Raw genomic sequence first — 57,671 nt, 5'->3', positions numbered from 1 at the left:
CTGGGATCTCTCCTAATGTGATTGAAGATATTTTACGGCGTTTGATGCGTGAGTCATATAAGAATGAAAATGATAAGGGTTTTAAAAAAGTTTATACGGGGCAAGGCTCTATTGTTATTATCGGCGGAAATGGTCAGATGGGGCGATTATTTAGTCGGCTATTTTTACTCTCTGGTTATAATGTTAAAACGCTTGGCTCAAAAACAATGCATCAAGCGGCAGAGGTTATTGCCGATGCCGCAGCAGTTATTGTTACCGTGCCAATTAATAAGACGCTAGACATTATAAAACAGCTTCCACCTTTACCGAAAGAATGTATTCTTACTGATTTTACTTCAGTTAAACAACTCCCCTTACAGGCAATGTTAAACCAACATGATGGGCCTGTTGTTGGATTACATCCAATGTTTGGTCCAGATGTACCTAACTTAGCAAAACAAATTATTGTCTATTGTGATGGACGTGAAAGTGAAAAATATCAGTGGCTAATTGAGCAAATGCGAATATGGGGTGCGAATCTATATCCTATCGCGGCTAGTGAGCATGATAAATGTATGTCATTTATTCAGGCTCTTCGTCATTTTACATCATTTACTTATGGCGTTAATTTACAAAAAGAACAAGCAAATCTTGAACAACTTGTTGCCTTATCTTCACCTATTTATCGTTTAGAGCTCATGATGGTTGGGCGTTTATTTGCACAAGATGCTCAGCTTTATGCTGATATTATTATGTCATCAAGTGAAAATATTGAACTCATTAAACGCTACTATGAATGTTTTGGTCAAATGGTGAAGTTATTAGAACAAGGCGATAAAGACGGTTTTATTGAAAATTTTAATCAAGTTACTAAGTGGTTTGGTGAATATGCTCAGCGCTTTATTAAAGAGAGCCAAAGTTTACTCAAATTAGCTAATGATAACCGTCCATAATATCTCTAGATATTTATAGTATTTTCCAACTGTCACTTACTTTGCAGTGGATGTAATTAATCATAATTTAAAAGCATCCATTGCCTTATCTATCTGTCTTCATATTTATATTATTTAAATCATAAAGATAACTTTTCTTTTTTGTTAACTAAATCACAATTATTACAAAAATTAATTAATTTTTGATAGTGTTATCACATAATTTATTTTCTTTTATTTAGATGCTCAATAACTATGCTAATTTTATCGCAGGATACGCAAAATAAATGGAGAAACGATGTTATCAACGTGGCTAACTCATGAAACTATTCGTATTGTTGATTCGGTCGATAATTGGAAGCAAGCGGTTCGACTTAGTGCAATTCCTTTACTTGAAAGCGAAATTATCTCACCTAGTTATATTCAAGCGATTTATCAAATGCATGAAAAAATCGGTCCTTATTATGTCTTAGCTCCTGGGATTGCAATGCCACACGCAAGGCCTGAGGAGGGGGTGAATAAACTGGGTTTATCTATGTTATTAGTTAGAAATGGCGTAAGCTTTTGTTCCCAAGATAATGATCCTGTTTATCTCATTACAATGCTTGCCGCGCCAGACAATAATAGTCATTTAGAAATGCTAACCGAGCTTGCAGAACTATTTTCTAAACCTACAAGTATGCAAGCTATTTTTAAGGCCGATAATGTTGAGCAGATTTTATCAATTGTTAATCAGTATTAGTCTTAGCATCAAATATATTCCAGCGTATATCAAATTATTAGCTTTTAACAAATCTAAGGATAAGTAATATGAAAATTATGGCGGTATGTGGCTCGGGTTTAGGTAGTAGTTTTATGGTTGAACTTAATATAAAAAAAGTACTCAAAAAAATAAATAAAGAGGCGGATGTTAGTCACGCTGACTTAGCATCCGCAACGCCTGACGCTGCTGATCTATTTATTATGACAAAAGATCTCGCTGCAAGTTCTGGTATTCCTGCTGATAAATTAATTGTATTAAATAATATTATTGATATTAACGATCTCGAAGCTAAGCTCGTTACATATTTTGATAATCATTAACTTTATACGTTTTGGGGTATCGTTATGGTTCAAGATATAATTAAATTTATTGTCGATATTTTAAAAGTGCCAGCGGTACTCGTTGGTCTTATTGCTATGATTGGCCTCATTGCTCAACGAAAACCGCTAACCGATACAATAAAAGGCACAATAAAAACTATTCTTGGTTTTTTAGTTTTAGGCGGTGGGGCTGGCGTTGTTGTTAGTTCTATTACTCCTTTAGGTAATATGTTTGAGCAGGCTTTTGAGTTACAAGGAATTATTCCTAATAATGAAGCTATCGTTTCTATGGCATTGAATGAATATGGCACCGCAACTGCATTAATTATGGCATTTGGTATGGTTGCAAATATTGTTTTTGCAAGATTTACCCGTCTAAAATATATTTTTTTAACAGGTCATCATACCTTTTATATGGCTTGTATGATCGGCATTATCTTAACTGTCGCAGGGTTTGATGGTTGGCAGCTTATTTTCACAGGTTCTTTGACGCTTGGATTTGTTATGGCCCTTTTTCCTGCTATAGCACAATCACAAATGCGCAAAATCACAGGTTCAGATGATGTGGCATTTGGTCATTTTGGCACATTAGGTTATGTTCTTTCCGGATGGATCGGCGGGCTTGTAGGTAAAAATTCACCGTCAACTGAGCAAATGAATTTACCCAAAAATTTAAGCTTCTTACGTGATAGTTCGATCTCTATCTCACTGACAATGATGGTTATTTATTTGATTCTGGCTATTTGTGCTGGCTCTAATTATGTTGAGAGTAATTTAAGCGGCGGCAATAATTATTTAGTGTATGCAATTATTCAGGCAATCACGTTTGCTGCTGGTGTATTTATTATTCTTCAAGGAGTGCGTTTAATTTTGTCAGAGATTGTTCCCGCTTTTACTGGTTTTTCTGAAAAATTAGTGCCAAATGCAAAGCCTGCTCTTGATTGCCCAGTTGTATTTCCTTATGCACCCAATGCGGTATTAGTCGGTTTTCTCTTTAGTTTTATTGGCGGTTTAATAGGGCTATTTATACTGGGGAAATTAGATTTTGTACTTATTTTACCTGGCGTTGTACCTCATTTTTTTTGTGGTGCGACAGCCGGCGTTTTTGGTAATGCAATGGGAGGTCGTAGAGGCGCTATGTTTGGGGCGTTTGCAAATGGTTTGTTAATTACTTTTTTACCTGTTTTATTATTACCGGTCCTTGGTTCGCTTGGTTTTACCAATACTACTTTTTCTGATACTGATTTTTGTGGGATCGGCATTATCCTTGGCAATATGGCTCGCTTTTTTAATAAAGAGGTTATTATGGCAATTATGGTCGGAATTTTCTTGCTATTAGTTATTTATAATTATGCTGTTAAGCCTAGTATTCAAGCTCCTAAAAAGGAGCAATAAATGAAAGATGTGATAGCTAAAATAAATGATCTGGCTAAGCAAATTCGCATTTCTACATTAAAAGAACTGAATCATCTAGGATTTGGCCATTATGGTGGTTCAATGTCAGTTGTTGAAATATTAGCGGTGTTGTACGGCGGGGTTATGAAATATAACCCACAAAAGCCTAATTGGCCTGAACGTGATTATTTTGTAATGTCAAAAGGCCATGCAGGACCGGCTCTTTATAGTACGTTAGCTTTGAAAGGTTTTTTTCCTAAAGATGATTTAATGACTTTAAACCAAAATGGAACCACGTTACCTAGCCATCCAGATAGATTAAGAACTAAAGGGGTTGATGTAACGACTGGCTCGCTAGGGCAGGGTATTTCAATCGCTGCCGGAATAGCTTTAGCTCATAAATTATCGCATCGAGAAAATCGGGTATTTTGTATCATCGGTGATGGTGAGTTAAATGAAGGACAATGCTGGGAAGCATTTCAATTTATTGCTCACCATAATTTGCATAATTTGACTATTTTTGTTGATTATAATAAAAAACAATTAGACGGCACATTAGAGGAAATCATTAATCCATTTAATCTAAGCAATAAGTTTCAGGCATTTGGTTTTGATTCGCTAACGATTAAAGGTGATGATACACAAACAATTTATCAAGCGATTAAAACGCCTCGTAAGTACGATGAACGCCCTTTAATTGTGATACTTGATAGTATAAAAGGTCAAGGGATTAGTTATCTAGAAAATATGGTTAGTAATCATCATCTGCGTTTAACTGATGAGGCTAAAATTGAGTTAGAAAAAGCGATCGCACTATTGGAGGACAACTAATGTTTATTGTTGAAAATGATCCAATTGAAATGCGCAAAGTGTATTCTAAATTTATGCAAGAGTTTATCGGTAAAAATACTGAAATTATTGCCTTAGAAGCAGATCTAATGAGTTCAATGTCAATGGATAGTGTACATAATATGTATCCTAATAACGTTATCAATTGCGGCATTATGGAGTCTCATATTGTTGGTCTTGCCGCGGGTTTATCAATTGCTGGTAAGATCCCCTTTTTTCATACTTTTACTGCTTTTGCTAGTCGTCGCTGCTTTGATCAACTCTTTATGTCAGTTGATTATCAAAATAATAATGTAAAAATTATTGCTTCAGATGCGGGAATAACGGCGGTGCATAATGGTGGTACACATATGTCATTTGAAGATATGGGAATAGTGAGGGGACTTGCTCACGCGGTAGTATTAGAAGTAACCGACGCGACCATGTTTAGAGCTATTCTTGAGCAGCTCGTTCATTTAAAGGGGCTATATTGGGTTAGAACTATGCGCAAGAATGCCGTTACTATTTACCAACATGGCGAAAAATTCTCGATTGGTAAAGCAAAGATTCTACGAGAAGGTAAAGATGTAACATTAATTGCTAATGGGATCATGGTTGCTCAGGCCATGATAGCTGCTGATAAGCTAGCTACTCAAGGTATTAACGCAACTGTAATTGATATGTTTACTTTAAAGCCAATTGATCGTGAAGCTATTATTAAGTATGCAAAATTCACGGGTAAAGTGGTGACATGTGAAAACCATAATATTCATAATGGGCTAGGTTCAGCTGTTGCTGAAGTGCTTGTTGAAGAATGCCCAATTCCAATGCGTTTTATTGGTATAAAAGATCGTTATGGACAAGTTGGCACACTTGAGTTTTTAAAAAAAGAATATGAGCTCACGGCCGATGATATTGTTAAAGCAGTAAAATCATTTCCTTAAATTTTTTAATCATATAATTCTATTGTCTTTTTAGGACAATAGAATCCATTGCACTTCAAATATCTACTCATCTACTACTTTGTAAGTAATCCTTTTAGGTAGGTTACTTTTTATGGTTGCCTCTTTATACTACCCATAATTTTTATAAGGTTATTTACATTTCAAATTCTACATTTTAGTTTCCTTGGAGTCAGTTATGAGTAAAACATCTAAAGTCATTGAACAATGGCAGCCTGATGATAGCCAATTTTGGTTAAATACAGGTAAAAAAATAGCAACACGGAATTTATGGATTTCAATACCGTGTTTATTATTAGGATTTTGTGTCTGGATGCTCTTTAGTATTGTCGCAATTCATTTAAATTCTATTGGATTTAACTTTTCGACTAACCAGCTTTTTTTACTCACTGCAATTCCTTCTGTTTCTGGTGCATTATTTCGCGTACCTTATTCATTTGTTATTCCTATTTTTGGTGGAAGAAGATGGACCGCATTTAGTACTATTATTTTGATAGTACCTTGTTTATGGCTTGGCTATGTTATTCAAGATACAACAACACCATATTCAGTATTTATTGTGATCGCGTTATTATGTGGATTAGGTGGTGCAAATTTTGCGTCAAGTATGGCTAATATCAGCTTTTTCTTTCCTAAATCACATCAAGGTGGTGCATTAGGCTTGAATGGCGGACTTGGTAACTTAGGTGTTAGCGTTATTCAGTTAGTTGCTTCACTTATTATTTTTGTGCCTCTTTGTATTGGTGGGCCTGCAATATTGCCTAATGGCGCAGAATTATGGTTACAAAATGCGGCTCTGATTTGGGTACCATTCTTAATTATTTGTTCTGTTGCCGCATTCTTTGGCATGAATGATCTTGCTACAGCAAGAGCATCGTTTAAGCAACAATCTGTTGTCTTAAAAGACAAAACGATGTGGACACTAAGCCTACTTTATTTAGCTACATTTGGTTCTTTTATCGGTTTTTCTGCTGGTTTTGCAATGCTTAGTAAAACTCAATTTCCTGAGGTTGATATTGCAATGTTTGCCTTTTTTGGTCCTTTAGTCGGCGCAATTGGTCGACCATTAGGTGGGGCGATGTCAGATAAATTCAATGGTATTAGAATGACTTTCATTAATTACCTTTTGATGATTATTTTTGTGATCCTAGTCTTTACTACATTACCTGGCATTTTTAGCGAGCATGGTTCTTTTATCGGCTTTTATATTACTTTTTTACTATTATTTTTTACTGCTGGATTTGGTAGTGGTTCTACTTATCAGATGATTGCAATTGTTTTTCGCCAACATATTTTTAATCGTGCAACTAATAATGGTATAGATAAAAATCAAGCGACTAAAACGGCTGCAACAGAAACGGCTGCTGCATTAGGATTTATCTCTGCTATTGGCGCTATTGGTGGATTTGTTATTCCACAATTATTTAGCTTATCACTCGTGCTATTCCATTCGGTAAGCTATGCATTAATTATTTTCTTAGTCTTTTATATTGTCTGCGCGATTATTACAAAAGTTAATTATAAAGCACAGTAAATGTCTATTTTGTTGGGAGCAAAAATATGAGCAAGTTTATTGATCATTTAAGGTATTTTAAACAACGCAAAGGCACTTTTGCTGATGGTCATGGCGAGACGCTATCGACAAATCGAGATTGGGAAGATTCATATCGCCAGCGCTGGCAATACGATAAAGTTGTGCGTTCAACGCACGGAGTTAACTGTACTGGGTCATGTAGCTGGAAAATTTATGTTAAAAACGGACTTGTGACATGGGAGACTCAGCAAACTGACTATCCTCGAACTCGGCCTGACTTACCTAATCATGAACCACGCGGCTGTCCACGTGGTGCTAGCTATTCTTGGTATTTGTATAGTGCTAACCGAGTTAAATATCCTTTAATTCGTAAACAATTATTAAAATTATGGCGAGAAGCTAAAGAAAAGTACCCTGATCCCGTTGATGCATGGGGATCTATCATCAATGATAAAGATAAAGCACAATCTTATAAACAAAAACGTGGGCGTGGTGGCTTTGTTCGGGCTGATTGGCATGAAATTAACGAATTAATTGCGGCATCGAATATTTATACTATTAAAAAATTTGGTCCCGATCGTATTGCAGGATTTTCTCCAATTCCAGCAATGTCAATGATCTCTTATGCTGCAGGTGCAAGGTATCTTTCTTTAATTGGCGGAGCATGCTTATCATTTTATGATTGGTATTGTGATTTACCTCCTGCATCACCGATGACATGGGGGGAGCAAACAGATGTTCCAGAATCTGCTGATTGGTATAACTCATCTTATATCATCGCTTGGGGATCAAATATTCCTCAAACTCGAACACCCGATGCTCACTTTTTTAGCGAAGTCCGCTATAAAGGGACTAAAACAGTTGCTATTACACCTGATTATGCTGAGGTTTCAAAATTTAGTGATGAATGGCTTAGTCCACAGCAAGGGACAGATAGTGCTCTTGCATTAGCAATGGGACATGTCATTTTAAAAGAGTTTTATTACTTAAAAGAAACCGAATATTTTTCTAATTATGTTAGGCGCTATAGTGACTTACCAATGCTAGTCGTATTGGATAAACGCGATGGTGAAAATTATGCCGCTGGCCGTTTATTACGTGCCGATGATTTAGTCGATAAATTAGGTCAAAATAATAATCCAGAATGGAAAACAATTGCGATTGATGAATTGACAGGTAACTTAGTTGCCCCTCAAGGCTCAGCCGGATTTAGATGGGGAGAAAAAGGTAAATGGAATTTAGAAGCAAAAGAGGGCTTAGATCAAAAAGAAGTCAAATTACAACTTAGTTTACTTGGTAAACAAGATGACGTAATTGATGTTGGTTTTCCGTATTTTGCCAGCCAAGAACAAGAGCACTTTAAACATGTTGCGCTTAATGATGTGCTGTATCATAAATTGCCTGTTAAAAAAATTGTATTAGCAAATGGTGAAACAGCTTTTGTTACGACTGTTTATGATTTGATGATGGCTAATTATGGTATAGAACGCGGATTAAATGATGAAAATGCGGCATCAAGCTATAATGAAATTAAAGCTTATACTCCAGCTTGGGCTGAAAAGATAACGGGCATTAAGCAGGCTCAAATTATCAGAATTGCAAAAGAATTCGCCGAAAATGCTGATAAAACACATGGTCGCTCTATGATCATTGTTGGCGCAGGATTAAACCACTGGTATCACATGGATATGAATTATCGTGGATTAATTAATATGCTCGTTATGTGTGGATGTGTTGGTCAATCAGGTGGCGGCTGGGCTCACTATGTAGGTCAAGAAAAATTACGTCCACAGACAGGATGGCAGCCATTAGCATTTGCTTTAGATTGGCAAAGGCCTCCTCGTCATATGAATAGTACATCTTTCTTTTATAACCATTCAAGTCAATGGCGGCACGAATCGATTTCTGCAAGAGGGTTATTGTCACCATTAGCAGATAAAACAAAGTATAGCGATAGTCTAATTGATTTTAATATTAAATCAGAGCGTTTAGGTTGGTTACCATCGGCGCCTCAATTAAATATTAATCCTTTAACAATTGCTAAATTAGCTAAAGAGCAAGATATTGATCCAATTGCTTATACGACTGAATCGTTAAAAAATGGTTCAATCAAATTTGCATCAGAAGCTCCTGATAGTGAAAATAATTATCCGAGGCAAATGTTTATTTGGCGCTCTAACTTATTAGGGTCATCGGGTAAAGGGCATGAATATTTATTACACTACTTATTAGGGACTGAAAACGGTATACAAAATGCTGATCTCGGTGTACAAGGGCTAAATAAACCTCAAGAACTAGAGTGGCAAGATGATGCTATAACCGGAAAATTAGATTTAGTTGTTACTCTTGATTTTCGTATGTCTAGTACATGTCTCTTTTCGGATATTGTTTTACCCACAGCGACTTGGTATGAAAAAGATGATATGAACACTTCGGATATGCATCCATTTATTCATCCATTATCTGCTGCCGTAGATCCAGCTTGGGAAGCAAAAAGTGATTGGGATATCTATAAAGATCTCGCTAAAACATTTTCAGCACTTTGCGATGGCCATTTAGGTAATGAAGTTGACGTTGTTACGCTACCCATTCAGCATGATTCACCAGCTGAGCTTGCTCAGCCCTATGATATTAAAGATTGGAAAATGGGGGAGTGTGAATTAATACCAGGTAAAACAGCCCCTCACCTTATGAAAGTTGAACGCAACTATCCTGAAACTTATGCTCGTTTTACATCTATTGGTCCATTACTTGAAAAATTAGGTAATGGCGGTAAAGGAATTAGCTGGAACACGGAAACAGAAGTTAATTTCCTTAAGCAGCTAAATGGTAAGCAACAAAACGGTCAAGCTAAAATTGATAGTGCTATTGATGCAGCGGAAATGATCTTATCTCTAGCGCCGGAAACGAACGGTCAAGTTGCCGTTAAAGCTTGGAATGCATTAGGTCAAATTACAGGTCGAGATCATCGACACTTAGCATTAAATAAAGAAGATGAAAAAATTCGGTTTAGAGATATTCAAGCTCAGCCACGTAAGATCATATCTAGTCCTACCTGGTCAGGCCTTGAAGATGAGCATGTTTCTTATAATGCAGGTTATACAAATGTGCATGAGTTTATCCCTTGGCGCACATTATCTGGACGTCAACAACTTTACCAAGATCATCAGTGGATGAGAGATTTTGGTGAAAGTTTACTTGTTTATCGTCCTCCGGTCGAAACTAAATCAGTCAAACCACTATTAAATCAAAAGCCAAATGGTAACCCAGAGAGGGCGTTAAACTTTCTTACGCCACACCAAAAGTGGGGGATCCATTCGACTTATAGTGACAATTTAAGAATGTTAACGTTGTCACGTGGTGGGCCTGTTGTTTGGTTAAGCGAAATCGATGCACAAGCGTTAAATATTGAAGATAACGATTGGGTTGAAGCATTTAATACTAATGGGGCGCTGACTGCTAGAGCAATTGTTAGCCAAAGAATTCCAGCTGGCATGATCGTTATGTATCATGCTCAAGAACGATTAGTGAATCTTCCTGGCTCTGAAATTACAGGGCAAAGAGGTGGTATTCATAATTCCGTTACTCGAGTGTATCCTAAGCCAACACATATGATTGGTGGGTATGTACATCAAGCTTATGGATTTAATTATTATGGTACTGTGGGCTCTAACCGAGATGAGTTTGTGGTAGTGAGAAAGATGGCAAATATCGATTGGTTAGACGAGGAGGTAAAATCATGAAAATACGTGCACAAATAGGCATGGTATTAAATCTGGATAAATGTATTGGTTGCCATACTTGTTCTGTAACTTGTAAAAATGTTTGGACAAATAGGCCTGGTGTTGAATATGCATGGTTTAATAATGTAGAAAGTAAACCAGGTATTGGTTTTCCTGTTGATTGGGAAAACCAACAACGCTGGAAAGGTGGCTGGGAATTAAATAAAAAAGGTCGCTTGACACTTAAAGCCGGTAATAAGGTTGGATTATTATCTGGTATATTTTCTAATCCAAATTTACCACAAATAGATGATTATTATGAACCTTTTGATTATGATTATCAGCATTTACAAAATGCGCCAGAGTCTAAATCACAACCGATTGCAAGGCCGTATTCACAAATTACAGGTTTAAAGATTAATAAAATAATCGCTGGCCCAAACTGGGAAGATGATCTTGGTGGTGAGTTTTCCAAACGTAGTGAGGACTATAATTTTGCAAATATGGAAAAGCAAATTTATGGCCAATTTGAGAACTCTTTCTTAGCTTACCTACCTCGTTTGTGTGAGCATTGTTTAAATCCAGCTTGTGTCGCATCTTGTCCTAGTGGCGCTATCTATAAACGTGAAGAAGATGGTATTGTCCTTATCGATCAAGATAAATGTCGTGGCTGGCGGATGTGTGTATCGGGTTGCCCATACAAGAAAATCTATTTTAATTGGAAAAGCGGTAAGTCAGAAAAATGTATTTTTTGTTATCCTCGAATTGAATCAGGACAACCAACAGTTTGTTCGGAAACATGTGTTGGACGTATTCGTTATCTTGGTGTCATTTTATATGATGCAGATAAAATTCGTGAAGCAGCATCAGTTACCGATAATCAAGATTTGTATGAAAAGCAATTATCAATATTTCTTGACCCAAATGATCCAGAGGTTATTAAACAAGCTCTGGCTGATGGTATTGAGCAAAGTGTCATTGACTCTGCTCAAAAATCACCGGTTTATAAGCTAGCAATTGATTGGCAGCTTGCCTTACCATTACATCCAGAATATAGAACTTTACCAATGGTTTGGTATGTGCCACCGCTATCACCTATTCAGTCAGTTATTGGTGATAATGAGCTTGATAAGCAAGGTCTGTTATTAGATGTCGAACAACTACGAATACCTGTTCAATATTTAGCTAATTTACTCACCGCAGGAGATGAAAAACCAGTTTTGCGAGCATTAAGACGAATGATTGCAATGCGAGTCTATAAGCGCGGTGAAGAAGTAGATAATATCAAACACGACTCGATACTTAAAGAAGTCGGCTTAACTGAGCATCAAATTCAAGAAATGTATCGTTATTTAGCCATTGCAAATTATGAAGACCGTTTTGTTATACCGACTCATCATTCCGAACTGAAATCAGAACTATCTAGGTCTGCTTTTGTTGAGCAAGGCACGTGCGGTTTTACTTTTGGTGATGGCTGTAAAGGAAGTGACAACCCATTTAATTTGTTTAATGCGCAAAGAATTGATGCGGTAGATATTTCTGGTAATAAAGGAGAGCTATGATGAAATGTTGCAAAGTACTCTCTTATTTACTTGATTATCCAACAAATGAACTATGGCAAGCAAGTGATGAGTTAATCGATATTGTCAATTCATTAGATGAGTTAACGGCACGACAAAAAACTCAACTGGTAGAATTTATGACAAATTATTTTGCTATGTCATTGCTTGATGCTCAAGCAAATTACTATCATACATTTGAAGTGGGCAACTTAACCTCATTATTGTTATTTGAGCACGTTCATGGTGACTCTCGTGATCGTGGTCAAGCAATGATTGATTTGATTGAAAATTATGCCCAACAAGGTATTGAATTATCAGTTAATCAGTTACCCGATTACTTGCCATTATTTCTGGAATATCTTTCTTTACTTACTCAAGTTGAATGCCAAAAATGGTTAGGCAATATTGCATTAATTATTCGGCTATTAGGGCTAAGACTCGAAAAGAGGGGAAGTACTTACCAAGTATTATTTAATATACTTTATCAATTATCGCAACATAATGCTGATGATAATGAATTAATACAACGCGTTACTAATGAAGAGTCAGATGATTCAGTTGATGCTTTAGATAAAGCATGGGAAGAGACCCAAGTTTTATTTCAAGGGCCAATTAGTAATGATACTAAACATATCAATAATTCTACCTACTATATCACTGTAGGGGAAGATAAACGGAGTCGAATATGAGTTTTATTCATTCATTCTTTTTTGACTTTTATCCATATATTGTCACGGTTGTTTTTATTCTTGGTAGCCTTTTACGCTACGATTACGGACAATATACATGGCAAGCAAAGTCAAGCCAAATACTTAGCAAAAAAAATATGCGATGGGCTTCAAATCTATTTCATATCGGTATTATTGGTATTTTTCTGGGGCATATCGTTGGTCTATTGACTCCTCATTGGATTTACGAAAACTTTATTTCCGCCCATCATAAACAGATTCTTGCAATGACAGCCGGTGGGATTTGCGGAGTAATGGTGCTAATTGGTGGTGGTACTTTAATGTTACGCCGTTTATTTAACCCACGAATTAGAGCCACATCAAGCACTGGTGATATTCTTGTTATTGTGATTTTAGTTGTACAAGTTATTTTAGGACTCGCAACAATTATAGTATCAAGCCATCACCTAGATGGTAGCGTTATGCTGTCATTATCAAAATGGTGCCAAGATGTTGCAACATTTCAATTTGGAGCAAGTCGCAATCTTGTCAATGTTCCTATTATTTATGAAATTCATATTGTTCTTGGAATGACCATTTTCCTAATTTTTCCATTTACACGATTAGTTCATATCTGGAGCGCGCCTGCTGAGTATTTAGTAAGGCGTTATCAAATAGTTAGATCCCGAAGATAATGATTCGATTATTCGGCGCAATTTGCGCCGAACTTTTCTTATAGTTTTTACCTATCGCTATATCCCACTAAAACACTCGGTTAAATACTTGACTAAAAATAAAGGATATATACAATACTCTTCATACACAAGAGGAAATATAACTATGAAATTAACATCAAAAGGGCGGTATGCAGTAACAGCAATGCTTGATGTTGCACTTCATTCAGGTCAAGGCCCCGTATCACTTGCTGAAATCTCGGAACGACAAGAAATATCGCTTTCTTATTTGGAGCAGCTATTTGCTCGTTTGAGGAAAAATGGTCTAGTCAGTAGTGTTAGAGGTCCCGGTGGAGGATATGTTCTTGGACGGGGATTGGATGAAATAGCTATTAGCGCGATAGTAAAGGCGGTTGATGAGACTGTCGCCGCAACAAAATGTCATGGTGAAGAAGGTTGTCAAGGTGGAGTTAAATGCCTAACTCATACCTTATGGAATGATTTAAGTGAGCGTATCGATAGCTTTTTGAACAGCATTACACTAAGTGAGCTAGTTAAAAATAAAGATGTTCAAGCTGTAGCTGATAGGCAAAGCAATATTATACGTATAAATCATCTTAACTAAAAAATAGAATATTGATTATTGGAGCAAAAGATGAAACTTCCAATCTATATGGATTACGCGGCAACTACACCTGTAGATCCCAAAGTCGCAGAAAAAATGATGCAGTTTTTAACCCTTGATGGTATTTTTGGAAACCCAGCATCAAGATCACACAAATTTGGCTGGCAAGCTGAAGAGGCGGTAGATATCGCTCGTAATCAAATTGCTGACTTAATTGGCGCTGATTCTAGGGAAATTGTTTTTACATCGGGTGCAACTGAGGCGGATAACTTAGCGATTAAAGGTGCAGCTCACTTTTATCAAGTAAAAGGTAAGCATATAATTACTTGTAAAACAGAACATAAAGCAGTTTTAGATACATGCCGTCAACTTGAAAGAGAAGGATTTGAGGTCACTTATTTAACACCCGAATCAAATGGTATTATTGATTTAGCTAAGCTAGAACAAGTAATGCGAGATGACACTATTTTAGTATCGATTATGCACGTTAATAATGAGACAGGCGTAATTCAAGATATTGAAAAAATTGGTGAAATATGTCGAAGTAAAGGGATTGTGTTTCATGTCGATGCGACGCAAAGTGTTGGGAAACTTGATCTCGATTTAGCCAAATTAAAAGTCGATTTAATGTCATTTTCTAGCCATAAAATTTATGGTCCTAAAGGGATAGGCGGCTTATATGTAAGACGTAAACCTCGCATTCGTATTGAAGCTCAAATGCACGGTGGCGGCCATGAGCGAGGTATGCGGTCGGGCACACTACCAGTCCATCAAATCGTTGGCATGGGTGAAGCTTACCGCATAGCGAAAGAAAAGCAAGCTACTGAGATGGCTCGCCTGCAAAAATTAAAACAGCGCCTTTGGGATGGATTAAAAGATATTGATGAAGTGTATTTAAATGGATCATTAGAGCATGGCGTACAAAATATACTTAATGTCAGTTTTGCTTATGTCGAAGGTGAATCATTAATGATGGCATTAAAAGATCTTGCTGTTTCGTCAGGTTCTGCCTGTACATCAGCAAGTCTTGAGCCATCTTATGTATTAAGAGCTTTAGGGCTAAATGACGAGCTTGCACACAGTTCTATTCGTTTTTCAATAGGTCGTTTTACGACAGAAGAAGAGATTGATTACGTTATCAAACTTCTTCATGACTCAATTGGGCGTTTACGTGAATTATCTCCACTGTGGGAAATGTTTAAAGACGGTGTCGATTTAACTCAAATTAAATGGTCAGCTCATTAATCATAATCAACGAGGAAAATATTATGGCTTATAGTAATAAAGTAGTCGATCATTACGAAAATCCTCGTAATGTGGGGTCATTTGATAAAAATGATCCAAATGTCGGTAGTGGCATGGTGGGTGCACCTGCATGTGGTGACGTTATGCGTTTACAGATTAAGGTTAATGAGAGTGGTATCATTGAAGATGCTAAGTTTAAAACCTATGGTTGTGGTAGCGCTATTGCATCAAGCTCTTTAGTGACTGAGTGGATAAAAGGTAAATCACTTGATGAAGCTGGCGCGATAAAAAATACAGATATTGCTGAAGAACTTGCTTTACCTCCAGTAAAAATTCATTGTTCTATTTTGGCTGAAGATGCGATTAAAGCGGCAATTGATGATTATAAAAGTAAAAAAGGCAAATAAGTGTCAGATCAATAATAGATAAAGATAAGGATTAAGTATGTCTATTACATTAACACAAAGCGCTGCAGACCGAGTTCAATCGTTTTTAACTAACCGAGGTAAAGGGGTTGGTTTAAGATTAGGTGTAAAAACCTCAGGTTGCTCTGGAATGGCTTATGTACTTGAATTTGCTGATGATATTAATGATGATGATAATGTTTTTGAAGATAAAAATGTCAAAATTATTGTTGATAAAAAAAGCTTGGTTTATATCGATGGTACTGAATTAGATTTTGTCAAAGAAGGATTAAACGAAGGGTTTAAATTTAATAACCCAAATGTTCATAATGAATGTGGGTGCGGCGAAAGCTTTAACGTTTAATTAATTTATTATTTTAGTGATAAGTAAGGTATGCCGAGAATGTTTGATACTCAAAATTATTTTGTATTATTTCAGCTTCCATTAACGTTACCAATTAATATCACTGATCTTAATACGCAATATCAGCAATTACAAAGACAGTTTCACCCTGATAATTATGTGTTGGCCAGTGATCATGAAAAAGCGGCAATAATGCAAAAATCAGCGATCATTAACTTCGCTTATAAGACGTTAAAAGATCCGATTAAAGCGGCAGAATATCGAGTCAGCCTTGAAAATATGAATGTTGATATTGAGCATGATATTATTTGCGATCCGGAGTTTCTTGGTGAACAGTTTGATTTGCGTGAAAAACTTGATGATATTGAACAACGATGTGATTGGTCTTCATTAGACGAATTCTATGATGAAATTATTTTAAAAAATAAAGAGATATATCACTCGTTATTATTAGCAATTGAACAAAGTAATTGGCAAATCGCTAGAGTGATCATTTATCGATTACGTTATTTAGCTAGGCTGATTGAACAAATAGAGTTACTGCAAGAAAAACAATTTGATTTATAATATCGTATTATAAATTAGTTACAGTAAGAGATAATTTAATGGCGTTATTACAAATTAGTGAGCCGGGGCAAACCCCCGAGCCCCACCAACACCGATTTGCTGTCGGTATCGATTTGGGGACAACTAACTCGCTAGTTGCGGTAGTTCGTAGCGGACAAGCAGAAACATTAGCCGATATTGATGGCGAGCATTTACTTTCTTCTGTGGTTCATTATCATCATGATAATAATGGCAATACATTGGTGACAGTTGGAAAGCATGCAAAAGATAATGCATCTTTAGATCCTAAAAACACAGTTAGTTCTATAAAACGTTTAATGGGTAGACGTTTAGCTGATATTGATGAATCGCAATTTCCTTATTTATTTTCGGCAACCGAAAATAGTGTTCCTGTTCTGAACTTACCGAATAGAAATGTTAATCCTATACAGGTGTCTGCAGATATTTTAAGTACCCTTGCTACAAGGGCAAAAGAGTCATTAGGCGCGGAATTAGATGGTGTCGTTATTACTGTGCCAGCTTATTTTGATGATGCTCAGCGTCAAGCGACAAAAGATGCTGCCAATTTAGCGGGTTTACATGTGCTGCGATTACTCAATGAGCCAACAGCTGCTGCAATTGCCTATGGCTTAGATTCTGGCCAAGAAGGTACTATTGTTATTTACGATCTTGGTGGGGGCACATTTGATGTTTCAATCTTACGTCTTAGTCGTGGCGTTTTTGAAGTTCTTGCGACAGGAGGCGATTCGGCATTAGGTGGTGATGATTTTGATAATTTATTAGCAAAATGGATAGCGCAACAAGCTAATGTTGATGTTACAGGTGATCCTTATTTACATCGACACCTTCTAGACTTGGCAATAAAAATAAAAATAGAATTATCTGATAAAAAGCAAGTTTCAATTGAATTTCAAAACTGGCAAGGTGAGATAACTCGATGTCAATTTAATCAACTCATTGAGCCTCTGGTTAAACGCACACTTTTAGCATGTAGGCGAGCATTAAAAGATGCTAATGTTGAACTTGATGACGTGGTCGAAGTTGTGATGGTTGGCGGCTCTACGCGAGTTCCTTGTGTTCGTAATCAAGTTGAACAATTTTTTGGGGAGCCACCATTAACATCGATTGATCCCGACAAAGTGGTTGCGATTGGGGCAGCAATTCAAGCAGATATTTTAGTTGGTAACAAGCCTGATTCTGACATGCTATTACTTGATGTGATCCCATTATCACTGGGTATTGAGACCATGGGTGAATTGGTCGAGAAAATAATTCCTCGTAATAGTACGATCCCATGTGCTAGAGCACAGGAATTTACGACGTTTAAAGATGGTCAAACGGCAATGATGATCCATGTATTACAAGGTGAACGTGAAACCGTCGCAGATTGTCGTTCATTGGCTCGTTTTACACTGCGAGGCATTCCACCAATGCCTGCGGGCGGCGCACATATAAGGGTCACGTTTCAAGTGGATGCTGATGGATTACTTAGCGTCACTGCAATGGAAAAATCAACAGGCATTCAAGCTGCAATACAAGTAAAACCATCGTATGGGTTAACGGATAATGAAATTGCTAATATGATTCAAGATTCATTAAATTATGCTGAATATGATAAATTAACTCGAAAATTATTAGAACAAAAAGTTGAAGCAAATAGGGTGATTGAAAGTTTACAAATTGCACTTGAAAAAGATGCTGATTTGCTGTCATCTAATGAACTTAATCGTATTTTAAATGAAAAACATCAACTTGAAGTTGTTGCTCAAGGCCAAGATAGCTATCAAATTGAGAAACAGATCAAAAATTTAGATAATGTGACACAGAATTTTGCTGCGCTTCGAATGGATCGTTCGATAAGACAAGCGTTAACGGGTCATAAAGTAGATGAAATTTAATTGATTTAAAAGAGAAAATTATGCCAAAAATTACATTTTTACCAAATGAAGCACTTTGTCCTGAGGGCAAAACTGTTGAGGCACAAGAAGGTGAATCAATCTTAGATGTGGCTTTGCGTAATGATATTGAAATTGAACATGCTTGTGAGATGTCTTGTGCTTGTTCTACTTGTCACTGCATAGTTCGCGAAGGATTTAATTCGCTTGAAGAGAGTGATGAACAAGAAGACGATATGTTAGATAAAGCATGGGGCGTTGAGCCACATAGCCGCTTGAGCTGTCAAGCGAGGGTAACGGATCAGGATCTAGAAGTTGAGATCCCAAGGTATACTCTCAATCATGCAAAAGAAGATCATTAAAATAAAATGCGCCCAAAAAGGCGCTTTTTTTATTCCATAATGGCTTAGATTAATTATTTTTTTTCGCTAATAAAGTTGCAAAACGCAGTTTCATTTTATTATTACTAATCCCCATTTTATGGATTTCTCCCATATTTTCATTGTACTTTATGATATCCCAATCGTGATAATAATTTTTTAACTCTTGTTCTTTAAAAGCAAATGAGAAAGGTACAGGCACTGGGCTGGGGCAATCATCTGTCGACATTGCACTCACAATTAGATTATACCCTTTGGGCTTTGTTACTGACTTTATATTATTGATAATAGTTTCAATCCGTTCTGGCTGTAAAAACATCATAACTGACGTTGACATAATAAAATCATATTCACCTTGTAACGTTGCTTGATTAATATCGTAAACATGAGCCTGAATATTTTTAAGTTCATCTTGTGTAATAATATTATTAATTTTTGTTACATTAAGATCTATTTTATCTAGTGCAGTCACATCAAAGCCACATAGATTTAGATAAAGTGCATTACGGCCTGAACCACAACCTAAATCGAGTGCCTTGCCTTTAGATATTATTTTACAGGTTTCTATGACTTCGCTATTTGGCAACTTTAAATCATACTTTTGGGTACCATATTCTTCTTTAGTACAATATAAAGTAAGTTGGCATTCTATATCATCTGAAACACTTACTATTTTATGCCATTGTAGTGGTGCGATAAAAGGAGGCTGATTATCTGTTGAAAAATAGTGCATACTAATAACGCGACCCCGTTCATCTAGGATCGCAAAATCCATGTCCCCGTTAAGTATTTTAAGTTTTGCAAAAGCCCCTGCTTGCGTATTATGTTTTTCTTTAAAAATTTTAGGTAATGTTTGTTTATTCCAGATTGGGAGAGTTTTATAACTTACTATATTCTTTATCATCTCTAGCATCCTCTCAATTGACAAATACTTGACTATTATAGTCAAGTATTTACTAGGAAACTATTCATTTTTTATATTTAAAATAAATTTTATATTATAATAATAGCTTACAACAATATTTTAACGAAAAATCAACATTTTTACTCAATAAATGATTATTTTTTATGAAGCAAATATATCAAGCCATAAATATTAACTTGATATATTCATTTATTTTTCGCGCTTTATTTCACCGTCAATTATTGTAAAAAATTTAAAATGAATCGTTAGTATAATTCCTGCAATGAAATCACCTGTTCAGCTGGATTGTGATCTAACGCTACGGTTGTTGCATATGCGGCATTCATAGTTGTGTCATAATGAACTTTATATTGAATAGCACTACGACGTAGTATTTTTGAAGCTTCAATTGCTGCTCTTCCCGATGTTGTGTTTAAGATGTAGCTATATTCACCATTCTTGATATAGTCGTGAATATTTGGGCGGCCTTCGGTTTCTTTTTTTACTTCTCGGCAGTCAATACCTTGAGATTTAAGAAAAGTTGCCGTGCCATTTGTTGCATCAATTGTGAAACCATGTTCGATGAGTGTTTTAGCTATTTCTATAACTCGCTTCTTATCCTGATCACGGACTGAAAGTAAAGCCTTACCCGATTTTTTTATATTTGACAAGCTACCTAACTGAGCCTTAGCAAACGCCTCTGCAAAGGTTTTACCTATTCCCATTACTTCACCAGTTGAGCGCATTTCTGGCCCTAAAATAGGATCTACGCCGCTAAATTTATTAAAGGGTAATACGACTTCTTTCACTGAATAGTAGGGCGGGATTATTTCTTTTATTATGTTTTGTTGTAATAGTGATTGCCCTGCCATAACACGTGCTGCAATTTTAGCTAGTGGCATTCCAGTTGCTTTTGAAACGAAAGGTACCGTTCTTGCTGCTCTTGGATTAACTTCAATCAAATAAATTTCATTATTTTTTATTGCGAATTGTGCATTCATTAAGCCTTTAACATTAAGGGCTAACGCTAATTGTTTAGCTTGCTCACGTAACTGAGTTAAAATTTCCATGCTTAATGTATGTGTTGGTAGCGAACAAGCTGAGTCGCCAGAATGAACCCCCGCTTGTTCTATATGCTCCATAATGCCACCAATTACAACATTATTGCCATCACTAATTACGTCAATATCGACTTCAATAGCATCATCAAGAAAATGATCTAATAAAACAGGCGCATTATTTGATTCACTTACCGCGGTTTTAAAATAACGTCTTAAGTCATTTTCATCATAGACAATTTCCATTGCCCTACCACCAAGAACGTAAGATGGACGAACGACTAAAGGGTAACCAATTTTTTCTGCGGTGATAATGGCTTGTTCTAAATCAGAAACAGTACCATTGACTGGCTGTTTTAATTTTAAATTATCAACAATTTGCTGAAAACGCTGGCGATCTTCTGCTTGGTCTATAGAATCAGGAGACGTCCCAATAATGGGTACACCAGCAGCTTCAAGTGCGCGAGCTAATTTAAGAGGGGTTTGACCACCATATTGCACAATGACACCTGTTGGTTTTTCTACATGTACGATTTCAAGTACGTCCTCTAATGTTACTGGCTCAAAATAGAGCCGATCAGATGTATCATAATCAGTTGATACGGTTTCTGGATTACAATTGACCATGATTGTTTCATAGCCATCTTGATGTAAAGCCAGTGCCGCATGTACACAGCAATAATCGAACTCAATGCCTTGTCCAATACGGTTTGGCCCACCACCAAGGATCATTATTTTCTTTTGTTCAAATTGTGGCTTGGCTTCACACTCATCTTCATAAGTTGAGTATAAATAAGCCGTATTTGTTGCAAATTCTGCCGCGCAAGTATCAACACGTTTGTAGACTGGGTAAAGGTTAAGTTTATGACGTTTATGGCGAATTTCATATTCTGGAACATGCAATAATTTAGCGAGCCTTGCATCAGAAAAACCTTTACGTTTAAGCAGCCTTAACATGTCATAATCAAGTTTATCAAGTGAGGTTTGACTGACACTTTGCTCAAGTTTAATAATTTGTTGTATTTGAACCAGGAACCAACGGTCGATATGTGTTAATTCAAACACCTCATCTAATGTAAAACCAGCTCTAAAGGCATCGCCAATATACCAAATTCTTTCAGCGCCTGCTTCTTGTAATTCTCTACGAATTTTTGCTAACTCATTATTTTCAATATAATTATCTACTTTAGGGTCGAAACCTGTTGCACCAACTTCAAGTCCCCTTATGGCTTTTTGTAGTGATTCTTGAAAAGTTCGACCAATCGCCATGACTTCTCCAACTGATTTCATTTGAGTTGTTAAACGATCATTACAGCCTACGAATTTTTCAAAATTAAAACGAGGAATTTTTGTTACTACATAGTCGATTGATGGTTCAAATGACGCCGGCGTTTTTCCCCCAGTAATATCATTTGCGAGTTCATCAAGTGTATAACCAATAGCTAATTTTGCTGCAATTTTAGCAATAGGAAAGCCCGTTGCTTTAGATGCTAATGCTGACGATCTCGATACGCGAGGGTTCATCTCAATAACGATTAAGCGTCCCGTTTTTGGGTCTACTGAAAATTGAACATTTGATCCACCGGTTTCAACACCAATTTCACGTAATACCGCTAATGAGGCATTACGCATAATTTGATACTCTTTATCCGTCAATGTTTGGGCTGGTGCAACAGTAATCGAATCACCAGTATGAATCCCCATCGGATCAAAATTTTCGATTGAGCAGACAATAATACAGTTGTCATTTTTATCGCGAACGACTTCCATTTCATACTCTTTCCAACCAATTAATGATTCATCAATTAATAGTTCATTTGTTGGTGAAAGATCTAAACCTCGTAAGCATATATCTTCAAATTCTTCACGATTATAAGCAATCCCCCCACCGGTGCCTCCCATCGTGAATGATGGTCTGATAATACAAGGAAATCCGACTTGATTGAGTACATCATTTGCTTCACTTAAAGTATGTGCAATACCACTACGGGCAGTTTCAAGACCAATTTTTTTCATTGCTTGATCAAAACGTCTACGATCTTCTGCTTTATCAATTGCATCAGCGGTCGCACCGATCATTTCAACATTGAATTCTTTTAAAACACCTTGTTTTTCTAATTCTAATGCGCAGTTAAGGGCTGTTTGCCCTCCCATTGTTGGTAGAATTGCATCCGGTTTTTCTTTTTCAATGATTTTACGTACCGTCGTCCAGTGTATTGGTTCAATATATGTCGCATCAGCCATTTCAGGATCGGTCATAATTGTTGCTGGATTTGAATTGACTAAAATGACTCGATAACCTTCCTCACGCAAAGCTTTGCACGCTTGAGCTCCTGAATAATCAAATTCACATGCTTGGCCAATAATAATAGGTCCAGCACCAATGATTAGGATACTTTTTATATCAGTTCGCTTTGCCATCTTGTTATTGCTCCTGCTTATAAATAGAGATTAATTCGATAAAATGATCAAATAAATAGGCTGCATCATGTGGACCAGGGCTTGCTTCTGGGTGACCTTGAAAGCTAAACGCTGGTTTTATATTGTGATGAATACCTTGTAGTGATCCATCAAATAATGATTTATGGGTAACTCGGAGATAGTTTGGTAAAGAGGCTTCATCGACGGCAAAGCCATGATTTTGAGCGGTAATTATTACTTTATTTTTTTCAATATCTTTTACAGGGTGATTACCACCATGATGACCAAATTTCATTTTGACCGTTTTAGCTCCACAAGCCAGAGCAAGCAACTGATGACCTAAACAAATTCCAAAAATAGGGATATCTGTTGTTAAAAATTGTTGAATTGCCTCGATCGCGTAAGTACATGGCGCAGGATCGCCTGGCCCATTAGATAAAAAAATACCATCAGGGTTGAGGGCTAATACTTCATTTGCAGGTAATTGTGCAGGGACAACAGTAATGTTGCATCCTCGGTCTGCTAACATGCGTAAAATATTTCTTTTAATACCAAAATCATAAGCTATTACGTTATATTGGCGCGTATTTTCTGTTTTTTTAGTCAGGTTGTCATGATCTAATGTCCACGTACCATCAAGCCAATTATAATGTTGTTTGGTTGTGACCTCTTTCGCCAAATCAAGCCCATTAATACCTTTAAAGTTTTGAGCTTTAAATAGAATTTGATCTGCTTTTTGTAATAACTCATCTTTATTGTTACCAGAGACAATGCAGCCATGCAGAGCACCTTTTTCTCTTAAAATGCGCGTTAGTTTTCGTGTGTCTATATCTGAAATCGCAACAATATTATGTTTTTTTAGGTAGGTAGTTAAATTTTCAGTACTACGAAAATTACTTGTAATTAAGGGAAGATCTCGAATAATTAAGCCTTTAGTATAAATTTTAGTCGATTCTTCATCATCAGGATTTGTCCCCACATTACCAATATGTGGATAAGTTAATGTAACAATTTGCTCAGCGTAAGAGGGATCCGTTAGAATTTCTTGATAGCCTGTCATTGACGTATTAAATACTACCTCTCCAACGGTTTCTCCATCAGCCCCAATTGACTTACCTAAAAATTGGGAACCATCTTGTAGAATAAGAATCGCATGATTTTGCATAATAAATGACAACCTTATTTGAATAATAAATCATTATTTATGAATATAAATTCACGATAGTTTACATCGATAAATTATAATAACAACTATTTTATTATAATAAATTGGATAAATAAAACGATATTATAAAATTTATCTCGAAAAAAAGTCTAAATTTTGAGACTTTTACCTGTTTTTTAAACTTTAAAAGAGAATTTATTATCTTTAACTTGAAATTGAATAATTATTCAAATAAAATTTTTTAAAATTATTAGTAATTCTAGGAGCAAATTATGTATGGTTTTTATCAGCGCCATTTTTTACGTCTACTCGATTTTACTCCCTTGGAGATTGATCAATTAATTACATTATCAATAGAGTTAAAAAATGCTAAAAAACAAGGTCGAGAGATTAAATATTTAACAGGTAAAAATATTGCTCTAATTTTTGAAAAAGACTCAACACGTACACGCTGTGCATTTGAGGTTGGCGCCTTCGATCAGGGGGCTTGCGTTACCTATTTGGGTGCGAGTGGAAGTCAGATTGGGAATAAGGAGTCAATTGCTGATACGGCAAGGGTTCTTGGCCGAATGTATGATGGTATTCAATATCGAGGATATGGACAAGAAATTGTTGAGGCATTAGCAAAATATGCAGGAGTGCCCGTTTGGAATGGTCTTACTAATGAGGCTCATCCAACACAAATTCTAGCTGATTTTATGACCATGAAAGAGCATATTGGCGGTCGTCAACTTAATAGTGTTAAATTTGCTTATTTAGGTGATGCTCGTAATAACATGGGAAATTCATTAATGGAAGGGGCTGCATTGATGGGAATGGAAATTCGTTTAGTTGCTCCTAAAATTTGTCAGCCAGATCCATCTTTAGTCGAACAATGTATGGTTATCTCTGCAAAAACAGGAGCGAAGATTATTCTAACTGAAGATATCGAGCTAGGTGTCAAAGATGTCGATTTCTTATATACTGATGTATGGGTCTCGATGGGAGAGCCTAAAAATGTATGGGATGAACGAGTCAAATTATTGGCTCCTTACCAAATTAATCAAAATGTGATTAATTTGACACATAACCCAAATGTTAAGTTTATGCATTGTTTACCTGCGTTTCATGATATGAATACTGTTGTTGGTAAACAAATGGCCGCGCAGTATAATTTAAATAATGGACTTGAAGTAACTGATGATGTGTTTGAATCAAAACACAGTATTGTATTTGATGAAGCCGAAAATCGTCTTCATACGATCAAAGCCGTCATGGTTGCAACATTAAGTAAAGATTAATGACTAAAACAAATAAAAATTCTAGTTTTAAACAATATATTCGTCTAACTAACCCTATTCATTTTTTAGCGGTAGGGCTCGGTAGCGGGATGTCACCTATTATGCCTGGCACTATGGGCTCTTTGATGGCAATTCCAATATGGCTGCTTTTTTGTCAGTTAATTCCTATTTTATATTGGATCTTGATTGTGGTTGCTTTTGTTTTTGGTTGTTTTCTATGTCAGAAAACATCTGATGATACGCATACACATGATTCGGGTCATATTGTTTGGGATGAGTTTGTTGGAATGTGGATCACTCTTTTTTTTATTCCTCATCTCTCTGTTTTATGGGTTTTGATAGCTTTTATTATTTTTCGTTTTTTCGATATGGTAAAGCCTTGGCCTATTCGTTTAGCTGATCAAAAAGTGTCAGGTGGGTTTGGTATTATGATCGATGATGTTATCGCAGCAATTTTTTCTTCTATTGTGGTATATCTATTAACGTTTTGGATCAGCTGATTCTTCATAGAGCACAATTAAAAAATAATTGTGCTCTTTTTAATTTATCCCAAAGTTTTATCACTTTTGTGTCTATGTTTCTAATAATTACTTTTCTTTGATATATTTTCGCCAAAATAAAATCAGTTTAATCATTTTTTTTGAACAAAATAAATAATTTTTCTTTTTTATTATTACTCATCGTAACAGTAGTATTACCCGCCATATTTGCCTATTTATAGGTTATACCATTTATAGTTGTTAATTTATCCACTTGAATTTTAATTGGTATTGCTCTATTTTAATTATACAAAGGTTATCAGTATAATATATGTGAGGCTTTGAGTACTATGAATAAAGTTTATCGAGTTATTTGGAGTGCGGCATATCGATCTTGGATCGTCGCAAATGAGTTTGCCAAAGGAAAACAAAAATCTTCAAGTAAAAGTGGTATTCGGCCGATACAATTATCTAAATTAACATTCCTATCCAAATCATTTATTTTATTAGGGCTATTCTCATCACCGCTAATTTTCGCAAATAACGCCATTGCTGCTTGCTCTGCAGCGAACGCGAGTACTTTCGGACAATATTTAAACGATCAGACTTGTAGCGATATTACGCTAACAGGAAGTATCAATTTAAGTGATTACCAAAATGGTAACGCCTATGCTATATCAAAAAATATAGTGGGAGGACAACTTAGTTCTTCAAGCTCCACTAAGTTTGATTTTGGCTCAAGAAACAATATAACCATAAGCGGTGATTATGCTATAAATAATGGCACTAGTTCTTCTAGCTCTATATTTGCTAGAGGGGGCAATGCACAAAATCAAGTAACACTGAGTTTTGATGGTATTAGTCTAGCCACAGATAAAAGTAGTACGAGTTCAAATAATGTCATGTTTTATGTCACAGATGCAACGTCTAGTATCAACACTGTTTTTAACAATATTGATAATATTACTAATATGACGCTAGGTGTTTTGTCATATGGAACTGGTGCTAATGTTGGAGTGGCTTATCTAAACGGCAACAGTTATTCAACTTCTTCAACAGGAAATACATTAAATAAATTTGATGCCAATTACTTGGCTGGCTACACTTATAACCAAAATATTTATAGTAAAATTACTATTGGCTCTTTTACTAACTCAAATGCTGAAGATGCTTTTTATAGTCGGGCAAATAAGCAATGGATCAATGGTAGTAAAGTTGATTTTACTGGGCACTTAGATTTTTATGGTACTGGTGATAATAGTAGTTATGCTTACGTTTTTTGGAATAAAACTAATGATTTACAACAAAATCAATTAACATTTAAAAATGGCTCGGATGTTAGTTTTAATCTCGATGCAAAAACTAACTTTACCTCTGGTGATGGGTCAAGTGGATCTCATGGTTATGGCTATTCGTATGTATTTGAAGACGGTGCTATATTTAAGTTATGGAGCCAACAAAATGTATTTGGTGATGCAACGGGTAATAACGTTGGTATAAAAATAGGTAGTTATGATAAAAATAGTGGCGTATTTGGTTCTGGCGCGCAAATAATTGTTGCTGGTGTTAATGGTGCTCAGCTAGCGGGTAATGGGCTTACTAATATCGGGGGAAGTAATTACCGTCTTTCGAGTAGTCTTTATTCTAATAGTATCGTTAATAATGGCGAGTATAATGCCGATGATGTGGTTTTTAATTTAGCTTCGGGATCTAATTTTAATGTTTCAGGAATTGGTATTAATGTCGCTAAAAGCGAATATTTAAATAATAATCTAGATGTTTTAACAACGACTAAAAATAATAGTGGTATTTATATTCGTTCTGCAACCAATATTACTGCGGCGACTGGTATGAATATTACTCATAATGGTTCGGGTGAGGTTTTTGTTAAAAATGTTGCAAACATTAATACAACTACAGCAGGTTTAGTGCTAAATTCAACTTCAGGTAATAATATGATAGTTGATTTAACAAAAGAACCAAATGATGCTCAAGAGGGTATTATTAATGCAAGTAGCGGTAATGGTATTATTATCGGTTCCAACAGTGCTAGTGGTAATGTTAATTTAAATATTACGGGTGGCATTTTTAATTTAACAGGCTCTGCTACGGGGCTTAATTTTCAAAATAGCAGTACAATCAACTCACACGTTATCACTGGAACAACCATTAATCTTGCTAGTGGCTCGACTGGGCAAGCAATTAGTAATGGAGATTCAGCAGTAACATTAAAAGGTGTTAATGTTAATGTAGTTGATCGAACGGCTTTTAATGAGGCTAATTTAAACAATATCGTTTTTGCACAAAATGATGATAATCAAAATAACATCATTACAGTTACAGGTGATGGACTCGGCTTAAATTTAAATACTAATTTATCCGCAATAAAAAATAGCTATTTAACCATCAATGTAACTGATAGTAGCGGTAATGAGGGAACAACAGGCACGGGTACCGCTATTTTAATTGCCGGAGGATTGTCTAGTGATGTAATTACCGTCACAGATAATATTATTATTAAAGCCCTAGATGCGACGGCGATTAAAATTAACGGTAGTAATGCTCGTACTCTTGTTAATAATAGTTCAATTACGGGTAATATTGTTTTTAATAATGGTAACGTTAAAAATATTATTTCAAACAATAATTTATTAGATGGCGGTATCACGGCCGGAAATGGTAATAATACTTTAAATTTAAATAATAATTCAACGACAACCGGGGCGATTACTCTAGGTAATGGAAATAATATCGTCAATATTGGTAATAGCGTCGAAGTAGCAAGCGTTACAACAGGTAGTGGTACTAATACATTTAATTTAACGGGTATGGAGTCTAGTTCGATTAATTCCATTGGTACCTTAAATGCTGGAAGTGGTACAAATAATTCACTTAATTTTATTGATTCAATTCTTACCTCAAATAATTTAACCGAACTAAAAAACTTTACAAATATAAACTTAACTAGTTCATCTTTCTCATTATTAAATAAAAATAATTTAGCTTCAGGTAAGGTAAATATAGATGAAGCATCCTCCCTATCTTTTACTAGTACTTATAATGATACTGTTGGAGTTGTATTAGCCGGAGCAGGTGATGTTAATTTTACCAATGGCGCAAATGTAACATTAATTAATGATAATTCTAGCTTTTCAGGTTTATGGAATATTGCATCTGCATCAACGGTAACAACCTCCAATAATACTCAACTAGGCACTGCTAAAGCACAAATAGATGGTGTATTGAACGTAAGTCAAACCTCACTAAATAATGCGCTATCAGGTCAAGGGCAAATTAACGTGAATAGTGATAACGTAGCCTTTAATTTTGGTAGTAGTGTGGGGGATGCCTTCACCGGAACCGTTGGCTTAAGTGATACAATCTTTACATTATCAGGCGATAATACCACCGCTTTAACGAATGCAACATTGAGTTTATCAAGCGGTAGTAAAACGACGGTAGGTGCGAGTGAGCAAGATATTGGTAATTTAACGCTAGATGGCGGGGTCATTATTTTTAATGGTAATAATACTGTAAGTACCAATAAATTATCGACATTAGCGAGTAGTATTTTACAGATCAATAAAGATAATATTCCGCCTAGTAGTGTAAGCCAAGCTGGTAACTTAATTGATCAAAGCCATGGTGAGATAGATCAGCTAATCATTGCTCAAAATAGCGATAGTTTAGATGTAAACCTACTAACTTTACAAGATACCAATGGTAATGTGCTTAGCAATTCAACGCTACACAGTATCATTGAGGATGGCAATACGGTAGCCGAGGCGACATATGATTATAGCTTAGTGAAAGCTAATGGTCTTGGTGTTAGCTATCAATTAATAGGATTAGATTTACAGTCAGGAAAAACGTTAACGCTAGATACAAGCAGTGCGAGCAATAAAACGCTAACGGCGCAAGTTAGCGGTGTGGGTAATTTGATGCTTAATAGCGATGCTGCGGGAATAATATTAGATAATAGCGCAAACAGTTATACCGGTGCAACGACTGTTAGCAGTGGCAAGCTGATTGCGGGCTCAGATAATGCATTTGGTCAGACCTCCGCACTAAATATTAGTGCCTCTACGAGCGCAGATATCAATGGTTATAAGCAAACAGTGGGTCAGCTCGCCAACAGCGGCAGCCTTGCGCTAACGGGCGGGGTATTAACGGTAACGAATGGTGGTAGCTCATCAGGTACATTAAGTGGCAGCGGTACACTTAATATCACGGGCGGTGATTTAGCGGTAACCACAGCAAATGCAGGGCTGTCTGCCGTTACAAGTATAGGCAGCAGTGCCTCGGTTAGCTTATCGGGCAGTGGCACGCTGGGCAGTGGTGATGTGACGCTGTTAGGTGCATTGAACCTAGCGGTAGCTAATACACTGGGGAACAATTTAAGTGGCAGCGGGACGCTTAATAATAATGCTGCCATCGTTTTAACCGGTAATAATAGCGGCTTTACGGGACAACATAATATTGGCAGTAATGGCTCATTAAGTGTGGCAAGCATTAATAATTTAGGGGCAACTACCGCAACCGTTGATTTACAAGATAGCACATCAGTGCTTAATTTTAATGGTGTGAGTGGGGTTATTAGTAACCAACTTAGCGGCACAAGCGGCACGGTAAATATTAATAATAGTGCGGATATGAGCTTAAGGGGTAATAATAGTGGCTTTACGGGTAATTATGCGCTGGCGGGTGATAGCACTTTAACCGTGTCAAGCACGAATAACATAGGAACAAGTGATGTCGCTATCGGCGCCGGTAGCACACTGGTGTTATCAGATTATAATAGCACCGCCTCGACAGCCAGTGAGCTTGGCAATAAGTTAACGGGTAGTGGTAACTTAACATTATCAAATACTCAGTTAACATTATCGGCGAGTAATAGTAAGGCAAGTAGCTTAAGTGGGGCAATAACGCTTAAAGATGGCTCCGCTTTAACGGTGAGTAGTGATAGCCAACTTAATACGGCTGCGACCATCGATATTGATAGTACGACAGACAGTTTGAATATTACCAGTAGTGGTGCCTACACCTTAAATAACGGGTTATCAGGTCAGGGTCAAATTAACGTGAGCAGCGGTGACGCTGCATTTAACTTTGGCAGTGGTGCGGGTAGCGCCTTTGCCGGAACCGTTGATTTAAGTGATACTGTCTTTACGTTATCGGGTGATAATACCACCGCCCTAACAGATGCGACACTAAGTTTATCAAGTGGCAGTAAAACAACCGTCAATGGTAGCCGGCAAGCGGTAGGTAACTTAACGCTAAACGGTGGGACGATTATCTTTGGCACCGGTAATACCATCACAACTGATACGCTTGCAACCAGCAGTAATAACACCACGGTACAAGTTGATGTGATGGCGGTTGATAGCGAAAACTTATTAGATCAGAATCAAGGCAGCGTAAAAACACTGGTTTATGCAACAGAGAGTAGCGGCGTTGATGTCAGTAAAATCACGTTGCAAGATCTGGCGGGTGATACGTTTGATAGTAATTATACAATAGATATTACGCAAGGCAGCTCAGTGGTTGCCAAAGGAAGTTATAATTACAGTGTACTGAATGACAGTGGGTTAAAGGTCAATTATGGTTTAAGGCAATTGGCATTGCAGTCAGGGCAAACGTTAACGTTAGACACTAGCAGTGCGAGCAATAAAACGCTAACGGCGCAAGTTAGTGGCGCGGGTAATTTAAGCTTAACGAGTGATACGACCGGGCTTACACTAACCAATAGCGCAAACAGTTATACTGGCGCAACAACCGTTAGCAGTGGCAAGGTGATTGCGGGCTCAGATAATGCATTTGGTCAGACCTCCGCACTAAATATTAGTGCCTCTACGAGCGCAGATATCAATGGTTATAAGCAAACAGTGGGCCAGCTCGTCAACAGCGGCAGCCTTGCGCTAACGGGCGGGGCATTAACGGTAACGAATGGTGGTAGCTCATCAGGTACATTAAGTGGCAGCGGCACACTTAATATCACGGGCGGTGATTTAGCGGTAACCACAGCAAATGCAGGGCTGTCTGCCGTTACAAGTATAGGCAGCAGTGCCTCGGTTAGCTTATCGGGCAGTGGTACGCTGGGCAGTGGTGATGTGACGCTGTTAGGTGCATTGAACCTAGCGGTAGCTAATACACTGGGGAACAATTTAAGTGGCAGCGGGACGCTTAATAATAATGCTGCCATCGTTTTAACCGGTAATAATAGCGGCTTTACGGGACAACATAATATTGGCAGTAATGGCTCATTAAGTGTGGCAAGCATTAATAATTTAGGGGCAACTACCGCAACCGTTGATTTACAAGATAGCACATCAGTGCTTAATTTTAATGGTGTGAGTGGGGTTATTAGTAACCAACTTAGCGGCACAAGCGGCACGGTAAATATTAATAATAGTGCGGATATGAGCTTAAGGGGTAATAATAGTGGCTTTACGGGTAATTATGCGCTGGCGGGTGATAGCACTTTAACCGTGTCAAGCACGAATAACATAGGAACAAGTGATGTCGCTATCGGCGCCGGTAGCACACTGGTGTTATCAGATTATAATAGCACCGCCTCGACAGCCAGTGAGCTTGGCAATAAGTTAACGGGTAGTGGTAACTTAACATTATCAAATACTCAGTTAACATTATCGGCGAGTAATAGTAAGGCAAGTAGCTTAAGTGGGGCAATAACGCTTAAAGATGGCTCCGCTTTAACGGTGAGTAGTGATAGCCAACTTAATACGGCTGCGACCATCGATATTGATAGTACGACAGACAGTTTGAATATTACCAGTAGCGGTGCGTACACCTTAAATAACGGGTTATCAGGTCAGGGTCAAATTAATGTGAGCAGCGGTGACGCTGCATTTAACTTTGGCAGTGGTGCGGGTAGCGCCTTTGCCGGAACCGTTGATTTAAGTGATACCGTCTTTACGTTATCGGGTGATAATACCACCGCCCTAACAGATGCGACACTAAGTTTATCAAGTGGCAGTAAAACAACCGTCAATGGTAGCCGGCAAGCGGTAGGTAACTTAACGCTAAACGGTGGGACGATTATCTTTGGCACCGGTAATACCATCACAACTGATACGCTTGCAACCAGCAGTAATAACACCACGGTACAAGTTGATGTGATGGCGGTTGATAGCGAAAACTTATTAGATCAGAATCAAGGCAGCGTAAAAACACTGGTTTATGCAACAGAGAGTAGCGGCGTTGATGTCAGTAAAATCACGTTGCAAGATCTGGCGGGTGATACGTTTGATAGTAATTATACAATAGATATTACGCAAGGCAGCTCAGTGGTTGCCAAAGGAAGTTATAATTACAGTGTACTGAATGACAGTGGGTTAAAGGTCAATTATGGTTTAAGGCAATTGGCATTGCAGTCAGGGCAAACGTTAACGTTAGACACTAGCAGTGCGAGCAATAAAACGCTAACGGCGCAAGTTAGCGGTGTGGGTAATTTGATGCTTAATAGCGATGCTGCGGGAATAATATTAGATAATAGCGCAAACAGTTATACCGGTGCAACGACTGTTAGCAGTGGCAAGCTGATTGCGGGCTCAGATAATGCATTTGGTCAGACCTCCGCACTAAATATTAGTGCCTCTACGAGCGCAGATATCAATGGTTATAAGCAAACAGTGGGCCAGCTCGTCAACAGCGGCAGCCTTGCGCTAACGGGCGGGGCATTAACGGTAACGAATGGTGGTAGCTCATCAGGTACATTAAGTGGCAGCGGTACACTTAATATCACGGGCGGTGATTTAGCGGTAACCACAGCAAATTCAGGGCTGTCTGCCGTTACAAGTATAGGCAGCAGTGCCTCGGTTAGCTTATCGGGCAGTGGTACGCTGGGCAGTGGTGATGTGGCGCTGTTAGGTGCATTGAACCTAGCGGTAGCTAATACACTGGGGAACAATTTAAGTGGCAGCGGGATGCTTAATAATAATGCTGCCATCGTTTTAACCGGTAATAACAGCGGCTTTACGGGACAACATAATATTGGCAGTAATGGCTCATTAAGTGTGGCAAGTATTAATAATTTAGGGGCAACTACCGCAACCGTTGATTTACAAGATAGCACATCAGTGCTTAATTTTAATGGTGTGAGTGGGGTTATTAGTAACCAACTTAGCGGCACAAGCGGCACGGTAAATATTAATAATAGTGCGGATATGAGCTTAAGGGGTAATAATAGTGGCTTTACGGGTAATTATGCGCTGGCGGGTGATAGCACTTTAACCGTGTCAAGCACGAATAACATAGGAACAAGTGATGTCGCTATCGGCGCCGGTAGCACACTGGTGTTATCAGATTATAATAGCACCGCCTCGACAGCCAGTGAGCTTGGCAATAAGTTAACGGGTAGTGGTAACTTAACATTATCAAATACTCAGTTAACATTATCGGCGAGTAATAGTAAGGCAAGTAGCTTAAGTGGGGCAATAACGCTTAAAGATGGCTCCGCTTTAACGGTGAGTAGTGATAGCCAACTTAATACGGCTGCGACCATCGATATTGATAGTACGACAGACAGTTTGAATATTACCAGTAGCGGTGCGTACACCTTAAATAACGGGTTATCAGGTCAGGGTCAAATTAATGTGAGCAGCGGTGACGCTGCATTTAACTTTGGCAGTGGTGCGGGTAGCGCCTTTGCCGGAACCGTTGATTTAAGTGATACCGTCTTTACGTTATCGGGTGATAATACCACCGCCCTAACAGATGCGACACTAAGTTTATCAAGTGGCAGTAAAACAACCGTCAATGGTAGCCGGCAAGCGGTAGGTAACTTAACGCTAAACGGTGGGACGATTATCTTTGGCACCGGTAATACCATCACAACTGATACGCTTGCAACCAGCAGTAATAACACCACGGTACAAGTTGATGTGATGGCGGTTGATAGCGAAAACTTATTAGATCAGAATCAAGGCAGCGTAAAAACACTGGTTTATGCAACAGAGAGTAGCGGCGTTGATGTCAGTAAAATCACGTTGCAAGATCTGGCGGGTGATACGTTTGATAGTAATTATACAATAGATATTACGCAAGGCAGCTCAGTGGTTGCCAAAGGAAGTTATAATTACAGTGTACTGAATGACAGTGGGTTAAAGGTCAATTATGGTTTAAGGCAATTGGCATTGCAGTCAGGGCAAACGTTAACGTTAGACACTAGCAGTGCGAGCAATAAAACGCTAACGGCGCAAGTTAGTGGCGCGGGTAATTTAAGCTTAACGAGTGATACGACCGGGCTTACACTAACCAATAGCGCAAACAGTTATACCGGTGCAACGACTGTTAGCAGTGGCAAGCTGATTGCGGGCTCAGATAATGCATTTGGTCAGACCTCCGCACTAAATATTAGTGCCTCTACGAGCGCAGATATCAATGGTTATAAGCAAACAGTGGGTCAGCTCGCCAACAGCGGCAGCCTTGCGCTAACGGGCGGGGTATTAACGGTAACGAATGGTGGTAGCTCATCAGGTACATTAAGTGGCAGCGGTACACTTAATATCACGGGCGGTGATTTAGCGGTAACCACAGCAAATGCAGGGCTGTCTGCCGTTACAAGTATAGGCAGCAGTGCCTCGGTTAGCTTATCGGGCAGTGGCACGCTGGGCAGTGGTGATGTGACGCTGTTAGGTGCATTGAACCTAGCGGTAGCTAATACACTGGGGAACAATTTAAGTGGCAGCGGGACGCTTAATAATAATGCTGCCATCGTTTTAACCGGTAATAATAGCGGCTTTACGGGACAACATAATATTGGCAGTAATGGCTCATTAAGTGTGGCAAGCATTAATAATTTAGGGGCAACTACCGCAACCGTTGATTTACAAGATAGCACATCAGTGCTTAATTTTAATGGTGTGAGTGGGGTTATTAGTAACCAACTTAGCGGCACAAGCGGCACGGTAAATATTAATAATAGTGCGGATATGAGCTTAAGGGGTAATAATAGTGGCTTTACGGGTAATTATGCGCTGGCGGGTGATAGCACTTTAACCGTGTCAAGCACGAATAACATAGGAACAAGTGATGTCGCTATCGGCGCCGGTAGCACACTGGTGTTATCAGATTATAATAGCACCGCCTCGACAGCCAGTGAGCTTGGCAATAAGTTAACGGGTAGTGGTAACTTAACATTATCAAATACTCAGTTAACATTATCGGCGAGTAATAGTAAGGCAAGTAGCTTAAGTGGGGCAATAACGCTTAAAGATGGCTCCGCTTTAACGGTGAGTAGTGATAGCCAACTTAATACGGCTGCGACCATCGATATTGATAGTACGACAGACAGTTTGAATATTACCAGTAGTGGTGCCTACACCTTAAATAATGGGTTATCAGGTCAGGGTCAAATTAATGTGAGCAGCGGTGACGCTGCATTTAACTTTGGCAGTGGTGCGGGTAGCGCCTTTGCCGGAACCGTTGATTTAAGTGATACCGTCTTTACATTATCGGGGAATAATACCACTGCCCTAACGGATGCGACACTACGTTTATCTAGTGGCAGTAAAACGACGGTAGGTACAAGTGAGCAAGATATCAGTAATTTAACGCTAAATGGCGGAGTCATTGTTTTCAATGGTGATGGTACTGTCAGTACCAATAAATTAGCAACATCCGCTGATAGTATTGTACAGATCAATAAAGATAATATTCCCTCTAATAGCGCAAGTGGGGCACAGAATTTACTCGATCAAAATCATGGAGAGACAAGTCAGCTAATCACTGCACAAAACAGTGATGATTTAGATGTAAATCAAATCACGTTACAAGATACCGATGGTAATGAGCTAAGCGATTCAACACTACACAGTGTCGTTGAAGATGGGAATACGGTAGCCGAGGCAACGTATGATTATAGTTTAGTGAAAAATAGTGGACTTGGTGTCAGCTATCAATTAACAGGCTTAGACTTACAATCAGGGCAAACGTTAACGTTAGACACTAGCAGTGCAAGCAATAAAACGCTAACGGCGCAAGTTAGTGGCGTGGGTAGTTTAAGCTTAAAGAGTGATACGACCGGGCTTACACTAACCAATAGCGCAAACAGTTATACTGGCGCAACAACCGTTAGCAGTGGCAAGGTGATTGCGGGCTCAGATAATGCATTTGGTCAGACCTCCGCACTAAATATTAGTGCCTCTACGAGCGCAGATATCAATGGTTATAAGCAAACAGTGGGTCAGCTCGCCAACAGCGGCAGCCTTGCGCTATCCGGCGGGGCATTAACGGTAACGAATGGTGGTAGCTCATCAGGTACGTTAAGTGGTAGCGGTACACTTAATATCACGGGCGGTGATTTAGCGATAACGACGGCAAATGCAGGCTTATCCGCCGTTACGAATATAGGCAGCAATGCCTCGGTTAGCTTATCGGGTAATGGCACGCTGGGCAGTGGCGATGTCGCCCTTTTAGGGCAACTTAATTTTAATTCAGATAATGATGTAATTCATAATATTGCTGGTTCTGGGACAATTATTAGTAATGCAGCCATGAACCTAACTGGCGATAATAGTTCTTTTACGGGCCAGCATAAAATTAAACATAATAGTACGTTAACTGTTAGTAGTGCACAAAATTTAGGCTCAGATAGTGTTGTTGTCGATCTTGAAGATAGTGCGTCTACACTTAATTTTAATGGTGTGATTGGTAACATTGCCCACACATTTACAGGAGCCGAGGGCACGGTAAATATTAATAATAATGCTGATATGAGTTTAATTGGTAACAATAGTGGCTTTACTGGCGATTATGCGCTTGCAGGTAATAGCACTTTAACCGTGTCAAGCACGGATAACATAGGGACAAGTGATGTCGCTATCAGTGCCGGCAGCACACTGGTGTTATCGGATTATAATGGTGCCACAGCCACCGAGCTTGCCAATAGTTTAACAGGAAGCGGTAACTTAACATTATCAAATAGTCAGTTAACATTATCGGCGAGTAATAGTAAGGCAAGTAGCTTAAGTGGGGCAATAACGCTTAAAGATGGCTCCGCTTTAACGGTGAGTCGTGATAGCCAACTCAATACGGCTGCGACCATCGATATTGATAGTACGACAGACAGTTTGAATATTAGCAGTAGCGGTGCCTACACCTTAAATAATGGGTTATCAGGTCAGGGTCAAATTAACGTGAGCAGCGGTGACGCTGCATTTAACTTTGGCAGTAGTGCGGGTAGCGCCTTTGCCGGAATCGTTGATTTAAGTGATACCGTCTTTACATTATCGGGGAATAATACCACCGCCCTAACCGATGCGACCTTGAGTTTATCTAGTGGCAGTAAAACGGCGGTAGGTACAAGTGAGCAAGATATCAGTAATTTAACGTTAAATGGCGGAGTTATTGTTTTCAATGGTGATGGCACGGTAAGTACTAATAAATTAGCAACATCCGCTAATAGTATTGTACAAATCAATAAAGATAATATTCCTTCTAACAGTATAAGCCAAGCCGATAATTTACTCGATCAAAGCCTTGGCGAGGTAAGTCAATTAGTCACGGCGCAAAATAGCGACAGTCTAAATATTAACCAAATTACTTTACAAGATACCAATGGCATTGTCATCAGCGATTCGACGCTACGCAATATCGTTGAAGACGGTAATACGGTAGCCGAGGCGACATATGATTATAGCTTAGTGAAAAATAATGGTCTTGGTGTCAGCTATCAATTAACGGGGTTAGATTTACAGTCAGGTGAGACGTTAACGCTAAATACTAGCAGTGCGACCAATAAAACCTTAACGGCAAAGGTAAGCGGTTCCGGAAGTTTAATGCTTAATAGTGATGCGTCGGGGATGACGTTAGATAATAGCGCAAACAGTTATACAGGGGCAACGACAGTTAGTAGCGGAAAGGTAATTGCTGGCTCAGATAATGCATTTGGAGACACGTCAACATTAAATATCAATTCTGGAGCAAGTATCGATTTCAATAGCAAAATACAAACGATTGGGGTTTTAGCTAATACTGGTGAGCTTGAGTTATCAGGTGCTGAGTTAAATATAATTCATGGTGGTACTTCAAGTGGACTATTGAGTGGTAGCGGTACACTTAACATCACCGGCGGTGATTTATCGATAACGAGCGCTAATGAAAATTTATCAGCAACAACTAATATAGAAACAGAGGCATCGGTTAGTTTATCGGGAGCCGGTACCCTTGGCCTTGGGAATGTAGATATTTTAGGGCAACTAAACCTTAATGTGAATAACGCAATCGCCAACAATCTGAGTGGTTCTGGCATTATTTATAGTCATGCAACAGTTAATCTAACTGGTGATAATAGCTATTTTACGGGTCAACATAGTATTGAGCATAATGGCTCATTAAGCGTGGCAAGCATTAATAATTTAGGAGCAACTACCGCAACCGTTGATTTACAAGATAGCACATCAGTGCTTAATTTTAATGGTGTGAGTGGGGTTATTAGTAACCAACTTAGTGGCACAAGCGGCACGGTAAATATTAATAATAGTGCGGATATGAGCTTAAGGGGTAACAATAGTGGCTTTACTGGCGATTATGCGCTTGCAGGTAATAGCACTTTAACCGTGTCAAGCACGGATAACATAGGGACAAGTGATGTCGCTATCAGTGCCGGCAGCACACTGGTGTTATCGGATTATAATGGTGCCACAGCCACCGAGCTTGCCAATAGTTTAACAGGAAGCGGTAACTTAACATTATCAAATAGTCAGTTAACATTATCGGCGAGTAATAGTAAGGCAAGTAGCTTAAGTGGGGCAATAACGCTTAAAGATGGCTCCGCTTTAACGGTGAGTAGTGATAGCCAACTCAATACGGCCGCGACCATCGATATTGATAGTACGACAGACAGTTTGAATATTACCAGTAGCGGTGCATACACCTTAAATAACGGGTTATCAGGTCAGGGTCAAATTAACGTGAGCAGCGGTGATGCTGCATTTAACTTTGGCAGTAGTGCGGGTAGCGCCTTTGCCGGAACCGTTAATTTAAGTGATACCGTCTTTACGTTATCGGGCGATAATACCACCGCCCTAACAGATGCGACCTTGAGTTTATCTAGTGGCAGTAAAACGACGGTAGGTACAAGTGAGCAAGATATCAGTAATTTAACGCTAAATGGCGGAGTTATTGTTTTCAATGGTGATGGCTCGGTAAACACTAATAAATTATCAACATCCGCTGCTAGTATTGTACAGATCAATAAAAATAATATTCCGCCTAGTAGTATAAGCCAAGCGGACAACTTACTCGATCAAAGTCATGGCGAGGTAAATCAGTTAGTCACGGCACAAAATAGCGATAGTTTAAATATCAACCAAATTACTTTACAAGATACCCATGGCAATGTGCTAAGTGATTTAACATTACACAGTATCATTGAAAATGGGAATACGGTAGCCGAGGCGACGTATGATTATAGTTTAGTGAAAAACAATGGTCTTGGTGTCAGCTATCAATTAACGGGATTAGCTTTACAATCAGGACAAACATTAACGTTAGATACTACGAATGCGACCAATAAAACCTTAACGGCAAAGGTGAGCGGTACAGGAAGTTTAATGCTTAATAGTGATGCAGCGGGGATGACGTTAGAAAATAGTTTTAATAGTTATACCGGGGCAACGACAGTTAGTAGTGGAAAGGTAATTGCTGGCTCAGATAATGCATTTGGTCAAACTGCCACACTTAATATTAATAGCACTGCAAGCGCCGATTTAAGTGGTCATGAGCAAAGCGTCGGTCAGCTAGTTAATAGTGGCAGTCTTGCGTTGTCGGGAGGGGAATTAACTATCACTAATGGTGGTAGTTCATCAGGTTCATTAAGTGGCAGTGGTCGCATAATTGTTAATGGTGGTCACTTGACAGTTAGCAATGCTAATAATAATTTAACGGCATCAACATCAATAAATTCTGGTTCATCGATTAGTTTAAGTGATGCAGGTACATTAGGATTTGGTGCCATTGATATTAGCGGAAATTTAAATATCAATAATAGTAATTCATTAGCCAATGTTTTAACAGGAACAGGATCTGTCAATATAAATGCTAATACTAGCTTAAGTGCTAATAACACGAGTTTTACTGGTAATATTAATGTGTCAAACATTGCAAGCTTAACCATAAATGATGTTAATCAACTAGGTAGTGCACTAATTGATAATGATGGAAGTCTGTTATTTAATTTAGCTCAATCTCAAAAGATGTTAAATAGTATCACTGGTAGTGGTGATTTTATTAAAAATGGAACGGGTGTTTTAACAATAGATCAGACTGAAGCCTATACGGGTAAGACGGATGTCAATCAAGGCGGCTTATGGATTAATCAAGGTACTACATTAGGTGGTTCGAATGCGGCTAATGTCACGATAGCTCAGGGAGCGACGTTAAGCGGATCGGGGATCATTAGTGGTAAAGTGATTAACTATGGCAATATTAATGTTATAGCCGATTCAACGGTGACTAGACTTACAACTACACCTGTAAGCTTCGTTATTAATAATGATGTTGATAACTATAATACGGTGAACATTAGCAGTGGTAATATTATCGGTAACACTTTGACAATTAATGGTAATTATACAGGATATAATAATGCTGTAATTAATATCAATACTGATCTTGGTGATAATAACAATAGTCAATTAGATCACCTTATTATTAGTGGACATGCCGGCGGCAATACTTCGATTCATATTAATGATATTGGTTCTATTAGTGGCGCTCAAACAACAGTTGACGGCATTAAATTAATTGATAATGGTTCATCGGATATTGGCGCGTTTAAACTTGATAATGTGGTTACCAAAGGTGCCTACGAGTATGTATTAAATCGTAATAATTCTGATCAAAATTGGTATTTAACTTCGAATAATGATATTCGTCCAGATTTTGGTGACTATATTGCTAATATGGATGCGGTTAGCAAGTCATTACTACCAAGTTTTGGTTCTAAACCATCGGGAGCTTTGGCTGGGGGGGCTGGTGGGCTAAGGTCGATGGATCGAATTGCTAAAAATGATGGCGAACATTTAAATTCTGTTTGGATGATTAATACTGCTGGTCGTTCTAGGGGTGAGGCTGGTGGTGGGCAAATTCGATACCATTACAACGAATTCTCCTCTGTAATTGGTATTGATCATACTTTTTATAACAATGAAAGCGCTCTAGTGCTCGGTGCTATGACCGGGACGACTTATGCTAAATCATCTTCCGAAAACCGTAATACAAGCTCTGATAGTAGTGGTAGTGTTAATGGAAATACATTTGGTATTTATGCTTCATGGTTTTTTGATGGGGATGATCCTTTGAGTCCATTTATTGATTACTATTTCTCTTATGGTAGCTATCGTAATAAAGTGACTTCGCATGGTAATGATACCGATAAGTATCGTTCTAATTTATTTAGCTACACAGTGCAAGGTGGTTATCCAATACCGATCAATGATAATTGGGTTATTGAGCCTCAAGCACAAATTAGTTACTTACATTATAATATTAGTAACCACAGAGATCATGCGGGCACGAATATTGGTCAATCGCTCGATGGTCACTTTATTTATCGAATTGGTTCTTATTTTTATCCAATGCAGGGCAGTATAAAGCCTTATGCCGGTGTGAACTTATGGGTTGATAATACTCAGTCATCAGTGAAATTTGATGGTACTTCATTATCTTCAGATAAAGCTCGTTTAATGGTGGAAGGTAAGCTAGGTATGCAAGCTCAATTAAAAGATAACTTTACTATTTCTGGCGAGATTAATTATCGACAAGGACAACATGATTCACAAAATTATAGTGCTAATATTGGCTTAAAATATCAATTCTAACCAATATTCTACTTATTGTAATATTAACTAAAAGAGGAATTGTGTCGATAACAATTCCTCTTTTTTACTATTTTAACTAACCGCCATATTTAATTAAATATAACTGATGATTTACTTTGGATCGGCAACATTTATTTTTTTAAAGACAGGTTTATTTGCTTGTGTGAACTGAGCTAATGAGAATGTCTGATAATTAATATCATTATATCCTCGAATTTGCATAACGCCATCATTTAGATTTGATAGGCTAGTCCAAACAGTATATTCAGAGGAAACTTCACCTTGTGTCCCTGATTCACTTAGACTATCTGTGGTAATATTTTTAAGACGATCAAAGCGATTCATCGCATGGGCTAAAATATTCATAGCATCATTGGTAGAGTTTGGTTTTGGCGCATAAGTTGTATAATATACCGCTCGAATAAAACGACCGACAGATGTATCTGAAGATGGCAGATCTGATATCGCAATTCCGCTATCTGGTTGCACAACATCAATATTACCGAGTTTTGCAGACGATCTATCAAGGTTATTAAGTTGGGTATAATTATTTAGGTTTTCTAAGTGCCATGGAAAACTTGGCCCATTAGTCATTACCTTGGTTGGATTATTATATACATGCAGCTTACCATTAAGCGCTTCAACAACAATGCTACCGCCCTTATTATCATAAAAAGCATAATGGAATGGCGAAGTTACTCCACCTAAATTTTCTAAAATAGGGGCCCAAAAATGGCCATTATTGACTGCTTTTGTAACTTCCTCAACCGATGAAAAACTTGATAAAGCCCACTCACCAATTGATGTAACTGGGATAGATTCCTTATATTCTGACGGGGTAAGCGCAGTTAATTTTGCACTTGATATCATATTGGCACTAAATGATAATCCAGCACTATTGATACCTTGGAATACGTTATGATCATCGCCATCAAAATAGACATCTGTCGTGATAGCAAGTATTTGATACTTAGATTTATAGCTTGCACTATTTTTTCCATCAGGGCCTTTTTTCTGAAAAGAGGTTCCAACCGGATAGTAGGTTAGCCATGATGGTAAGTCTTCGGATAATTCTAGTGTCCTACCTTGATAGACATTACCTTTAGTATCAGTAATTGCAAGGCTGGTACAGGCCTGCCCTGCTAATGATATAGATAATAAAGAAAGGGGTATTATGCGCAGTAAAGTTTTTAATTTCATTCGAGAATCTCCAGTATATTTTACGTTATCTTTTGATACGTTTATTAAATTAACTTATTAATTCAAATATCCATAACTGAGGTCGATTAGCGATTGATACAATTATCAATGCTTATAAAATACAAATAATGGGCCATATAATAAATGCAAAATACGATTAAAAGTTACGCTAAAAGTGCTAAAAAAAACAAAAGCAATTAATTAAATGTATTAAGCTGCTAAAACAATTTACGGCTTGGTTTTGTCTCTCTTTTTAGATTGAAAGGTGGTGGTGTTATTATAATAACAAATGAATGAAAATAGTACTAAAATAGGTTGAAATTTCAAAAGGCAATTGATTTTACATTATTTTAATATACAATAATTGTGCATATAAAGAACGGTTATTTTAACTGAATGAATAAAAGTATTTAGAGATAGTTTCTTCATTCGTGGTGCAAAATGTACAATCTTGTATTGTATGTCACTATATATTAATGATTTGCAATAAAAGTTGATATGTTTTATATGAAAAAATATGTATTTATTGTATTAATAACCCTTTTTCTAACATCTTGTGGGCAAAACGGTGCGCCAGTCGTCGTTATGTTTGGATCTTATTTCCCTTCTTGGATTTTTTACTTTATTTTTAGTGTTATTATTACAATGTTACTACGTGTTTTATTGATAAAAATTGGATTTGACAATCTAATTGAATATAAGCTCTTATTCTATATTTCATTAATGCTTATTCTTGCTTTTTTAAGCTCATTTTTATTTTTTTAACAAAGTTATTAATAGATGAAAAATTTTAAACAGATAATGAGTAAAAAGAGACTGCCAATCATAATTACAGGTATTACGCTAGTAATTGCTATTGTATGTGCCCATTATTGGCTGCATTCATCGATATCCAATCCACTATCTGAAGATGCGATTGTTAATGCTGATTTAGTTAATATTTCATCATCAGTACCTGGGCGCATAAGCCATATTTATGTGACAGATAATAGTAAAGTAAAAAAAGGCGATCTTCTTTTTACTGTTGAAAAAACACCTTATTTAATAAGGCTATCGCAAACTAAAGCCGCTTTGGTTATGGCTGAATCTGCATTAAATACCAAACTAAAAAATATTACTGCTGAGCAATTAAATTCAGATATTACCGATAAGCAGATTCTACGTGCTAAGACTAACCTTGATTTAGCGACTCAAACATTAGACCGCTTAATGCCTTTACTATCCCAAGGGTATGTGACGAAACAACAAATTGATGATGCTAAAACAGCTAAGCATGATGCTCAAATTAGTTATCAACAGGCGATTAATCAAGCCAGTGCTGCAAAAGCATTGATTAATGATGCTGATGCTGAGAGCGCCTTTGTCGAACTAAAACGTAATGATGTTGCCTTTGCTCAGTGGGAGCTAGACAATACCGATATCAAAGCACCTAATGATGGCTTTGTGACAGGATTAAATACTTCTGTTGGAAAATTTGTTATATCAGGGCAATCCCTTTTCACCTTAGTTAATTCAGAAAATTGGTTCGTTTCTGCTTATTTTAGAGAAACAGAATTGAAAAATATAAAATTAAATAGCTGTGTTAAAGTTTATGTCATGGCTGATAAAAATAAATTAATTGAAGGGCATGTAAATAGTATTGGTAGGGGTGTTATCTCAACTGAGCTAGTTTCTATTCCAAGTCAATTACCTTACCTACCTAAATCGTTAAACTGGGTACATGTGGAGCAACGTTTTCCTGTTAGGATAAGTTTAGTCAATCCGCCAGAAGAACTGATGCGCGTTGGTGCTTCTGCTATTACGATCATTCAAAATGATGCCTGTCCATCTCGTTAGAATATTTTATCGATATTTACTGCCATTTCCAGGAAGAGCTGCACTAACTTGGCGTATTGCTTTGTTATCCGCTTTGATGGCAGTAGTTGCTATGGTTTATGAAATTCCTGAATCGGCGATCAGCTGTTATTTGATTATTTATTTAATGAAAGATGATGCGAATGAAAATATTGTTATCGCGATAGCGGTTTCTATTTTACTTTCATTAGCGGTTGCCCTTATTTTTGTATTAACGAATTTAACTATTAATAGTGTATTTTTAAGAATATCAATGATCTTTTTTTGTTCTTATTTTTTTGTATATCTGGGCGCAAAATTTAATGTTACAGAAATCGGTAATTTAATCGCTTTAGTTATCGCCTTTTTACTAACCTTGCTTAGTGATGCACCTACTGGTGAATTAGCTACTAGAGCGATTCTTTATGCTTTGCTTATGGCAACTACGCCAATGTTATTAATGATTATTTTTAATTTACTATTAGGCAAGAAAAGCCAAAACATACTGCTTGAAAAATTCTCTTCAAGGCTACAAACAGCGCAAAGAGTACTTGGACAACCTATCGTAAATAATAAATTCAAATTTAAGACATTACTCCGTGATAGCCAAGGTGAATGTGATATTCATTTAAAGCTAGTTAAAATTTTTCACCTCCAAACTAAAAAACGAATTGAATGGCTTGAAAATGCAAATAAGCAAACACTTAAATTACTTGCTCTAGTTAGTATTTTACCTAAAGATACCACAGAGGCGTCACGTAAAACTTTAGCTGATTATTGCCAGCACATATTAAATACGATTGATAATAAAGATTTAAAGACCAATATTATTCCGTTAAATGATAATTTAATAAGCAAAGAAATATGCAATGCATTAAATATGTTTGCTAATTTTTCAGGAAATACGATAGAAAAAAAATCGCCATTGCCTGTGAAAAATAATAAAAAAATCAAAAATAAACCTATTAGTACATTAGCTTATCACTACTTTGCATTTAAAGTGACTATCTCGGCGCTTATTTGTTACGGCATTTATACTTTATTTGATTGGCAAGGGATCCATACTGCAATGATAACTTGTTATGTCGTTGCGTTAGGTACAACAGCAGAAACTATACACAAATTAACTTTACGGATATTCGGTTGTTTAGTTGGTGCTTTAATTGGGGTTTTATCTGCTATTTATATTACGCCGCATTTAGATAGTATTAATGGCTTATTTTTATTGATTTTTATTGGCATGCTTCTCCCTGCATGGATAACGGCTGGAAGTGAGCTTTTTTCTTATGCTGGAGTACAAATCGGTTTAGCATTTCTACTAACGACGTTAAATGGCTTTTCCCCAAGTACAGATCTCGTTGCAGCCCAAGACCGTATATTAGGTATTTTACTTGGCATTGCGGTATGTTTTGTTGTTTTTACAGTGTTATGGCCTGTTTCCATTTCTGATACGATCTATCAAAAAATATCTAAAATATTAAATCTATCTTTAGATTCTATTGAAAATGAAAAACAAGGCCAACTTGAGTTATCTAATTTTTCACAATTAATTAATGAAGCCAATCAGATTGACTACAATCTTAAACTTGTTATTTTTGAAACAAAATCAACGAAATTATCAAAGCATGATCTTAAAACGATTCGTTACTTTGTACTACAAATAACCCAATTAAATTCATTATTGATACTTCCTATTACCATAAATAAGAAGCAATTATATCAAAACGAGTTAGCATCATTTTTAAGTAACAATTTGATTGATAGAGAAAATATAGCTAACATGGATAAGTTAAATGAACTGTTACATAGAAATATTATCTCTATTTTAAAGGATATTTAAATTGAAAAATTCAACAATATCACGCAGTTTCATGAAATATAAATTTTATTTTTCAATATTTTTTAGCATGGGGCTAGTCAGTTGCGTCGCTAGCGATGATTGGCAAACGATGCCAGTGGTAGATAATCATTCTATAGTTGTTCATTCTAATCAAGGGCAAACTAATGATGAGTTAAATAGTTTATTTTCTAGCGTTGATATCATTCCTAGCCATCAATATAGTTTAGCTGAATTAATTGATCTATCTCAAAGCAATAATACTGAGTTACGTTCAGCTTGGCAGCAAGCAAAACAAGCTGCGTTAGCTTCTAATGCCATTAAAACAACATATATTCCTAATGTTTCGGCTAATATTATTGGTGGGTATCAAAAAAATGATTTCGATTTTACCGACTCAATTCATGTTAATACCCGAACTAAAGAGATTATTCCTAACCTCACATTACAATGGCTTATATTTGATTTTGGCCAACGCTCCGATTTATTAACATCAAGTGATCACCTAGTTTCAGCATTAAAATATAACTTTAACTTAACTAATCAAAAATTTGTTTACCAAGTGACATTGGCTTATTTAAATTATAACCAAGCAGTCAAAGATCTTACGTTATCAGAGCAAGGGCTTAGTAATACTTTAGTTATACAAGATTCAGTTAAAAAGAAAAGAGTACAAGGCTTAGCAACGATTGTTGATGTCGCACAAGCTGATCAATTAGTATCACAATCTAAGTTAGATAATGTAATTGCTAAAAACAATGAAAAAAATACCTATCAGCAGTTATTGCAGGCAATGGGATTAAGTCCATTAAGCAAAATCAATATTAAAACTGATAGTGAAAGAAAATTACCCGTGAGTATTGCCCCTGTTGCTGATCAGTGGATAAAAACCGCATTAATCAGTCGACCTGATATTTTAGCTAATTATGAAGTCGTCAAAGCGAAACAAGCAAATGTTAATACAGCTAAAAAAAATTATTATCCTAAAGTTTTTGTCGTCGCTAATTTGAGTAGTAGCCATTCTTATTGGGGGGCCCAAAGTTTACCTGATCTTAGTCAAACAAGTAATGGTACAAATATTTTTGTTGGCGTGCACATTCCAATATATGATGGCGGAGCAAGAGATATCAAAGTAGAGCAGGCAAAATCACAAGCCCTAGAATCAATGGAGCAATTTAATAATTTAAAGAATAATGCGGCGAATGAAATTGTGATTGCAATTAATACATTAAATTCAGCCCTTGAGTCTCACCAATCTGCGTTGAACTTAGTTAAAACAGCTAATATCACTTATACCGCATCGTTATCATCTTATAAACAAGGTCTGTCGACCTTAACATTAGTAAATGAATCAGCAAAAAGCTTAACCTATGCCAAAAAAATTGAGAGCCAGACTTATTTTGCATCATTAATTGCTGCATCTAATTTAGCATTCGTTCTCGGGTTCACCATTAATAGTGATAATATTTTAACCGTAGCAAATTAGCCTAAAGACATAAGATAGATAGCTTTTATAAACTATCTATCATTAGTTAGAGTTAAATTAATGAAACGCTTCTTGAGGCTTATTTTTACGCAGATTTTCAATATCTATTTTGTCAAAAATATAGTGGTTTCCACAGTAATCACAATGCATATCAATATTACTGTCTTCTGCTAAAATAGTATCAATTTCACTGGCTGGCAATGTGCTTAATGTATCTTCGCAGCGTATCCTTGAGCAAGTACACTTGAACTCAACACTTTGCCCATCAAATAACCGCACATCTTCTTGATGATACAATCGATATAATATTTCTTCTACGGGTAAAGCAAATAGTTCTTCTTCTTTTATGGTTTGTGCAAGCGTTGTCAAAAGCTCAAAAGATTCATCATTTCCTTCATGAGCTGGTAATACTTGTAATAGTATACCAGCAGCAACTGGCTTATGCTGATAAACGCCAACTTTGATTAATAACCTTGTCGCAAGTTGTTCAGATTGTTGAAAATAATTTTCAATACATCCTGCAACCGTATCTGCTTCAAGTGCAACTATCCCTTGATAGCGTTCACCACTTTTTGGTGTAATAGTAATAACAATATAACCATTACCCATCATCTCTTTTAGTGATGTATTATCTGCTATTTCACTCTTAACTCTTGCCACCCCGCGCATTTGCTGGTGATTATTGCCATTAATTACTGCTAAATTGAGAGGTCCATCACCTTGTAATTGTACGGTAATATCGCCTTCAAATTTCAGTGTTGCAGTAAGTAAACTTGTTGCAACTAATAGCTCACCGAGTAGTTTTTGCACGGCCAATGGATAATTGTGATTATCCAGAATTTTTTGATAGGTATCGCTTAAGTTAACAACTTCGCCACGAACTTCATGGTTATCAAATAAAAATCGAGATAATTTATCATGATGATTATGGCTATTGGTTATTGGGTTCATATTTTCTCCTGGTGAATTTTATTCGCCATGTTTAAATTTAATCAGATCTCGACGCTCTTTTTTATCTGGTCGCCTATCTGGATGTGGCATTGTTAATGCACCGAGCCTACGAGCTTGTGATATATTCTCTCGCTTTACAATACTTTCTTCAGTTTCAACATATAACATCTGCGCATCACTTGCTGTTTTCCTATGTTCACTCAACGCAAGGACTGTTATTGTCTTTTCATCGCTACCTTGTCTTAATTTAAGTTCAGCCCCGATTTCTATAATTTTGCTAGGTTTTGTACGCTGCCCATTATAATGAACTTTACCACCCTCAATCATTTCTCTCGCTAATGAGCGGGTTTTATAAAACCTTGCCGCCCATAACCATTTATCTAATCTAATAGACTGCGCAATATTATTCATTGTTGCTTTGCTTTCAATTGACATATCTTTAATAATTGGGATCTATTTAATAAAATCAATAGGCATCGAGTTGATTGTTTTTAATTTGGTATTGTTTATCTGCAGTTTGTAGTATGCCATCTAATGACAGTGGTTCTAAATAGCCATGTAATTTAATATCAAAGTTATCAGTTTTAATTGGGTTATTAATTAAATACCATAAAGATAAAATTTGACTATCAACGGCATGTGAACTGATAGATAGTGATTGCAGTTCCTCAGCTGAGATAAGATTTGCATCCCCCTCTAACACACCTTGGCTGATTAATGTACTAAAGCTGAGCTTATTCTCTGTGGGCGTAAAATTTAAACTCAAGTCTGGTTTTTGTAATTCAATTGTATTGAGCGTACCACTATCTGCTTTAAATAAAATGGTACCATTGACGTGAAAAGCTTCGTTAGTTGAATTTATATCAATATTATTACCAAAAGCTTCAAAATTAGTAAATTGGAATGGAAATTCTGGATTAGTGTCAATTATCAAACTTGGCATTAGGGTAAATTGTTTGATGGTAATATGGCTTGGTAAGCTAGGCGAAAAATGCACTTTTGCTAATTGCTGCCACCAATTTAAAGGGAGCTGATAACGAATACCTGATGCAATGATACTATCAATAGTAAGTTCATTATTTTGCCAGTTAGCAGATAATTTAATGCTACCTTTATTCCATAATCCTAGCGCTTGTTCAATAATGATTTTATTCTCTTGATTACGCCATTGTACTAACGGTTGTTCGATTAATTGCTCATGGTAGGTCATGCTTTGTGCATTAAAAAATAAGTTACTTTTCTGTAATTGCCAATCATGATTATACGTAATATTTTGGATATCTAAATTTGCTTTTTCAACTGAAAAATCAGCTAAATTGATACTACTATCAATAATCGATAATTGTTGAATATCTGTTTTTGGTAGCTGGCTAAACATCTTATTAATGTTAGATAACCTATCTTCGGATTGAAAATTAAGCTTATTAACTTTTAGTTGTTTTACTAATACTGAGTTATCAGCAAGAACACTTGCATTAGCTGTAAAAAAACCTGTTTTTATATCGCCACCTAAATTAATTAGCTGTAGTGTTTTGTCTTTTTGATTACCTTTGACAAATATTGATTGTATATCAATATCATTATAGCTTGCCATTTCAATAGTGAAATTAAATTGGCTATCAATACGTTCTGTAATGACACGTTTTGACCAAGGTTTTATACCCCCATAGATATGATTAAGAACGATATTATTAGCGTTATTTGGGGCTTGATAATACAAAGAAATATCTTTTAACTGCAAAAAATCAATATTGATATTTTCTATGCTAGGCGAGAGTTTTATATCGCCATTTTCAAGAACAAGATAATCAAATGACTTAGCTTGTAATAAGTCAGTTTGTTTTAGGCCAATAACTGCTTTTTTTGCTGAAAGGTAGGTAACTAAATGTGTTTTATCTTCAATTGAGACGTTGTCTAATGTAATTTCATATGGCTTAGTAATTGAATGAGATATATGACCAATACGGATAGAATAATCTTTATTGTAGTATGAAATTAATTGGCTAGCATATCTTGTTCCAATATCAGTTTGTACTAAAAAATAAGGTAAAATAATGATAAACCAGATAATGGCAACTAAAATTAGTGTTACTAATCGTATTTTTTTTAACATATTTTGCTAATTGCCTCGATTATAGAACACAGTATTATACCCAAAATTAGCGAAGATTAAATGCGCATTTTTAATGCTGATCCTATTTTGATATTCATCAGTTTAATTTTCATTATAATCATAGCTTACAACAAAAAAATAACGAAATATTATAATTTATTATCGAAATAGATTATCACAGTGGTAATTTTAAACTATGTTTTACCACTTGCCTTATCTCAAATAATCGCTAATATATTAAGTATCAAAATGAAAATTAAACTCCCCCTTTTTGATAAGGGTGAGTTTTTTTATTGCTTATTGAAAATTTGAATAATTAATTTAGCTTATTTTATAAGGAATAATGTAAAGGGAGGACTAACAATGCAACAAATTCCAATGACTGTAAAGGGCGCAGAACTATTACGTGCCGAACTTGAAGAATTAAAAACTGTGAAACGCCCACAAATCGTTACAGCTATTGCCGAAGCAAGAGCTCATGGCGATTTGAAAGAAAATGCTGAATATCATGCCGCACGTGAACAACAAGGTTTTTGCGAAGGGCGCATTCAAGAGATTGAAGGAAAACTATCTCAAGCACAAATTATTGATATTACTAAAATAAAAAATAATGGACGCATTATATTTGGTGCTACAGCAACGGTATTAAATTTAGATACAGACGAAGAAATTACATATCGTATTGTGGGGGATGATGAGGCTGATTTTAAACAAAATTTAATTTCAGTAAATTCACCAATTGCACGAGGATTAATTGGTAAAGAAGAAGATGATTCAGTGACAATTAAAACGCCTGGTGGTGATGTTGAGTTTGATATTCTAAAAGTTGAATATATTTAAAAATAAAATGCCGCATGATGCGGCATTATTACATTCGGTTATTTTTTAGGTAAAGTTATTTTTTTGTCTTCACTCGGTTTAAATATCGTTAGAATCGAACCGATTAGTTGAACTTGAGCTGCACCCGTTTCTCGAATGATTGCATCGCAAATTAATTTTTTAGTTTCACGATCTTCACTAGAAATTTTAACTTTTATAAGTTCATGAAAATTCAGTGCGTTTTCGATTTCAGCAAGAACGCCTTCTGTAAAGCCATTTGCACCAATCATAACAACTGGCTTAAGGTGATGAGCTTCACCTTTTAAATATTGTTTTTGTTTATTAGATAAATTCATTTAATTTAATATCTTTAAGGGTTGTAATTTTGCTATTCTACCCTTATATAAAGTAAAACTTCAATGAATTTTCACTTGTAAGTAATAAATCTAGGATAAATAGTGAGTGGTAAAAAACGTTCAGCGAGTTCGAGTCGTTGGTTAAATGAGCACTTTAAAGATCGCTTCGTACAACAAGCGCAAAAAAAAGGCTTACGTTCAAGGGCTTGGTTTAAGTTAGAAGAAATACAAAATACTGATAAATTATTTCGCCCCGGTATAACGGTTGTTGATCTTGGTGCTGCACCTGGTGGTTGGTCCCAATATGTTGCCTCCTTAATTGGTGATAAAGGGCGGATTATTGCGTGCGATCTTTTACCGATGGATCCCATTGTTGGTGTCGACTTTTTACAGGGTGATTTTCGTGACGAGGCAGTATTAAAAACACTTCTTGAACGTGTTGGCGAAGATAAAGTTCAGGTTGTGATGTCTGATATGGCTCCGAATATGAGTGGGCAACCTGCGGTTGATATCCCACGAGCAATGTATTTAGTTGAGTTAGCACTTGATATGTGTCGTGATGTGCTAGCGCCAAATGGTAGTTTTATTGTGAAAATTTTCCAAGGCGAAGGATTTGAAGATTATCTTAAATCAGTAAGAGATATGTTTAAAGTCGTGAAAATTCGTAAACCTGAAGCATCAAGAGCAAGATCTCGTGAAGTGTATATTGTTGCCTCGGGGCGGAAGTAGTAAGTTATCTTTTTTTGTAGTACTATTATGCTCAATTTTACAATGAGCGTAATCCATTAATTTTTGAGGAGTTTTCTTTTGAACGACATGGTAAAAAATTTGCTTATTTGGGGTATTATTGCTGTAGTCTTAATTGCTGTTTTTAATCAATTCAGTTCAATGTCAAGCAGTGGGCCGCAAGTAAACTATACAACATTTAATTCTGATATTAAAAATGGTAAATTGAAAAATATCGTTATTAATGGGCGAGAAGTGAATGTTAAGACGAATAATAATGAGAGTTATATAACCTATATCCCTTATTATGATAATAAATTAGTTGATTATATTGTTGAACACAATATTCCTCTTGAGGGCACGCCGGATGAAAAACCAAGTTTATTAGTTTCAATTCTAATCTCGTGGTTTCCAATACTTTTATTGATTGGTTTTTGGATCTTTATTATGCGCCAAATGCAAGGTGGTGGTAAAGGTGGGCCAATGTCTGTTGGTAAAAGTAAAGCCAAAATGTTGACGCCAGATCAAGTTAAAACACGATTTACTGATGTGGCAGGAAGTGAAGAGGCAAAACAAGAAGTTACTGAAGTCGTCGATTTTTTACGTGATCCAAGTAAATACCAAAAATTGGGTGGACGAATTCCGAAAGGGATACTTATGGTTGGGCCTCCTGGTACCGGTAAAACATTGCTGGCAAGAGCTATCGCAGGTGAAGCGAATGTACCTTTTTTCAGTATGTCAGGTTCTGATTTTGTCGAAATGTTTGTTGGTGTCGGTGCTTCAAGGGTACGTGATCTTTTTGAACAAGCTCGTAAACATGCCCCATGTATTATCTTTATTGATGAAATTGATGCTGTTGGCCGTAAACGTGGCGGTGGCTCGATGGGTGGTCATGATGAACGCGAACAGACATTAAACCAAATGCTGGTTGAAATGGATGGTTTTGAAACGAATAGCGGCATTATTATTATTGCGGCAACTAACCGAGCCGATATTTTGGATCCTGCACTATTACGCCCAGGTCGTTTTGATCGCCAAGTTCAAATTGGTTTACCTGATATGAAAGGGCGTGAGCAAATTTTAGGTGTTCATGTACGTAAAGTTCCATTAGATACTAATGTTAACTTAGCAATACTTGCCCGTGGTACGCCGGGATACTCCGGTGCAGATTTAGCAAATTTAGTTAATGAAGCTGCGTTATTTGCTGCTCGCCGTAATAAGCGTTTAGTTTCTATGGATGAATTTGAGGAAGCTAAAGACAAGATTAATATGGGTACAGAGCGCCGATCATTAAGTATGACACAAGAAGTATTAACAAATACAGCTTACCATGAAGCGGGTCATGCAATTGTTGGTTACTTAGTTCCTGAGCATGATCCATTACATAAAGTAACGATTATACCGCGTGGTGGAGCTTTAGGTGTTGCTTTCTTCTTACCTGAAGGGGATGAAGTTAGCCGTAATCGAACCAAATTAGAATCTATGATTTCAACTGCTTATGCAGGGCGAGTTGCAGAAGGTCTTATTTATGGTGAAGATAAGATTTCAACTGGCGCATCAAGTGACATTCGTTACGCATCAAATGTTGCTAGAGCAATGGTTACTGAATGGGGATTCTCTGAACGCTTAGGACCACTATTTTTTGAATATGAAGAAAGTGCATATGGTGTAATGAAGAAAATTTCGGATGAAACGGCTCGAATTATTGATGAAGATGTTCAAGCTATTATTAAACGTAATTATGCTCGTTCTCAGCAAATACTAACTGATAATATTGATATTTTACATGCAATGAAGGATGCGTTGTTAAAATATGAAACAATCAGCGCGAAACAAATTAAAGAGTTGATGGAACGTAAACCGATAACGCCTCCAGATGGTTGGACGGAAAAAGAAGAAAGTGCGACTAAAGATATACCTGTCGAAGGTAGTCAGAAATCGATAGAAACAGATGATGATTCTTCTGAAAATAATTAATATTAGTATCAATAAAAACGCGCTTAGGCGCGTTTTTTTACAATAAAGTAAGGTTAAATCATAATGGAAATTAAGTTTAATCAACACTGTATGGACCTAACCTTTCCTCAAGTAATGGGGATTTTAAATATGACACCTGATTCATTTTCTGATGGTGGTCATTATAATAATTTAGATACCGCAATGCGCCGTGTTGATAGCATGATCCAAGCTGGCGCAACATTTATTGATATTGGTGGAGAATCGACAAGGCCCGGTGCTGATGATGTTTCCGTTGATGAAGAGCTGCAACGTGTTGTGCCTATGGTTGAAAAAGTTGCCCAATATTTTGATGTGTGGATCTCCGTTGATACGTCAAAACCTGAAGTGATTACTGAATCTGCCAAAGCTGGTGCTCATTTGATTAATGATATTCGTGCATTGACATTACCGGGGGCTTTATCTGCTGCCCAAAAAACAGGATTGCCCGTTTGCCTTATGCACATGCAAGGCGAACCTAAAACGATGCAAGAGGCTCCTTGTTATGAGCAAGATATTTATCAAGATGTTGATCGGTTTTTTACACAGCATATCGAACGATGTATTACTGCGGGTATCGAAAAGCAAAAAATTATATTAGATCCCGGTTTTGGTTTTGGTAAAACGCTACAACATAATTATCGGTTACTTGCAAAGCTAACTGAGCTCGAGCATTTTGGACTACCGCTTTTAGTCGGTATGTCACGTAAATCAATGATTGGACAGTTGTTAAATGTCCCGCCATTAGAACGAACAATTGGTAGTGTATCTTGCGCTGTTATTGCTGCAATGAAAGGAGCAAAAATCATCAGGGCACATGATGTTAAAGAGACATTTGATGCGCTGCGAATTGTTCAGGCCACATTAAGTGAAAGTTTTTAAAATATTAATTAATTATTGTTTTAGCGTGACTAAGTCGCAAGGTCGCTAACTCTATGGTTAAACTAAAAGTGATGATATTGTTGCTTAGTAAAAATAATCAACAGGTATTGAAACTCAATAATATGATATTTTTTGATTATTATAGTAATATTAACATATGTTTAATGCGTTAATGCTTGTGCGTAATAGCCTTGCTCAATAGGTATGCGATTAAAAATAGTAGAAGGAAGTCTTGATGTCTGAAAAAAAATATTTTGGTACCGATGGTATTCGTGGTCGAGTGGGTATTTATCCAATAACACCCGATTTTGCTTTAAAGCTGGGATGGGCTGTTGGCCGAGTATTAGCGCAAAATGGTGTAGGCAAAGTCTTAATTGGTAAAGATACGCGCATTTCAGGTTATATGTTGGAGTCTGCTTTAGAGGCTGGTTTTGCATCAGCAGGGATTGCTGCTGCTTTTACAGGCCCAATGCCAACGCCTGCAATTGCTTATTTGACGCGTA

The 57,671-nt window shown here is 37.0% G+C and carries 38 protein-coding genes (2 of these 38 running past the window's edge); 30 read left to right on the top strand and 8 right to left on the bottom strand.

Annotated features, from left to right (window positions below):
• The 18 genes from tyrA to fdx all read left to right on the top strand — a co-directional run.
• Positions 1 to 932 carry the 3' portion of a bifunctional chorismate mutase/prephenate dehydrogenase gene (gene tyrA / locus RHO14_11430; protein WVD70956.1) on the top strand. 190 nt of this gene lie to the left of the window's left edge, so the window shows 932 of its 1,122 coding nt (coding positions 191–1,122); the start codon falls outside the window, past its left edge; it ends in the stop codon at positions 930 to 932.
• A gap of 277 nt (positions 933 to 1,209) precedes the next feature.
• The gene (locus RHO14_11425) at positions 1,210 to 1,653 is read left to right on the top strand and encodes a PTS sugar transporter subunit IIA (GenBank protein WVD70955.1); all 444 of its coding nucleotides are present in this window, start codon (positions 1,210 to 1,212) and stop codon (positions 1,651 to 1,653) included.
• 68 nt (positions 1,654 to 1,721) lie between these two features.
• On the top strand, positions 1,722 to 1,994 hold the full coding sequence (locus RHO14_11420) for a PTS sugar transporter subunit IIB (GenBank protein ID WVD70954.1): 273 nt from the start codon (positions 1,722 to 1,724) through the stop codon (positions 1,992 to 1,994).
• Positions 1,995 to 2,018: 24 nt separating this feature from the next.
• Positions 2,019 to 3,389 (top strand): PTS ascorbate transporter subunit IIC, encoded by a 1,371-nt coding sequence (locus RHO14_11415; protein ID WVD70953.1) that lies wholly within the window; start codon positions 2,019 to 2,021, stop codon positions 3,387 to 3,389.
• Positions 3,390 to 4,220, top strand: a complete 831-nt coding sequence (locus tag RHO14_11410) for a transketolase (GenBank protein ID WVD70952.1) — start codon at positions 3,390 to 3,392, stop codon at positions 4,218 to 4,220.
• Positions 4,220 to 5,161, top strand: coding sequence for a transketolase family protein (locus RHO14_11405; protein WVD70951.1), 942 nt, complete (start codon positions 4,220 to 4,222; stop codon positions 5,159 to 5,161). The genes RHO14_11410 and RHO14_11405 overlap by 1 nt, the downstream gene beginning before the upstream one ends.
• 196 nt (positions 5,162 to 5,357) lie before the next feature.
• Positions 5,358 to 6,713, top strand: a complete 1,356-nt coding sequence (locus RHO14_11400) for a NarK family nitrate/nitrite MFS transporter (protein ID WVD70950.1) — start codon at positions 5,358 to 5,360, stop codon at positions 6,711 to 6,713.
• A 26-nt stretch (positions 6,714 to 6,739) separates the two neighbouring features.
• Positions 6,740 to 10,456, top strand: a complete 3,717-nt coding sequence (locus tag RHO14_11395; GenBank protein WVD70949.1) for a nitrate reductase subunit alpha — start codon at positions 6,740 to 6,742, stop codon at positions 10,454 to 10,456.
• The gene (narH, locus tag RHO14_11390) at positions 10,453 to 11,997 is read left to right on the top strand and encodes a nitrate reductase subunit beta (protein ID WVD70948.1); all 1,545 of its coding nucleotides are present in this window, start codon (positions 10,453 to 10,455) and stop codon (positions 11,995 to 11,997) included. Before RHO14_11395 ends, narH begins: the two co-directional genes overlap by 4 nt.
• On the top strand, positions 11,994 to 12,686 hold the full coding sequence (gene narJ, locus RHO14_11385; protein WVD70947.1) for a nitrate reductase molybdenum cofactor assembly chaperone: 693 nt from the start codon (positions 11,994 to 11,996) through the stop codon (positions 12,684 to 12,686). The genes narH and narJ overlap by 4 nt, the downstream gene beginning before the upstream one ends.
• Positions 12,683 to 13,360, top strand: coding sequence for a respiratory nitrate reductase subunit gamma (gene narI, locus RHO14_11380; GenBank protein ID WVD70946.1), 678 nt, complete (start codon positions 12,683 to 12,685; stop codon positions 13,358 to 13,360). Before narJ ends, narI begins: the two co-directional genes overlap by 4 nt.
• A 145-nt stretch (positions 13,361 to 13,505) precedes the next feature.
• Complete coding sequence (gene iscR / locus RHO14_11375) at positions 13,506 to 13,964, top strand: Fe-S cluster assembly transcriptional regulator IscR (protein WVD70945.1); 459 nt, start codon at positions 13,506 to 13,508, stop codon at positions 13,962 to 13,964.
• Between the two features lie 30 nt (positions 13,965 to 13,994).
• The gene (locus RHO14_11370; GenBank protein WVD70944.1) at positions 13,995 to 15,209 is read left to right on the top strand and encodes an IscS subfamily cysteine desulfurase; all 1,215 of its coding nucleotides are present in this window, start codon (positions 13,995 to 13,997) and stop codon (positions 15,207 to 15,209) included.
• 23 nt (positions 15,210 to 15,232) lie between these two features.
• Positions 15,233 to 15,616, top strand: coding sequence for a Fe-S cluster assembly scaffold IscU (iscU, locus tag RHO14_11365; GenBank protein ID WVD70943.1), 384 nt, complete (start codon positions 15,233 to 15,235; stop codon positions 15,614 to 15,616).
• A gap of 37 nt (positions 15,617 to 15,653) precedes the next feature.
• Positions 15,654 to 15,977, top strand: a complete 324-nt coding sequence (iscA, locus tag RHO14_11360; protein WVD70942.1) for an iron-sulfur cluster assembly protein IscA — start codon at positions 15,654 to 15,656, stop codon at positions 15,975 to 15,977.
• A 39-nt stretch (positions 15,978 to 16,016) separates the two neighbouring features.
• Positions 16,017 to 16,544 (top strand): Fe-S protein assembly co-chaperone HscB, encoded by a 528-nt coding sequence (gene hscB, locus RHO14_11355; GenBank protein WVD70941.1) that lies wholly within the window; start codon positions 16,017 to 16,019, stop codon positions 16,542 to 16,544.
• Positions 16,545 to 16,582: 38 nt separating this feature from the next.
• Positions 16,583 to 18,442: a Fe-S protein assembly chaperone HscA gene (gene hscA / locus RHO14_11350; protein WVD70940.1), complete on the top strand. Its 1,860-nt coding sequence runs from the start codon at positions 16,583 to 16,585 to the stop codon at positions 18,440 to 18,442.
• A gap of 20 nt (positions 18,443 to 18,462) precedes the next feature.
• Complete coding sequence (gene fdx / locus RHO14_11345; GenBank protein ID WVD70939.1) at positions 18,463 to 18,801, top strand: ISC system 2Fe-2S type ferredoxin; 339 nt, start codon at positions 18,463 to 18,465, stop codon at positions 18,799 to 18,801.
• 49 nt (positions 18,802 to 18,850) lie between these two features.
• Here the strand turns inward: fdx and tehB are convergent, their stop codons facing one another.
• The 3 genes from tehB to carA all read right to left on the bottom strand — a co-directional run bounded on the left by tehB (position 18,851) and on the right by carA (position 24,367).
• Positions 18,851 to 19,723, bottom strand: a complete 873-nt coding sequence (tehB, locus tag RHO14_11340; GenBank protein ID WVD70938.1) for an SAM-dependent methyltransferase TehB — start codon at positions 19,721 to 19,723, stop codon at positions 18,851 to 18,853.
• Positions 19,724 to 19,989: 266 nt separating this feature from the next.
• Positions 19,990 to 23,202: a carbamoyl-phosphate synthase large subunit gene (gene carB, locus RHO14_11335; protein WVD70937.1), complete on the bottom strand. Its 3,213-nt coding sequence runs from the start codon at positions 23,200 to 23,202 to the stop codon at positions 19,990 to 19,992.
• Between the two features lie 4 nt (positions 23,203 to 23,206).
• Complete coding sequence (carA, locus tag RHO14_11330) at positions 23,207 to 24,367, bottom strand: glutamine-hydrolyzing carbamoyl-phosphate synthase small subunit (GenBank protein ID WVD70936.1); 1,161 nt, start codon at positions 24,365 to 24,367, stop codon at positions 23,207 to 23,209.
• 272 nt (positions 24,368 to 24,639) lie between these two features.
• Here carA and argF point away from each other — a divergent pair, with 272 nt between their 5' ends.
• From argF to RHO14_11315, 3 genes are all read left to right on the top strand, one after another.
• Positions 24,640 to 25,647, top strand: coding sequence for an ornithine carbamoyltransferase (gene argF, locus RHO14_11325; GenBank protein ID WVD70935.1), 1,008 nt, complete (start codon positions 24,640 to 24,642; stop codon positions 25,645 to 25,647).
• A complete protein-coding gene (locus RHO14_11320) occupies positions 25,647 to 26,147 on the top strand; it encodes a phosphatidylglycerophosphatase A (GenBank protein WVD70934.1) in 501 nt (166 codons plus the stop codon). Before argF ends, RHO14_11320 begins: the two co-directional genes overlap by 1 nt.
• Positions 26,148 to 26,476: 329 nt before the next feature.
• Entirely contained in the window at positions 26,477 to 42,970 is a 16,494-nt protein-coding gene (locus RHO14_11315; protein WVD70933.1) for an ESPR-type extended signal peptide-containing protein, read from the top strand.
• A 111-nt stretch (positions 42,971 to 43,081) separates the two neighbouring features.
• Here RHO14_11315 and RHO14_11310 read toward each other — a convergent pair whose 3' ends face one another.
• Entirely contained in the window at positions 43,082 to 44,170 is a 1,089-nt protein-coding gene (locus RHO14_11310; protein WVD70932.1) for a linear amide C-N hydrolase, read from the bottom strand.
• 507 nt (positions 44,171 to 44,677) lie between these two features.
• Here RHO14_11310 and RHO14_11305 point away from each other — a divergent pair.
• Genes RHO14_11305 through RHO14_11290 form a run of 4 tightly spaced genes read left to right on the top strand, consistent with a single transcriptional unit; the run spans position 44,678 to position 49,326 of the window.
• Positions 44,678 to 44,935, top strand: a complete 258-nt coding sequence (locus tag RHO14_11305) for a YtcA family lipoprotein (GenBank protein WVD70931.1) — start codon at positions 44,678 to 44,680, stop codon at positions 44,933 to 44,935.
• A gap of 15 nt (positions 44,936 to 44,950) precedes the next feature.
• Entirely contained in the window at positions 44,951 to 46,006 is a 1,056-nt protein-coding gene (gene mdtN / locus RHO14_11300) for a multidrug transporter subunit MdtN (protein WVD70930.1), read from the top strand.
• Positions 45,984 to 47,843 (top strand): FUSC family protein, encoded by a 1,860-nt coding sequence (locus RHO14_11295; GenBank protein ID WVD70929.1) that lies wholly within the window; start codon positions 45,984 to 45,986, stop codon positions 47,841 to 47,843. Before mdtN ends, RHO14_11295 begins: the two co-directional genes overlap by 23 nt.
• A gap of 31 nt (positions 47,844 to 47,874) precedes the next feature.
• Positions 47,875 to 49,326 carry a TolC family protein gene (locus RHO14_11290; GenBank protein ID WVD70928.1) on the top strand — a complete coding sequence of 484 codons (1,452 nt, stop codon included), beginning with the start codon at positions 47,875 to 47,877 and terminating at the stop codon, positions 49,324 to 49,326.
• Between the two features lie 57 nt (positions 49,327 to 49,383).
• On the opposite strand, the gene hslO is transcribed toward RHO14_11290, so the two are convergent.
• Genes hslO through RHO14_11275 form a run of 3 tightly spaced genes read right to left on the bottom strand, consistent with a single transcriptional unit; the run spans position 49,384 to position 52,390 of the window.
• A complete protein-coding gene (gene hslO, locus RHO14_11285) occupies positions 49,384 to 50,277 on the bottom strand; it encodes an Hsp33 family molecular chaperone HslO (protein WVD70927.1) in 894 nt (297 codons plus the stop codon).
• Between the two features lie 18 nt (positions 50,278 to 50,295).
• The gene (gene hslR / locus RHO14_11280; protein ID WVD70926.1) at positions 50,296 to 50,688 is read right to left on the bottom strand and encodes a ribosome-associated heat shock protein Hsp15; all 393 of its coding nucleotides are present in this window, start codon (positions 50,686 to 50,688) and stop codon (positions 50,296 to 50,298) included.
• A 55-nt stretch (positions 50,689 to 50,743) separates the two neighbouring features.
• Positions 50,744 to 52,390, bottom strand: a complete 1,647-nt coding sequence (locus RHO14_11275) for a hypothetical protein (protein WVD70925.1) — start codon at positions 52,388 to 52,390, stop codon at positions 50,744 to 50,746.
• A 363-nt stretch (positions 52,391 to 52,753) separates the two neighbouring features.
• Between RHO14_11275 and greA the strand changes: the two genes are divergently transcribed.
• On the top strand, positions 52,754 to 53,230 hold the full coding sequence (gene greA, locus RHO14_11270; protein WVD70924.1) for a transcription elongation factor GreA: 477 nt from the start codon (positions 52,754 to 52,756) through the stop codon (positions 53,228 to 53,230).
• 38 nt (positions 53,231 to 53,268) lie between these two features.
• On the opposite strand, the gene yhbY is transcribed toward greA, so the two are convergent.
• Complete coding sequence (gene yhbY, locus RHO14_11265) at positions 53,269 to 53,565, bottom strand: ribosome assembly RNA-binding protein YhbY (GenBank protein WVD70923.1); 297 nt, start codon at positions 53,563 to 53,565, stop codon at positions 53,269 to 53,271.
• Positions 53,566 to 53,667: 102 nt separating this feature from the next.
• Here yhbY and rlmE point away from each other — a divergent pair, with 102 nt between their 5' ends.
• The 4 genes from rlmE to glmM form a co-directional block, all read left to right on the top strand.
• Complete coding sequence (rlmE, locus tag RHO14_11260) at positions 53,668 to 54,294, top strand: 23S rRNA (uridine(2552)-2'-O)-methyltransferase RlmE (protein WVD70922.1); 627 nt, start codon at positions 53,668 to 53,670, stop codon at positions 54,292 to 54,294.
• Positions 54,295 to 54,381: 87 nt separating this feature from the next.
• Positions 54,382 to 56,268 carry an ATP-dependent zinc metalloprotease FtsH gene (gene ftsH, locus RHO14_11255; GenBank protein WVD72509.1) on the top strand — a complete coding sequence of 629 codons (1,887 nt, stop codon included), beginning with the start codon at positions 54,382 to 54,384 and terminating at the stop codon, positions 56,266 to 56,268.
• 63 nt (positions 56,269 to 56,331) lie between these two features.
• Positions 56,332 to 57,168, top strand: a complete 837-nt coding sequence (gene folP, locus RHO14_11250) for a dihydropteroate synthase (protein WVD70921.1) — start codon at positions 56,332 to 56,334, stop codon at positions 57,166 to 57,168.
• Between the two features lie 235 nt (positions 57,169 to 57,403).
• Positions 57,404 to 57,671 carry the 5' end (the start) of a phosphoglucosamine mutase gene (gene glmM, locus RHO14_11245; GenBank protein ID WVD70920.1) on the top strand. Its footprint extends 1,067 nt past the window's final position, so 268 of the gene's 1,335 nt are visible here — the first part of the coding sequence; its start codon is at positions 57,404 to 57,406; its stop codon lies off the right edge, out of view.

This window comes from Orbaceae bacterium lpD04, assembly GCA_036251935.1.
Classification (GTDB): domain Bacteria; phylum Pseudomonadota; class Gammaproteobacteria; order Enterobacterales; family Orbaceae; genus Orbus; species Orbus wheelerorum.
The sequence above is the reverse complement of the archived record's forward strand: the minus strand, read 5'-3'. Positions and strand labels throughout refer to the sequence as shown.

Excerpts from the sequence above, each read along its gene's own strand:
- RHO14_11425 (WVD70955.1), top strand. The coding sequence starts at position 1,210 with ATGTTATCAACGTGGCTAACTCATGAAACTATTCGTATTGTTGATTCG.
- RHO14_11420 (WVD70954.1), top strand. The coding sequence starts at position 1,722 with ATGAAAATTATGGCGGTATGTGGCTCGGGTTTAGGTAGTAGTTTTATG.
- RHO14_11415 (WVD70953.1), top strand. The coding sequence starts at position 2,019 with ATGGTTCAAGATATAATTAAATTTATTGTCGATATTTTAAAAGTGCCA.
- RHO14_11410 (WVD70952.1), top strand. The coding sequence starts at position 3,390 with ATGAAAGATGTGATAGCTAAAATAAATGATCTGGCTAAGCAAATTCGC.
- RHO14_11405 (WVD70951.1), top strand. The coding sequence starts at position 4,220 with ATGTTTATTGTTGAAAATGATCCAATTGAAATGCGCAAAGTGTATTCT.
- RHO14_11400 (WVD70950.1), top strand. The coding sequence starts at position 5,358 with ATGAGTAAAACATCTAAAGTCATTGAACAATGGCAGCCTGATGATAGC.
- RHO14_11395 (WVD70949.1), top strand. The coding sequence starts at position 6,740 with ATGAGCAAGTTTATTGATCATTTAAGGTATTTTAAACAACGCAAAGGC.
- narH (WVD70948.1), top strand. The coding sequence starts at position 10,453 with ATGAAAATACGTGCACAAATAGGCATGGTATTAAATCTGGATAAATGT.
- narJ (WVD70947.1), top strand. The coding sequence starts at position 11,994 with ATGATGAAATGTTGCAAAGTACTCTCTTATTTACTTGATTATCCAACA.
- narI (WVD70946.1), top strand. The coding sequence starts at position 12,683 with ATGAGTTTTATTCATTCATTCTTTTTTGACTTTTATCCATATATTGTC.
- iscR (WVD70945.1), top strand. The coding sequence starts at position 13,506 with ATGAAATTAACATCAAAAGGGCGGTATGCAGTAACAGCAATGCTTGAT.
- RHO14_11370 (WVD70944.1), top strand. The coding sequence starts at position 13,995 with ATGAAACTTCCAATCTATATGGATTACGCGGCAACTACACCTGTAGAT.
- iscU (WVD70943.1), top strand. The coding sequence starts at position 15,233 with ATGGCTTATAGTAATAAAGTAGTCGATCATTACGAAAATCCTCGTAAT.
- iscA (WVD70942.1), top strand. The coding sequence starts at position 15,654 with ATGTCTATTACATTAACACAAAGCGCTGCAGACCGAGTTCAATCGTTT.
- hscB (WVD70941.1), top strand. The coding sequence starts at position 16,017 with ATGTTTGATACTCAAAATTATTTTGTATTATTTCAGCTTCCATTAACG.
- hscA (WVD70940.1), top strand. The coding sequence starts at position 16,583 with ATGGCGTTATTACAAATTAGTGAGCCGGGGCAAACCCCCGAGCCCCAC.
- fdx (WVD70939.1), top strand. The coding sequence starts at position 18,463 with ATGCCAAAAATTACATTTTTACCAAATGAAGCACTTTGTCCTGAGGGC.
- tehB (WVD70938.1), bottom strand. The coding sequence starts at position 19,723 with ATGATAAAGAATATAGTAAGTTATAAAACTCTCCCAATCTGGAATAAA.
- carB (WVD70937.1), bottom strand. The coding sequence starts at position 23,202 with ATGGCAAAGCGAACTGATATAAAAAGTATCCTAATCATTGGTGCTGGA.
- carA (WVD70936.1), bottom strand. The coding sequence starts at position 24,367 with ATGCAAAATCATGCGATTCTTATTCTACAAGATGGTTCCCAATTTTTA.
- argF (WVD70935.1), top strand. The coding sequence starts at position 24,640 with ATGTATGGTTTTTATCAGCGCCATTTTTTACGTCTACTCGATTTTACT.
- RHO14_11320 (WVD70934.1), top strand. The coding sequence starts at position 25,647 with ATGACTAAAACAAATAAAAATTCTAGTTTTAAACAATATATTCGTCTA.
- RHO14_11315 (WVD70933.1), top strand. The coding sequence starts at position 26,477 with ATGAATAAAGTTTATCGAGTTATTTGGAGTGCGGCATATCGATCTTGG.
- RHO14_11310 (WVD70932.1), bottom strand. The coding sequence starts at position 44,170 with ATGAAATTAAAAACTTTACTGCGCATAATACCCCTTTCTTTATTATCT.
- RHO14_11305 (WVD70931.1), top strand. The coding sequence starts at position 44,678 with ATGAAAAAATATGTATTTATTGTATTAATAACCCTTTTTCTAACATCT.
- mdtN (WVD70930.1), top strand. The coding sequence starts at position 44,951 with ATGAAAAATTTTAAACAGATAATGAGTAAAAAGAGACTGCCAATCATA.
- RHO14_11295 (WVD70929.1), top strand. The coding sequence starts at position 45,984 with ATGATGCCTGTCCATCTCGTTAGAATATTTTATCGATATTTACTGCCA.
- RHO14_11290 (WVD70928.1), top strand. The coding sequence starts at position 47,875 with ATGAAATATAAATTTTATTTTTCAATATTTTTTAGCATGGGGCTAGTC.
- hslO (WVD70927.1), bottom strand. The coding sequence starts at position 50,277 with ATGAACCCAATAACCAATAGCCATAATCATCATGATAAATTATCTCGA.
- hslR (WVD70926.1), bottom strand. The coding sequence starts at position 50,688 with ATGAATAATATTGCGCAGTCTATTAGATTAGATAAATGGTTATGGGCG.
- RHO14_11275 (WVD70925.1), bottom strand. The coding sequence starts at position 52,390 with ATGTTAAAAAAAATACGATTAGTAACACTAATTTTAGTTGCCATTATC.
- greA (WVD70924.1), top strand. The coding sequence starts at position 52,754 with ATGCAACAAATTCCAATGACTGTAAAGGGCGCAGAACTATTACGTGCC.
- yhbY (WVD70923.1), bottom strand. The coding sequence starts at position 53,565 with ATGAATTTATCTAATAAACAAAAACAATATTTAAAAGGTGAAGCTCAT.
- ftsH (WVD72509.1), top strand. The coding sequence starts at position 54,382 with ATGGTAAAAAATTTGCTTATTTGGGGTATTATTGCTGTAGTCTTAATT.
- folP (WVD70921.1), top strand. The coding sequence starts at position 56,332 with ATGGAAATTAAGTTTAATCAACACTGTATGGACCTAACCTTTCCTCAA.